The sequence below is a fragment of the Methylobacterium gnaphalii genome, from assembly GCF_007992215.1.
Lineage (GTDB): Bacteria > Pseudomonadota > Alphaproteobacteria > Rhizobiales > Beijerinckiaceae > Methylobacterium > Methylobacterium gnaphalii.
The window spans coordinates 1-56989 of record NZ_BJZV01000018.1; the positions used below are offsets into that span (position 1 = coordinate 1).

Consider the following 56989-nt stretch of genomic DNA (forward strand, 5'->3'; position numbering starts at 1 on the left):
GGAAGCCTCCGTAAAGATCTAAGAATGGGTGGGACGAAAGAGGAGTGGGTACGCCGAGCGTTAGGCGTACTTGGCGATGACCTTGTCGGCCTCGCCGCGCGGCACCTCTTCGTAGTGATCGAACTGCATCGTGAAGCTGGCGCGGCCCTGTGAGAAGGAACGCAGCTGGTTCACGTAGCCGAACATGTTTGCGAGCGGCACCATCGCGTTGATGACGTTGGCGTTGCCGCGCATGTCTTGGCCCTGGATCTGGCCGCGACGCGAGTTCAGGTCGCCGATGACCGAGCCGGTGTATTCCTCGGGAGAAACCACCTCGACCTTCATGACCGGCTCGAGCAGAACCGAGCCGCCCTTCTGAAGCGCCTCGCGCAGAGCAGCGCGGGACGCGATTTCGAAGGCGAGGGCCGACGAGTCGACGTCGTGGTAGGCACCGTCCACCAGCTCCACCTTGATGTCGACCACCGGGAAGCCGGCAAGCACGCCGGCACTGAGGACCGAGTTCAGCCCCTTCTCGACGCCGGGGATGTACTCCTTCGGCACCGCACCGCCGACGATCTTGGACTCGAACTGGAAGCCGGCACCCGGCTCGTTCGGCTCGACGACGAACTTCACGCGGGCAAACTGACCGGTACCGCCGGTCTGCTTCTTGTGCGTGTAATCGATCTCCTGACGGCGGGTCAGCTTCTCGCGATAGGCGACCTGCGGCTGGCCGATATTGGCCTCAACCTTGTAGGTACGCTTGAGGATGTCGACCTTGATGTCGAGGTGGAGCTCGCCCATCCCGCGAAGGATGGTCTGGCCCGATTCCTGATCGGTCGAAACGCGGAACGACGGATCCTCGGCAGCGAGTTTCGAGAGCGCGATGCCGAGCTTCTCCTGGTCGGCCTTCGACTTCGGCTCGACGGCGATCTCGATGACGGGCTCCGGGAACTCCATCTTCTCGAGGATCACAGCCTTGGACGGGTCGCACAGCGTATCGCCGGTGCGAGTATCCTTAAGACCAGCCAGGGCGACGATGTCGCCGGCGAAAGCCTCCTTGATGTCCTCACGGTTGTTGGCGTGCATGAGCAACATGCGGCCAACACGCTCTCTCTTGTCGCGCGAGGAGTTCAGCACGTTCGAGCCGGTCTCGACCTTGCCCGAGTAGACGCGGCAGAAGGTGATCGTGCCGACGTGGGGATCGTCCATGATCTTGAAGGCGAGCATGGAGAAGGGATCCTCGTCCGTCGGCTGACGGGTGGTCTCTTCCTCGGTCTTGAAGTCGATGCCGCTGACGGCGCCGCGATCCACCGGCGAAGGCAGGTAATCGACGACGGCGTCGAGGAGCGGCTGGACGCCCTTGTTCTTGAACGCCGAGCCGCAGAGCACCGGATGGAAGGCGCGAAGCTGCACAGCGCGACGCACGAGCTTGCGCAGCGTGTCGGCATCCGGCTCGACGCCGTCGAGGTAGGCAGCCATCGCGTCGTCATCGAGTTCGACGCAAGCTTCGATCAGCTTGGTGCGGTACTCGGCGGACTGATCGGCGAGTTCGGCCGGGATCTCTTGCTCTTCGAAGTTCGCGCCGAGCGCTTCACCCGACCAGACGATCGCCTTCATCTTGATGAGGTCGATGACGCCCTTGAAGTTGTTCTCGGCGCCAATCGGCAGCTGAAGGCAAACCGGCTTGCCGGCGACGCGCTTGACGATGTCGTCGACGCATTTGAAGAAGTCGGCGCCAATCTTGTCCATCTTGTTGACGAACACGACGCGCGGCACGTCGTACTTGTCGGCCTGGCGCCAGACGGTCTCGGTCTGGGGCTCGACGCCCTGGTTGCCGTCGAGCACGCACACAGCACCGTCTAGGACGCGCAGCGAACGCTCGACCTCGATGGTGAAGTCGACGTGACCGGGGGTGTCGATGATGTTCAGACGCTTCTCGCGCCAGAAGCACGTCGTCGCGGCAGACGTGATGGTGATGCCGCGCTCCTGCTCCTGCGCCATCCAGTCCATCGTCGCGGCGCCCTCATGGACTTCGCCGATCTTGTGGGACTTTCCGGTGTAGTAGAGGACGCGCTCGGTCGTCGTCGTCTTGCCGGCATCGATGTGAGCCATGATGCCGAAGTTACGGTAGTCCTCGATCTTGTGGCTGCGGGCCATCGGGGTCTCTCCGAAGAAGGTGCGAAATCGGCGAAGGGTGGCCGCTTACCAGCGGTAGTGCGAGAAGGCGCGGTTGGCTTCCGCCATCCGGTGCGTGTCTTCGCGCTTCTTGACGGCGTTGCCGCGATTGTTGGCGGCATCGAGCAGCTCAGCAGACAGACGCTCGACCATGGTGCGGTCGTTGCGGCCGCGAGCAGCCTGGATCAGCCAACGGATGGCCAGCGCCTGGCGACGCTCGGCCCGCACTTCCACGGGAACCTGATAGGTCGCGCCGCCGACGCGGCGGGACCGGACCTCGATCGCCGGGGCGACGTTCTCGAGCGCAGCGCGGAACACTTCGATCGGGTTGGCGCGGGCGCGGTTCTCGACGATCTCGAAGGCGCCGTAGACGATGCTCTCAGCAACCGACTTCTTGCCCTCGTACATGATCGAATTCATGAACTTGGTGAGCACGACGTCGCCGTACTTGGCGTCCGGGATGATTTCGCGCTTCTCGGCAGAGTGACGACGAGACATTGGGTTGAGCCTTGTATTCGTAAAATCGTCTTAAGCGCCCCGCGCAGGCCGCCTTAGCTCGTGAGCCGGCGACATCCTTACGAGGCCGTGGAAAAACGTGGTCGCGCCGAAGCTTACTTCGGACGCTTTGCACCGTACTTCGAACGACGCTGCTTGCGGTTCTTGACGCCCTGCGTATCGAGCACGCCGCGCAGGATGTGGTAGCGCACGCCCGGAAGGTCCTTCACGCGACCGCCGCGGATCATCACCACGGAGTGCTCCTGAAGGTTGTGGCCCTCGCCCGGGATGTAGCCGATCACCTCGAAGCCATTGGTGAGACGGACCTTGGCAACCTTACGAAGCGCCGAGTTCGGCTTCTTCGGGGTCGTGGTGTAGACGCGGGTGCAAACGCCACGCTTCTGCGGGCACGCATCGAGCGCCGGCACCTTGTTGCGGGCCTTTTGGGCCTTACGCGGCTGGGCGATCAGCTGGTTGATCGTCGGCATTCTCTGCCCTCATCCCTTGGGTCGCTCGGTGGCGCCCCTGATCATCGAACTCTCGGCCCCCAAGGGAGCCAACGGCAAAACGAATAACGCCATAGGCCGATAGCGGCCTTTGGCGCATTTGAGGCAGAGGATCACGCCGTATGAGGGCGCGTTCGTACCCACGGATCTGACAGAAGTCAGGTTATGTGAGCCTCGGCTTCGGCCCGGCGACGGTCATTTGAAGCAATGCTTCGCACCGTCGGAGACTCTTGGCCAACCGAAGTGACGCGTCTGTACGCGGGGATTCGGTACACGTCAACGGCCCGGCAACACATTCTTCGCGAGAGCACCGGGACTTAGCGTATCTCATGCGTTGGGGTCATCGCCCGGAAGAGGCGGAACGAAAAAGGGCGGCCCGCAGGCCGCCCTTCATCAGATTTATTGCAGGCGCCGCTTACTCGGCGGCGGCTGGTGGCAGCTCTCCGACCGAAGCCGGATTACGCGCGGCATGTTCGTCTGCACGCTGCTTCAGGATCAGGCCGTCGCGGCGGCGAGCGATCGACTTGATGTCGGCCACCAGCGAACCCGTGCCCGCCGGGATGAGCGAGCCGACGATCACGTTCTCCTTCAGGCCTTCCAGCGTATCGACCTTGCCGTTGACCGCCGCCTCGGTGAGGACGCGGGTGGTCTCCTGGAACGAGGCCGCCGAGATGAACGACTTCGTCTGCAGCGACGCCTTCGTGATGCCGAGCAGAACCGGCACGCCCTGGATCGGCTTCTTGCCCTCGGCGAGAAGCTTCTCGTTGAACTCCGCCAACTCGGTCCGGTCGATCTGGTCGCCCGGGATGATGTCGGAGTCGCCGCCGTCGGTGATCTCCACCTTCTGCAGCATCTGACGGACGATCACCTCGATGTGCTTGTCGTTGATGAGCACGCCCTGGAGCCGGTAGACCTCCTGGATCTCGTTGACGAGGTAGGCAGCGAGCTCCTCCACGCCCTTGATCGCCAGGATGTCGTGCGGCGCCGGGTTGCCGTCGACGATGTAGTCGCCAAGCTCGACCACGTCCCCGTCCTGCAGGTGAATGTGCTTGCCCTTCGGGATCAGGTACTCGACCGTCTCCGAACCGTCATGCGGCGTCAGCGACAGGCGGCGCTTGTTCTTGTAGTCGCGCCCGAAAGCAATCGTGCCGGACTTTTCGGCGATGATCGCAGCATCCTTCGGACGACGCGCCTCGAACAGCTCCGCCACCCGCGGCAGACCGCCGGTGATGTCGCGGGTCTTGGCCGATTCCGACGAGACGCGGGCCAGGATGTCGCCGGCCTTGATCTTGGTGTCGGGATCGACGCCGATGATGGCCTCGACCGGCAGGAGGTAGCGAGCCTCGGAGCCGCGCGGCAGCTTCACGGGCTTGCCCTCCGAGTCGACGATGACCATCGCCGGCTTGAGGTCGGAGGTGCGTGCCGAACCGCGCCAGTCGATGACGACGCGCTTCGAGATGCCGGTCGACTCGTCGGTGGTCTCAGTGATCGACTGACCGTCGTAGAGGTCCTCATAGGCAACGATACCGTCGACTTCGGAGACGATCGGACGGGTGTAGGGATCCCATTCGGCGATCCGCTGCCCGCGCTTGATCTTATCACCTTCGTCGACACGCAACTTGGCACCGTACTGAAGACGGTGAACCGCGCGATCGGTCCCGTCGGCTCCCACGATCACCACGGCCACGTTGCGGCCGGTAGCGATGAGGTCGCCGTCGGAGTTCTTCGCGACCGAGCGATTGCGGATCGCGATCGTGCCCTCGAAGCTTGATTCGATGAAGGACGAATCCGCGATCTGCGCCGCGCCGCCGATGTGGAAGGTACGCATGGTGAGCTGGGTGCCCGGCTCGCCGATCGACTGCGCCGCGATGACGCCGACGGCCTCGCCCATATTGACGGGCGTGCCGCGGGCGAGGTCGCGCCCGTAGCAGGTGGCGCAGACACCGCTCTTGGTCTGGCAGACCAGAACCGAGCGGATCTTGACCTCCTGGATGCCGGCGGCGGTGATTGCTGGCAGGTGCTTCTCTTCGATGGTCTCGCCAGCCGAGACGATGACACTACCGTCCTGAGCCGTCAGTTCTTCGGCGGCAGCGCGGCCGAGGATGCGGCTCGCCAGCGGAGCCACGACCTGACCCGCATCAATGATGGCGCGCATCTTGATGCCGTTGGTGGTGCCGCAATCCGTTTCGCGGATGACGGCGTCCTGCGCCACGTCGACGAGACGACGGGTCAGGTACCCTGAGTTCGCGGTCTTCAACGCCGTGTCCGCGAGGCCCTTACGGGCACCGTGGGTGGAGTTGAAGTACTCGAGAACGTCGAGGCCTTCCTTGAAGTTCGAGATGATCGGGGTCTCGATGATCTCGCCCGAAGGCTTGGCCATGAGGCCGCGCATCGCCGCGAGCTGCTTCATCTGCGCCGGCGAACCACGGGCACCGGAGTGGCTCATCATGTAGATCGAGTTGACCTGCTTGTCGGCGCCGTGCTCGTCCTTCTGCACGGACGAGATGCGGCCCATCATCTCCTGGGCAAGCTTGTCCGAGCACTTCGCCCAGGCATCGACGACCTTGTTGTACTTCTCACCCTGGGTGATCAGGCCGTCATTGTACTGCTGCTCATAATCCTTCACGAGCGCGCGGGTCGTATCGACGATCGACCACTTGTTCTCGGGGATGACCATGTCGTCCTTACCGAACGAGATGCCCGCCTTGAACGCGTGGGTGAAGCCGAGCGCCATGATGCGATCGCAGAAGATCACCGACTCCTTCTGACCGCAGTGGCGGTAGACGGTGTCGATCATCCCCGAGATCTCCTTCTTGGTCATCAGCTTGTTGACGACGTCGAAGGGCACCTTGGCGTGCTTCGGCAGCGCACCCGAGAGGATCACGCGGCCCGGAGTGGTGTCGTAGATCTTGGTCAGCGGTTCACCGTCCGGGCCGATGCCCGACCAGCGCCACTTGATCTTCGAGTGCAGCTTCACGGTTCCGGCCGCGAGCGCATGCTCCAGCTCACCGATGTCGCCGAACACACCCTGCATCGGATTCTGCTTGTTGTCGGGCTGATACGCGCCGACCAAGCCCTCACCGACAATGGAGAGGTAGTAGAGGCCGAGAACGATGTCCTGCGAGGGCACGATGATCGGCTGACCATTGGCCGGGTGCAGGATGTTGTTCGTCGACATCATGAGGACACGCGCTTCCAGCTGCGCCTCGAGCGACAGCGGGACGTGCACGGCCATCTGGTCGCCGTCGAAGTCGGCGTTGAACGCGGCGCAGACCAGCGGGTGCAGCTGGATCGCCTTGCCCTCGATCAGCTTCGGCTCGAAGGCCTGGATGCCGAGGCGGTGCAGGGTCGGTGCGCGGTTGAGCATCACGGGATGCTCGCGAATGACCTCGTCCAGGATATCCCAGACCTCGGGCTTCTCCTTCTCGACGAGTTTCTTCGCCTGCTTGACGGTGGCTGAGAAACCCTTGGCGTCGAGGCGCGCGTAGATGAACGGCTTGAACAGCTCGAGCGCCATCTTCTTCGGCAGGCCGCACTGGTGCAGCTTGAGCTCCGGGCCGACCACGATGACCGAACGGCCGGAGTAGTCGACGCGCTTGCCGAGGAGGTTCTGGCGGAAGCGGCCCTGCTTGCCCTTCAGCATGTCGGCGAGCGACTTCAGCGGGCGCTTGTTGGCACCCGTGATGACGCGGCCACGGCGACCGTTGTCGAACAAGGCGTCGACGGCCTCCTGAAGCATGCGCTTCTCGTTGCGGATGATGATGTCGGGCGCGCGCAGCTCGATCAGCCGCTTGAGGCGGTTGTTGCGGTTGATGACGCGGCGATAGAGGTCGTTCAGATCCGACGTGGCGAAGCGTCCGCCATCCAGCGGAACCAGCGGGCGCAGGTCCGGCGGGATGACGGGAACGACCGTCAGGATCATCCACTCGGGCTTGTTGCCGGACTGCTGGAACGCCTCAATGATCTTGAGACGCTTCATCAGCTTCTTGGGCTTCAGCTCGGAGGTGGTCGTCGCGATCTCTTCCTTGAGCGAGGTCGCGATGCCTTCGAGGTCGAGCTCCTGCAGAATCCGACGGATCGCCTCGGCGCCGATCATCGCCGTGAACGAATCCTCGCCGTATTCCTCCTGCGCGCGCAGGTACTCCTCCTCCGTCAGAAGCTGACGCTCCTTGAGCGGAGTGAGGCCAGGCTCGATGACGCAGTAGGACTCGAAGTACAGGATCCGCTCGAGGTCCTTGAGGGCCATGTCGAGCAGGAGGCCGATGCGCGAGGGCAGCGACTTCAGGAACCAGATATGGGCGACGGGGGCAGCGAGCTCGATATGGCCCATGCGGTCGCGACGGACGCGCGCCAGGGTGACCTCGACGCCGCACTTCTCACAGATGACGCCCTTGTACTTCATGCGCTTGTACTTGCCGCACAAGCACTCGTAGTCCTTGATGGGTCCAAAGATGCGCGCGCAGAACAGGCCGTCGCGCTCAGGCTTGAAGGTCCGGTAGTTGATCGTTTCGGGCTTCTTGATCTCACCGAACGACCACGAGAGGATCTTTTCGGGCGATGAGATCGAGATCTTGATCTGGTCGAAGCTTTGCGGCTGGGACTGCTGGTTGAAAAGGTTCATGACCTCTTGGTTCATGATCCGCTCCTTGTTCGCGTGAGACCCCGCGCCTGGGTGTCACGACTGAAATCCAAAAGGCGCCGCGTCCGTCGGGACGCCGCTGGCCTGGTCTCCCGGGAGGTACCACCCCTCCCCGCTCGAACCGTGCCGGCTCCGAAGACCCGGCACGGGAGCTGTCGTCCCTGCCTTACTCGGCCGCCTCGGCCGGCGGCTCGAGTTGATCGTTCGCGGTCTTCTTGGTGGAGGTGAGCTCCACGTTGAGACCGAGCGACCGCATTTCCTTGACGAGCACGTTGAAGGACTCAGGGATACCGGCCTCGAAGGTGTCGTCGCCGCGGACGATCGCCTCGTAGACCTTGGTGCGGCCGGCCACGTCGTCCGACTTCACCGTGAGCATCTCCTGCAGCGTGTAAGCCGCGCCGTAGGCCTCCAGTGCCCAGACCTCCATCTCGCCGAAGCGCTGACCACCGAACTGCGCCTTGCCGCCCAGCGGCTGCTGGGTGACGAGGGAGTACGGGCCGATCGAACGCGCGTGGATCTTGTCGTCCACGAGATGGTGAAGCTTGAGCATGTAGATGTAGCCCATCGTCACCTTGCGGTCGAAGGGCTCGCCGGTGCGCCCGTCATAGAGCGTCGACTGGGCCGACCGGTCGAGACCGGCCATCTCCAGCATCTGCTCGATGTCGGCTTCCTTCGCGCCGTTGAAGACCGGAGTCGCCATCGGCACGCCGCGGCGGACGTTGTTGCCGGCCTGGGCCAGCTCCTCATCGGACAAGCCTTCCAGCTCGGACGGCGAGTAGATCGCCTCCATCTCCGCGCGCAGCGGCTTGATGTCCTGGTTCTTGATGTAGGCATCCACCGCCTTGGCCACCTTGCGGCCGAGACCGGCAGCAGCCCAACCGAGATGGGTCTCGAGGATCTGGCCGACGTTCATGCGCGAGGGCACGCCGAGCGGGTTCAGCACGATGTCGGCATGGGTCCCGTCTTCCAGGAACGGCATGTCCTCGATCGGCACGATCCGCGAAACAACGCCCTTGTTGCCATGGCGGCCAGCCATCTTGTCGCCGGGCTGGATCTTGCGCTTCACCGCCACGAAGACCTTGACCATCTTCATGACGCCAGGAGGAAGCTCGTCACCGCGCTGCAGCTTCTCGACCTTATCAAGGAAGCGCTGTTCGAGGCGCTTCTTCGACTCGTCGTACTGCTTCTGCATGGCCTCGATTTCCGTCATTAGACGGTCCTCGACGACAGCGAACTGCCACCATTGCGAACGCGGATACTCGCTGATCTCCTCGCGGGTCAGCTTGGTATCCTTCTTGAAGCCCTTCGGACCGGCGATCGGCGACTGGCCGATCAGGACGTCGGCAAGGCGAGCATAGGTGTTGCGGTCGAGGATGGTCTGCTCGTCATCGCGGTCCTTCGCGAGACGCTCGATCTCCTCGCGCTCGATCGCCTGAGCGCGCTCGTCCTTGTCCACGCCGTGGCGGTTGAACACCCGGACTTCGACGATCGTGCCGGTCACGCCCGGGGGAACCCGGAGCGAGGTGTCGCGCACGTCCGAGGCCTTCTCGCCGAAGATGGCACGGAGGAGCTTCTCCTCCGGGGTCATCGGGCTCTCGCCCTTCGGTGTGATCTTGCCGCAGAGGATATCGCCGGCGTGCACCTCGGCGCCGATATAGACGATACCGGCTTCGTCGAGGTTCTTGAGGGCCTCTTCCGAAACGTTCGGGATGTCGCGGGTGATCTCCTCCGGACCGAGCTTGGTATCTCGGGCCATCACCTCGAATTCCTCGATGTGGATCGAGGTGAACACGTCATCCTTCACGATCCGCTCGGAGAGCAGGATCGAGTCCTCGAAATTGTAGCCGTTCCACGGCATGAACGCGACGAGCACGTTCCGGCCGAGCGCAAGCTCACCGAACTCGGTCGAGGGACCATCGGCGATGATCTCACCCTTCTTCACCGGCTCACCGACGCGAACCAGCGGCTTCTGCGTGATGCAGGTCGACTGGTTGGAGCGCTGGAACTTCTGCAGGCGATAGATGTCGACGCCGGGCTTGGTGGCGTCGGCCTCCTCCGTGGCGCGAATGACGATACGGGTGGCGTCCACCTGATCGACGATGCCCGAGCGGCGCGCAGCGATGGCGGCGCCGGAATCGCGGGCGACCACAGCCTCCATGCCCGTGCCAACGAACGGCGCATCCGAACGAACGAGCGGCACCGCTTGGCGCTGCATGTTGGAGCCCATCAGCGCGCGGTTGGCGTCGTCGTTCTCCAGGAACGGAATCAGCGCGGCTGCGACCGAAACGAGCTGTTTCGGCGACACGTCCATGAGGTCGACGCGGTCGGGCGTGACCACCATCACCTCGCCGGCGCGGCGGCAAACCACGAGATCCTCGGTGAGCTTGCGGTTCGCGTCCATCTGCGCGTTGGCCTGGGCGACGTGGTACTTCGCCTCTTCCATCGCAGAGAGGTACGAGACCTCGTTCGTCACCACGCCGTCCTTCACCTTGCGGAAGGGCGTCTCGATGAAGCCGTACTTGTTCACGCGCGCAAAGGTTGCGAGCGAGTTGATCAGGCCGATATTCGGGCCTTCCGGCGTCTCGATCGGGCAGATGCGGCCATAGTGGGTCGGGTGCACGTCGCGGACCTCGAAGCCCGCGCGCTCGCGGGTCAGACCGCCCGGGCCAAGCGCCGAGAGACGGCGCTTGTGGGTGACCTCCGAGAGCGGGTTGGTCTGGTCCATGAACTGCGAGAGCTGCGACGAGCCGAAGAACTCGCGCACGGCGGCGGCCGCCGGCTTCGCGTTGATCAGGTCCTGCGGCATCACGGTGTCGATGTCGACGGACGACATGCGCTCCTTGATCGCGCGCTCCATGCGCAGCAGACCCAGCCGGTACTGGTTCTCCATGAGCTCGCCGACCGAGCGTACGCGGCGGTTGCCGAGGTGGTCGATGTCGTCGATCTCGCCCTTGCCGTCGCGCAGGTCGACCAGAGCCTTGACCACCGCGAGCATGTCCTCCTTGCGAAGGGTACGCACCGTGTCTTCGGCATCGAGGTCGAGACGCATGTTCATCTTCACGCGGCCGACGGCGGACAGATCATAGCGCTCGCTGTCGAAGAACAGCGAGTGGAACATGGCTTCCGCCGTTTCGAGAGTCGGCGGCTCGCCAGGGCGCATGACGCGGTAGATGTCGAACAGCGCGCCCTCGCGCGCCGAGTTCTTGTCGACCGCGAGCGTGTTGCGGATGTAGGGACCGACATTGACGTGGTCGATGTCGAGAACCGGGAGCTCCTGAACGCCGACCTCATCGAGACCTTCGAGCAGCTTCTCGGAGATTTCGTCGCCGGCTTCGGCGTAGATCTCACCCGTCTTCAGGTTGACCAGATCTTCGGCGATGTACTGACCGACAAGGTCCTCGTTCGTCTGCTTGAGGAACTTGGTGCCCTTCTCGGAGATGAGGCGCGCGTTGCGCACGTTCATCTTCTTGCCGGCCTCGAGCACGACCTCGCCGGAATCCGCGTCGATCAGGTCGACGGTGGCCTTGAAGCCCTTCAGCCGCTCAGGGTCGAACGGAACGCGCCAATCCGCCTTGTCGCGGGTGTAGGTCACCCGGTCGTAGAAGGTCGAAAGGATCTCTTCGCTGTCGAGGCCCAGCGCGAACAGCAGCGAGGTCGCCGGGATCTTCCGCTTCCGATCGATGCGGACATAGACGATGTCCTTGGCATCGAACTCAACGTCGAGCCAGGACCCGCGATAGGGGATGATGCGGGCGGCAAAGAGCAGCTTGCCCGAGGAATGGGTCTTGCCCTTGTCGTGGTCGAAGAACACGCCCGGCGAGCGGTGCATCTGCGAGACGATCACGCGCTCGGTGCCGTTGACGATGAAGGTGCCGTTGTCCGTCATGAGCGGCATGTCGCCCATATAGACGTCCTGCTCCTTGATGTCCTTGACGGACTTGGCGCCGGTATCCGGATCGACATCGAACACGATGAGGCGCAGCGTCACCTTGAGAGGGGCCGCGAAGGTGATGCCGCGCTGACGGCACTCGTCGACGTCGTATTTCGGCTGCTCGAAGGTGTAGCGTACAAATTCGAGGAGCGCGGTGGCCGAGAAGTCGGAGATCGGGAAGACCGACTTGAAGACGCTCTGCAGGCCCTCGTCGCCGCGGCCGCCCTCGGGTTCGTCCACCATCAGGAACTGGTCGTAGGACGCCTTCTGAACCTCGATGAGGTTCGGCATCTCTGCCACTTCCTTGATCTTGCCGAAGTACTTGCGAATGCGCTTCCGACCGACCAGCGTATTGGCCATGTGATCTCGCTCCACCTACCCGCGTAAACGTGCCCGGGGAAAGTGCCCTTCCCGCTCCAGGCTGCGAGACGTGCCCCGCCGGACCGCCTCACTCGAACTGCAATCTCGTTCTTCTGCTGCCAGCGGAACCGCCCCGATCCGCAGGCCGCCGGAAGCGGCGTCAGCCCGCGAGCCGGTCGGGCTCGCGGGCGTCTGGTGCCGGCCTCTGTCGCAAGAGGTCGGAAACGATGGGCCGGACCCGGCCCATCTGGTTCTTACTTGAGCTCGACCTTGGCGCCGGCCTTCTCGAGAGCGGCCTTGAGCTTCTCGGCCTCGTCCTTGGCAACGCCTTCCTTGATCGGCTTCGGAGCGCCCTCGACGAGGTCCTTGGCTTCCTTGAGGCCGAGGCCGGTGATCGCGCGGACCTCCTTGATGACCTCGATCTTCTTGTCACCAGCGGCGGCAAGAACGACCGTGAACTCGGTCTGCTCTTCAGCAGCGGCAGCACCACCACCAGCAGCAGCCGGGCCAGCAGCAACGGCAACGGCAGCAGCGGCGGAGACGCCCCACTTCTCTTCGAGCATCTTGGCGAGGTCAGCGGCCTCGAGGACAGTCAGCGAGGACAGGTCGTCGACGAGCTTGGCGAGATCAGCCATGTGTGATTTCCTTATAGATCGGTTTGAACGGTTTGATTTTAAAGGGCAACTGCCTCAGGCAGCCTCGTCCTTGGTGGCATAGGCCCCGAACACGCGGGCGAGCTTGGCCGCCGGTGCGTTGACAACCTGGGCGATCTTGGTCGCGGGAGCCTGGACCAGGCCCACGATCTTGGCGCGCAGTTCGTCGAGGGACGGCAGCGAGGCGAGCGCCTTCACACCGTCCGGGTTCAGGGCAGTCGTTCCCATGGCGCCGCCGAGGATCACGAGCTTGTCGTTGGCCTTGGCGAAATCCACCGCAACCTTCGCAGCCGCGACCGGATCGCTCGAATAGGCGAGCAGGGTCGGGCCCTTCAGGAGGGGCTTGATGGATGCGACGTCCGTGCCATCGAGAGCGATGTTGGCGAGGCGGTTCTTGGCGACCTTCACGGTGGCGCCGGCCTGCTTCATCTGCGAGCGCAGCTTCTGCATGTCGGCGACCGTGAGGCCTTTGTAGTGGGCCACGACGACGACGGCGTTCGTTTTGAACACGCCGTTGAGCGTCGAGACGAGATCAGCTTTTGCTGTTCTGTCCACCTGGGCTCTCTCCGGTTCTGGCGGAACCTCGAGGAGGGTCCGCCGGTTGCAACATGCCGCCCGGAAACGGTCTCGGCGAAAAGCCGGAACCGTCCGAACGACGCTTCACGGCCCTGTCCCCTGACGCCGTGCTGGAAGCACGCCGGCATGGGCGAGATGGTTCAAACCGATGCCCTACCACTCGCGGGAACCGCGATGGGCGAGGCGTGTCGAAAACTCGGTCTTCCCCGTCTGTGCAGGCGCTTTCAGGATTAAGCCGGCAAGCCGGCCCCTGCAGTCTCGGACAGGACATGGCCGGACGAGGCTTCCGAGGCATCTGCCCCGAAGTCCTTCCGGCCATCGCCGCCCGGTTTCCCGGACGACATCTCAAGCGGAAATCGGCCGATGGGCCGAACTCCTTCAAAAGAGTGAATTCGTGGAGGGCGGTGTATAGAGCCTAGCAAGCCGCCTGCCAAGGCCCTGAACACAGCAAAACGGTCGCAACCCGAACATGTGCCAGGTGGCGGTCCAAAACCGTGGAGCGCGGCTCGCGGCGCAAGACGTTCGAATCACAAGCAGGCGCGACGCGCAGAACGCGATGGTGCTTCATCATCCCCTGCGGCTGCAAGGAAAAACCGATTCGGGCCTCCGCGCGATCAGGCACGGGCAGCTGGCTCAATGGCCGCCCTGGCTTTTCGCAAAAGCGGCTCGCTGTGCCGGAGTTGCATCGCTTTGGTGCAGCCGCTTCCAGTCTTCGTAAGGCATGCCGTAGACGTGCTCGCGGCTTTGATCCTTGCTCATGGTGAGGCCGCGCTCGTCCGCAGCGTCCTTCAGCCAATTCGACAGACAATTCCGGCAGAAGCCTGCGAGATTCATCAGATCGATGTTTTGCGCATCTGGCCGCTCGCGCAGATGTGCAACCAGTCGTCTGAAGACGGCAGCCTCGAGTTCGGTCTGCGTTTTCGCGTCAATTCCGTCCATGTCGGCACCTCAATGATGACCATGATCTGGCACTAGTTCGCTCCCATTCCAAGCTCACAGGCTGATCGTGCGGGAGCGCATCGCGAACATCCGCGGTTCGCGCCTTATGAGAAGGCCGGCTTCACGGTTATGCGGCTTGCGTGAACCCCGATGGGCCTCGCGTTTCCGATGAGGCGCGATGTTATGCCCAGCCAGACCAGCGGCTGTCAGCAACCGTTCGTCATGAGCGGCTGCATCAGCCGGGCGAAGCGCTGGGCCCATTCCTCGATGCCGGCATCGTTCAGCAGAAGATCCTGGCGGATCTCGACGAGTGCGTTCGGAAGCCCGCGGGCCGTCGCATGTCGGTCGACAGTGTCGCCAGGCAGGCCTCCGCCGTAGGGCGCGTTGTCGCCCACGGTAAGGCCGGCTGGATCGGCCCGCAGGCCCTGGATCAACGGCCGGCTCAGGCGCTCGTCACGGTCGTACAGGATACCGACCTGCCAGGGGCGCTCAATGCCTCGCCAGTAGCGGGTGAAGCTGTGCATGGTCAGGATCATCGGTGGTGCACCGGCAGCCTCCGCCTCTGCGACGGCTGCATCGATCGCTCGATCGTACGGCGCATAAAAGCGACGGATGCGCTCAGCGACGCCGTCCGCGTCGATCCGGGCATTGCCCGGAACGATCGCTCCGTCCGAGAGCCGCATGACCAGGGTCGGATCCTTGCGACCACGGTTCGGGTCGATCACCAACCGCGAGAACATGGTCAGGATGGCAGGCACGCCGAGCAGATCGGCCAACCGTCGTGTTACCGCCGCAGCGCCGATATCGTAGGCGATGTGGCGGGCGAATTCGTGCTCGGCGACGCCGAGGCGACCGAGGTCGTCCGGCACTGCGTTCGAAGCGTGGTCGCACAGGAGCAGCAGGCCGCCTTGCGGATTGCCAGGGATGATCTCGACGGGATGCTCGGGACGTTCGAGGGATTCGGGGGCGGTGCGGAGGGCGGCGGATGTCGGCATGGGGCTTATCTGGGCCGGCAGCTCGTATTCAGTAGTCCCGGAGCCATGCATGATCGGTGCTCGTCTAATGTCGAGCCAAAATCTTGCCGTGGCCGCGCGGCTCGGGCATGGCACGAGCAGAAAAGGTTTTTGAAGAAACCGCTGCGAGGACGCCTGCATGACCGCCCCCTCCCCTGACACGCCCGCCATCCGTGAGCTGCTCGGGAGCCTGCTCGACGCCGGCATCGCGGCTGCACATCCCCGCAAGTGCCTGGTCGGCCACCTGCCGCCGCCGGTACCGGGCCGCCTGATCATCCTCGGCGCCGGCAAGGCGGGAGGCAGCATGGCTGCGATGGCGAGCCGGTTCTATCGCCAGGAGCATGGCGTTCCGGAAGAGCGCATCCTCGGTCTCGCCGTGGCGCGCCACGGCTATGGCGAGGACGCGCCCGGCATCCGCATGGTTGAGGCCGGTCACCCCGTGCCGGACGCGGCTGGCATAGAGGCAACGAGGGAAGCCCTTCGGATCGCGTCGCTGGCTGGACCCGACGATGAGGTGTTGGTGCTGCTGTCGGGAGGAGGCTCGGCAAACTGGATCGCGCCCGCCGGCAATCTGACGCTCGAGGAGAAGCAGGGCATCACCAAGGCGCTGCTGCGCTCCGGCGCGCCGATCAACGAGATCAACGCGGTGCGCAAGCATCTCTCCCGGATCAAGGGCGGCCGCTTGGCCGTCGCGGCGCAGAAGGCGCGCAGGATCTTGACGCTCGCGATCTCCGACGTGCCGCATGACGACCCCTCGGTGATCGCTTCCGGTCCGACCGTGCCCGATCCCTCGACTTTGGCCGAGGCGCTGGCTATCTGCGAGCGCCGCGGCATCCCCTTGCCGGATTCGGCGCGGGCTCTCCTCACCGATCCGAGCAACGAGACGCCCAAGGCTGGCGACCTGGCCTTTGCGCGGTCCGAGTACCGCATCGTCGCCCGCCCCATCGACGCCCTCGAGGCGGCGGCGGCTGCCGCGCGGGCTGCCGGCTATGAGCCGGTGATGCTGGGCTCCGATCTGGAAGGCGAGGCGCGCGAGGTGGCCGCCGACCATGCCCGGCTCGCGCGCGAGATGAAGGCGTCGGGCCGCAAGGTCGCACTGATCTCCGGGGGCGAACTTACGGTGACGATCCGGGGCGAGGGAGACGGAGGGCCGAACCAGGAATACGCGCTCGCCCTCGCGCTGGCCCTCGACGGCGAAGAGGGCATTGCCGGAATCGCTGCCGACACGGACGGCACCGATGGCGGCCGTGGCAAGGCGACGGACCCAGCCGGCGGCCTGATCGATTCAACAACCCTGGCCCGCGCACGCGAGCAAGGGCTCGATCCTGCGGCGATGCTTGCAGACAACGATTCGACGCGATTCTTTGCGACGATCGGCGACCTCGTTCAGCCCGGTCCGACGCGCACCAATGTCAACGATTGCCGCATCATCCTCGTTGGCTGAGCCCTTGCCTGAGGCACCAAGGCGCCGCGGCTGCCGGATGGGCCGCAGGTTTGCCATGGCCGGTATGCTGGCCCTGGGATGGCTGTCTACGGTTGATCCAGCGTCGGCCGATCTGCGCATGTGCAACCTCACCGGCAGCAAGGTCGGCGTGACGCTCGGCTACCGCGACCCGCAAGGCTGGGTCACCGAAGGCTGGTGGGATTTGAAGCCGAAGGATTGCGGAACGCTGCTCAAGGGCACGCTGACCGCCCGGTTCTACTACGTCTACGCCGTCGACTTCACGCGGGGCGGCGAGTGGAGTGGGCGCGCGATGATGTGCACGAAGGACACGGCCTTCACCATCCGCGGCGTCGAAGACTGCCTCGCGCGAGGCTACGACCGCAATGGTTTCATCGAGGTCGATACCGGCGAGCAGAAGAGCTGGACGATCCAGCTTACCGATCCCGGCCAGCGTCTCGGCGGCCAGCCGTAGAGCAGTCGAAAAAAGGGCGGACACTCGTCTGAGTGCCCGCCCGCGATACCTTGAACCGAGTAGCTGGAATACTACGGGAACTTATAGCTGAAGCCAGCGCGAACCATGTTGCCTTCGGTTCTGAAGCGCGATGTGGCGCTGAGGCCGGCGCCGAAGGCGTCCGTCACGTTGACGTTCTTGCTGCCGAGATCGAAGTGAATGTACTCGGCCTTAAGGGTCGTGGTCCCCCCGAGATTGATACCCACCAGCTTCAGCACGCTCAGGTTGCTCAGGAAGCTGTCGGTCGGGATGGCATACTCGATGCCGCCGCCGAAATTGTAACCGACCTCATTGCCGCCGTTGCCACCGTCGGCGATGAGACCGCCGCCCACGAACAAGCTGTGCCCGTAACGGACATGACCGATGGCAGCACCGCCGGTCCCGTAGACGAGGAGGCGGTCGAAGGCATAGCCGATACGGCCATTCGCCGTCGCGAGCCAATCGAGCTGCTGCGTGTAGGCGTTGACGGTGCCGATGGCCCCGACCGGCGTGCCGTTGACGAAAGTGGTCCGCCGAAGATCGGTCCAATCGGCGTCGATCGCCGCGCCGATAACGAAGCCCGAGCCGGGCGTCAGCTGGTAATTGATACCGAAACCACCGCCGAAATTCGCGAAATCGTCTCTCGTTCTCGGAGAAACGACGCTCGGGATGATACCGGCCGTGATCAAACCTGCCGCGAGCGGTTCGTTGGCGGTCGTGGTGATCCGCTTCCGATCGTTGAAGGTGTAGGCGGTGTGCGTCCCGATGTAGACGCCTGACCAGGTGAACACCGGAGGTGGCACGAAGACGGGCGGCGGCGCGGCGCGGCGCGGCAGGTCGGCAGCGGAGGCGGCGCCTGCGATGAGGGCGAGCGCGGTGCTCGCCAGAACAACCATCTTCATGAAAATCACCCTTTCCGGGATCGAATACTGTCGAGACCGTACGGCGACGCTTGTCCCTCAGATATGACTCCTGAGCCACAGTGTGGCGCAAAGTGATCGAGCACGGGTTCATACGTCCTGTCCGGGCAGCGTATTTCCGGACTGAAGACGCCGCGCAGAGCCAGCAACGCCCCTCATTCGGCGGCAGACCGTGCTGTCGATACGGGCACAGCACCTTGACGCGGACCCTGCGACAGGTCTTGTGGCGCCCACGTCCTTGTCCGGCCGCAGGTGCGCTTGCACCGCTTCAGTGCCGGGCCGTTCCCGCGGTCGCAACGACCTCCGCCGGGTCCTAGAACGGGCATGGAGGAAGCCAGAGTGAAGCGCGCACGCCGTACCAAGATCGTTGCCACGTTGGGCCCGGCCTCCGACACGCCGGAGATGATCGCAAAGCTGTTTCATGCCGGCGCCGACGTCTTTCGGCTCAACATGAGCCACTTGGCCCGGGAGAAACTGCCTGAAAAGGTCGAGGTCATCCGGACCATCGAGCGCGAGGCCAAGCGGCCGATCGCGATCCTGGTAGACCTGCAGGGCCCGAAGCTGCGCCTCGGCACTTTCGCTGAAGGCTCCGCACAGATCGAGCAAGGCGCGACCTTCGTTCTCGACAGCGATCCGACGCTCGGCGACGTCAACCGTGTCTACCTTCCGCATCCGGAGATTCTCGCTGCGGTCGAGCCGGGACACGCCGTGATCATCGATGACGGCAAGCTCAGGCTACAGGTCACCGAGGTGAGCGAGGGTCGTGCGGTCACGCGGGTCGACGTCGGCGGCCGGATCTCGAACCGCAAGGGCGTTTCGCTGCCGCATACGGTGCTGCCGGTGCCGGCGATGACGGACAAGGACCGTGCCGATCTCGAGGCCGGGCTCGCCGCCGGAGCCGATTGGATCGCCGTCTCCTTCGTGCAGCGCCCCGAGGACATCGCCGAGGTCAAGGCTATCGCCGCTGGCCGCGCCTTGATCATGGCCAAGATTGAGAAGCCGCAGGCGCTCACCCGCCTCGACGAGATCATCGAGGTCTCCGACGGCATCATGGTCGCCCGCGGCGATCTCGGCGTCGAGATGCCCCTGGAGCAGGTGCCGGGCGTTCAGAAGCGGATCACCCGCGGCGCGCGCCGGCTCGGCAAGCCGGTTGTCGTCGCGACGCAGATGCTCGAATCGATGATTACGGCACCGGTGCCGACGCGCGCCGAGGTTTCCGACGTGGCGACCGCCGTGTACGAAGGTGCCGACGCGGTGATGCTCTCGGCGGAGAGCGCGGCCGGTGCCTATCCGGTCGAGGCGATCCTCATGATGAGCCGCATCGCCGAACAGGTCGAGCGCGACGCCCTGTACTGGACGATCCTGACCGCTCAGCGGTCAGAGCCCGAGGCAACCGACTCCGATGCCATCGCGGCGGCGACGCATCAGATCGTCGAGGCCTTGAACCTCCGTGCCGTCATGGCTTGGACGAGCTCCGGCTCCACCGTGCAGCGGCTCGCGCGCTCGCGGCCGAACGCCAGCATCATCGCACTGACGCCGAAGCGCGAAACCGCCCGGCGTCTGGCCATGGTCTGGGGCACACACCCGATCGTCACGAAGGATGCCAGCGACGTCGACGACATGGCGTTCCGCGCCGCCAAATTCGCGATCCGTGAGGAATTCGCGGCCGTCGGGGATCAGGTGATTGTCGTGGCGGGTGTGCCGTTCGGCTCGCCCGGTGCCACGAACATGGTGCGGATCGCCCACGTGACTCGCGACCACGCGGCACAGGTGTAGGGCTGTTTTCGGCCCATCACCGCGTACGACGAGCGTAGCGAAGCAATCCAGCACGATAGGCCGAGGTGGCTTATGGTGACTTGGATTGCTTCGGCCTCGCCTCGCAAGGTCGGTCGAGCCTTGTTTGCGGTAGCGCGCTCGGGCAGCCGCGCAGCCAGCTCAGAGATCGCGCCCGTCGACGTCGGGCGCTAGGCGATCGATCGCCGTCTTCAGCACATCCCATTGCGGATAGATCGCCTGGGCCCGACGAAAGGCGTCCAGGGCGCGGCGCTTGTCGTCATCAGCGAGGTAGAGCTTGCCGAGCGCGGCCCAGGCCTCGAAATGGCGGGGCTCAAGCACCAGGGCACGTTCAAGATCTGCGATGGCGCTCGACGAGTCGGATAGCCGCCAGAACAGCGTGGCGCGCCGGCTCCAGCCCTCAGACCACGATGGCTCCAGGGCCATGGCCCGATCCATCAATTCGACGGCGAGTGGCAGGTCGTTGCCGGCCATCGCCTCGCGGGCGCGCTCGGTCAAAAGGTCGACGGTCGCGCTTCCCGAGCGTGCAAGGCGTCGCTCGATGAGCCCGGCGATACCCTTGGCCTCGGCGGGATCGTCCGCTTCCTTGAGGCGGGCATAGAGGTCGTCGAGAGAGACCGGAGGATGCGCCTTGCGCTCCTGCTCCGGCGTTGGCTTGGGCCCAGCGGCAAGGAGCGGCCCTGCCGACATCGCCGTCAATCCGACGGCGAGCAGGACGCGGGAGAGGGCCGAAGTGCCGGTTCGCGCAAGCATCATCGTCCCGAGGCTGTCACGCCGCGGGCCCTGCCGTCAACGCGCCCACGTGACACGCGGGCGCGGCATCGGCGAAGCGGTTCAGCCCTGGCGAGCCTTGAAGCGCTTCTGGGTCTTGTTGATGACGTAGACGCGGCCCTTCCGGCGCACGAGCTGGTTGTCGCGGTGACGGCCGCGGAGCGACTTGAGCGAGTTGCGGATCTTCATCGATGTTCACTCGGCGCGGGCTGCCCGGCCGCCTGTCGTTTGGGTATCGTGAGGAACGGGATGCCGCGAGGGCGCCCCGGCGATGGCAGATCACGCATCGCGGAAAGACGGTGCCCTTACCAGAGACACGGCAGCACAGGCAAGGCTGCCGAGCTCTTGAATGCAATGACTCTGGAGCAGTGGGCGCCGAGGCGGCACCGTACCGCCATATGCCGTGTCAGGAACCCGCTGCCCCTCCAAGCGCGCGGCGCTCGAACCAGGCAGAATCGCTCAATCACGCCTCAGCGCCACCCGGCGCCAGGACGCTCACGGACCGCGCCTCTCGGACCAGCAGTTCGGCGACGCGTTCCGGGGCTTCCTCGTGGGCCAGGTGCCCCAACCCGCTCATCAGTTCAACGCGGGCATCCCGCAGCCGGTCACGCACCGCAAAACCGGTCTCAGGCAGGATCGCACGATCCTCGCTGCCGACGACGAGCAACAGGTGCTGCTTCAGCGCCGGCAGATCCTGGCCGAGGGCTTCGAGATCCCAGTTCGTCATCATCCCCAGCGCACCGGCGACGTGACCGGATCTGGCGAGGAGAAGCTTGTAGAGATCCAGCCCGGTCGCATCGAGGCGTGAGCCGGTGCGGTCGATGAGCCGCTTCACCGCCGCGCGATCGGCGACCCAGGCGAGCAATTTCGGCGTGACCGCATTGCGAAACAGCATCCGCGCCATGGGCGGGAACAGGCGGCTCGCGGCTCCGGGCGATGGCGCCAGCGCCCCGTTCAAGGCGATGAGCAAGCGCGGGTCGATCGTGCCATCGAGGCACATCCGGCAGAGCAAGGCGGCCCCGGCGGAATGTCCTGCCGCCACGGCCAGTGGGACGTCGAGCGTGCGCAGCAGCCCGGCAACCGCCCTCGCGATCCCTGGAAGGGAGAGGTCTTCCGCGGGCAGCGGGTCGCTGAAACCATGGCCAGGCAGATCCGGCGCGATGACGCGGAAGTCCTTGGCGAGGAGCGGCGCGAGTGTCCGCCAGGAATGCGTGGCCGCGCCGATGCCGTGAAGGAGCAGCAGCACAGGTGCCTGGCGTGCACCGAATTCCTGCACGTGCCAGCGCAACGTGCCGGCCTCGACGAAACGGCTCGCGGCCCGGTTTGGCCAATCGTGGCCGTCGCGCTCCCAATCGGGGCGTTCTTCCTTGAGGAACGGCATGTCGGCCTCAGGTGATCGCGGCCCCGGCCGCAGCGCCCTTGCCGATCGCATCGGCAGAGCGCAGCGGAATGTAGTGCGCATCGGCGGTATCCGGGAGGCGTCGGGCGTGCCCCGGTGGCGTCGAGGAGCGTGCGCGGGCCAAACAGTGTCGCTCAGCGGGCAGCCCAGCCGCGATGGCGCGTCAGCTCAGCCGCAGTCGCGCGAAGTCGAGCTCGATCTCGACGGATTCCGTGAGGTAAGCCAACGACTTCTGGTCGAGCGCAGCGCCGCGCAGGCGCTTGCGCAGCTCGGCGGTGTCGGCGAGTGCATCGCCGGAGAGCCTGCCAGCGGGGATGAGCCGCTTCAGCATCGGGCTCAGGAGCGCATCGCGATCGTAGCCGCGATGGGCCGCGAGGCGGCGGATGCGCAGGATGAGCGAATCGAAATCCAGATCGCCAGCCTGGTAGCTGTCTTTCGGGCTGCGATGAGGTCGGGGCAGCATGAACGGAGGTTCCTTCGATCCACCGTAACTGTCATCCGGCAACCGTCACCAATTCGTTCAGACCTGAGGTTTGATTGTGCCGGGTGACGCAGAACCGCCAATTGGTACGGTTTCGGTCGCGTCTTCGGTCCTGGGGAAGGATGGTGGTGGGCAGTGACGGGCTCGAACCGCCGACATTCTCGGTGTAAACGAGACGCTCTACCAACTGAGCTAACCGCCCCGACCACGCGGGGAGCGTTACGAAAAACGTCTCCGTTCTGCAAGCGCCGCAGCGGTGCGACTCAGTAATGCGGGGGCGGCGGCTCGGCGCCGCCGGTGGCGCCGCGGGCGGAGGCCTCCTCGATCTGGGCCTCGAGGCGCTGCACAACGCGCACCAGCGCGTCGATCTTCTTCCACTGGGCCGTGATCGTCGCGTTGAGATCCTCGATCGTCGCCTCCTGCTCGGTGAGGCGGATTTCGAGGCGGTCGATGCGGCCATGCGGGTCGTCGGTCATCGGGTCTCGCTCGTCCTGCTGCAGGCCCATTTTATCCGAGACGAGCGCCGGCGTCTCCGCGAGCGGTGCGCTCCGGAGGCATGGGGTGACGCGGGACGCCGTGGAACCACGGCAAGCTTGCATTAGAAACGACGGTCCCCCGGCGTCCCGCGGCAGGCGGCCCCAGGATCGGAGCCGTCGGCCGGTTTTTCGTCGCGGTGTCTCCAACCGAATTCGGCCTGCGAGTAGACGTTTCCGGGTCGTGATGCCCCGGGTTGCCACAAAAGGGTCTGTCCCAGCCTACTGCCCCGTAGTGAGCAGCGCCGCAGTTCACTCGCACGTCCCAGAGTCGGGTCACGGGACCGGTCATTTCCTCCCGGTGCGCGTAATCGCTAACCGTGCCCTGTCCGAGAGCGGCGTCTCGCCGAACCGGCCGCCCGGAGCGAGGGGACCGAACCCCCACCGCAGGCACCGCCCCGCCTCCCATCACGCCTCCGGTCGGTCACCGGTTGCGCACCCCGAAAGTCCGGGAGGCGAGTGGCCGCAAACAATCATAGAATAGGATTTTTGTCAAGTTGCGGTGCGGCGGCCGATCCTTGCCTACAGGGCGAGGAGGCGATCCGAGGCATGGTAGCCTGGGCCTCCAGCGTGACGCTGCCCCGCCGCCCCCTGCTAGGCCAGGTCCGTGGCGAGGGCGGAAGGATCCGGCTCTAACGCGTCTCTTCCGGGGTATGCCCAGGACGCTCCTCCAGCCCGTGGCCCAGCGCGACGCGCTCGTCGAAGACGAAGCAGTCGCCGCGCCAGCGGCTCTCGGCCTCGGGCACGGTCTCGAGGTATTTCAGGATGCCGCCCTTGAGCAGGTGGACATGCGCGAAGCCGCGCTCCTTGAGATAGGCCCCGGCCTTCTCGCAGCGGATGCCGCCGGTGCAGAACAGCGCGACCTCCTTCTGCTCGGCCGGATCGAGCCCGTCCGCGAAGGCGCGAAACTCCGAGAACGTCCGGGTGCCGGGATCGACCGCGCCCTCGAACGTGCCGAGCGCCACCTCAAAGGCGTTGCGGGTATCAACGAGGAGCAGGTTCGGCCGCGCCAACAGCGCGTTCCAGTCCTCGGGCGCGACGGTCTCGCCGGCTCCGCGCGTCGGATCGGTGCGGCCGCCGTCGAAAGTGACGATCTCGGGCTTCAGCTTCACCTTGAGCCGGCGGAAGGGCGGCGCCTCGGCGGTCGAGAGCTTGCATTCGAGATTGTCGAGCCGGCCGCCGAGCAGCGGGCCGCTGCGAAGCTCCGCCAGAAAGGCGTCGATCGCCTCGGCCGAGCCCGCGACGGTGCCGTTGATCCCCTCCCCCGCCAGCAGCAGCGTGCCGGTGATCCCGAGCGACTCGCAGAGCGCCTGCAACGGCGCCTGCAACGCGGCGGCGTCGGGCAGGGAAACGAACTGGTAGAGGGCTGCGACGGTGTGGGGCATGTCATTGGGGGTTTAGCAGCGGTGCGACGCCGGTGGAACGCGCGCGGGTGCAGACTGGGCCATCCCAGCCGTTCCCTCATCCTGAGGTGCTGGCGTTCAACGGCAGCCTCGAAGGTCTCCTTCGAGCCCCTCCTGAGGCGAGCACCTCAAGGCCAAGAAAGCGGGCGGGATCGGCTATGAACTGCTTGAATAGCAGCCTGGAAGTTTAGAGCGGTTTTTCTACTACTGAACCAATAGCAAAACTCTCCCCAACTCCATTGACTTTGATCCCGAAAATATGAAATGTTGAAAAAGAACTTCCTCCAATGTCTTCATACGACAATTTAGCTTTCAAATCTGGTATATTGTCGAAATCTGAAAAATTACCCGTCTTTGCAGACAATAAAAAAATTGAAGATACAATTACTTTGTAAGATGTCGGAATAATCGCACCGCAAACTGACGGGCTCTGCGTTCCATTCAAAATGTATCCGACATTCTGAGTAAATTCTCCATTTTTATTGAATCCAAGTTTAATATCTTTGCGAATTTCAAGGGCATGGAAATTTCCATTCTTAATAATACGTAAGTCATAATTTGACATTTGAGATAAGACATCAATATAAGCAGCCATTCGATCAAATTCAAAGGACCACTCGATCTTCACGTTCTTGGCGGCGCCCAGGCCAACGTTGGTAATTCTCAGGCAGGACGAAAAATCGCTGTTCTCAGCACTGGAAACTTTTTCTGCTATCGGCTGCCAACTTAGGGGTACAGGGTTGTCTTTTGTTATTGGTTTACCCGAGAAATCCAACCGTGAAAAAACGAGCTCAGGGCGAAATGTAGTCTCACGCTGCTTGTTGACTTCGCTGACGTTCCAAACCGCAGCAATCGCTGCAATTGATGCAGCCAATGCGGATATCAGCGATACAATCCGATCCGCATTTAGCACAATATCTGGCCTTTGCATCCAAAGAGACTGGCGGCTCTTATTTTGATTTAATGCGCCTCATCCCAATTCCCAGCCGCCCGCGCCTCCACCACCAGCGGCACCTTGAGGGACACCGCCGGGGCCGGGGCCTCGACCATCACTCGCTGGATCACTGGGATCGCCTTGTCGATCTCCTCCTCTGGCGCCTCGAAGACCAACTCGTCGTGCACCTGCAGCAGCATGCGCACGTTGAGCCGTTCGGCCTTGAGCGCGGCCTCCATGCGGATCATGGCCCGGCGGATGATGTCGGCGGCCGTGCCCTGGATCGGGGCGTTGATGGCCTGGCGTTCCACCGAGGCGCGCTCGTTCGGGTTGTTGGAGCGGATCTGCGGGTAGTGGCAGACGCGGCCGAACAGCGTTTTCACGTAGCCGTGCTCGCGGCAGGACCTCTTCGTGCTGTCGATGTAGTCGCGGATGCCGGGGAAGCGCTCGAAATACTGCTTGATAAAGGCGCCGGCCTCCTCGCGGCCGATGCCGAGCCGGTCGGCGAGGCCGAAGGCCGAGATGCCGTAGATGATGCCGAAATTGATCGTCTTGGCGCGCCGGCGCAGGTCGCCGGTCATCTGGTCGAGGGGCACGCCGAACATCGCGCTCGCCGTCGCCGCGTGAATGTCGAGCCCCTGCTCGAAGGCCTCCTGCAATTGCGGGATGTCGGCGATGTGGGCGAGCAGCCTGAGCTCGATCTGGCTGTAGTCGGCCGAGATCAGCCGCGTGCCCTCCGGCGCCACGAAGGCCTTGCGGATGCGCCTGCCCTCCTCCGTGCGGATCGGGATGTTCTGCAGGTTGGGCTCCGATGACGAGAGCCGGCCGGTGGTGGTCGCGGCGAGCGCGAAGGAGGTGTGGATGCGGTTGGTCTCGCGGTCCGCGTGCTCCTGCAGCGTGTCGGTATAGGTCGATTTCAGCTTCGAGAGCTGGCGCCAGTTCAGAATCTTCTTCGGGAGCTCATGGCCTCCCTGCGCGAGTTCTTCGAGCAGGGTCGCAGGCGTAGCCCACTGCCCGGACGGCGTCTTCTTGGCGCCGGGTAGGCCCATCTTGCCGAACAGGATGTCGCCGATCTGCTTCGGCGAGCCGACCTGGAACTTCTCCCCCGCATCCTCCTGGATCTCCTCCTCCAGCCGCGCGAGCGTCTGGGAGAAGTCGCCGGAGAGGCGGCTGAGCAGGTCGCGGTCGATGCGGATACCCTCCGCCTCCATGCGGGCGAGCACCGCGACCAGTGGCCGTTCCAGGGTCTCGTAGACGGTGACGCGGCGCTCGGCGACGAGGCGCGGCTTCATCATCCGCCAGAGACGGTAGGTGACGTCGGCATCCTCGGCGGCATAGGCCGTGGCCTTGTCGAGCGGCACGCGCTCGAAGGTGATCTTGTTGCGGCCGGTGCCGGCGACCTCGGAGAAGGTGATCGGCGTGTGCCCGAGATGGCGCTTCGAGAGCTCGTCCATGCCGTGCCCGCCCTTTCCGGCGTCGAGCACGTAGGAGATCAGCATGGTGTCGTCGAAGGGCGCCACGTCGATGCCGTAGCGCGCGAGCACCGACAGGTCGTACTTGATGTTCTGGCCGATCTTCAGCGTACCGGGATCTTCCAGCAGGGGCTTCAGCGCCGCGATCGCCTCCTTGAGCGGGATCTGGCCCGGGACCGGCTCGGTGATGCTGGAGGCGTCCTTGCCTCCGAACAGGTCGCCGCCGCCCGCCGCCTGGACATGGGCGAGCGGGATATAGGCCGCGCGCCCCGCGCCGATGCAGAGCGAGACGCCGACGAGCCCGGCCCGCTGCGCATCGAGCGCGTCGGTCTCGGTGTCGACGGCGACGATGCCAGCCTCGAAGGCCTCTGCGATCCAGGCATCGAGCTGTTCGCGGCTGAGGACGGTCTCGTAGGCGTCCCGGTCAAACGGCTTCACCGCCTCCGCGGCGCGCGCGGCGACGACGTTCGAGGGTGTTGGCTCGGCCGGCCCGCGCTTCTTGGCCGGAGCATCGGGCAGGTCGAGGTCCGCGAAGGGGTCGACGTCGGGCGGCGCCTCGCCGGGGGCCCGCTCGCCGCCCGCAGCGGCGGTCTCCGGATCGTCGAAGGGGGCCTCGTCGCCCGCGTCCCGCGCACCCGGTGCGAGGGCCGGGTCCGGCTTCACCTTCTCCGGGTCGACGTGCAGCATGTCGGCGATGCGGCGGGTGAGCGTGTTGAACTCCATCGCCTTCAGGAAGCCGACGAGCTTCTGCGGGTCCGGCTCCGGCACGCCGAGCTCGTCCAGCGCCACCGGCACCTCGACATCCTCGACCAGTGCCACGAGCTTTCGCGAGAGCCGGGCCTGATCGATGTTGGCGAGCAGTGTCTCGCGGCGCTTCGGCTGCTTGATCTCGGCCGCGCGCTCCAACAGCGGCTCCAGGCCACCATACTCCTTGATCAGTGCGGCGGCAGTCTTCAGGCCGATACCCGGCACGCCGGGCACGTTGTCTGAGGTGTCGCCGATGAGCGCGAGCGCGTCGCCGATCTGGGACGGCGAAAGCCCCTCCCACTTCGCGACGATGGCCTCGGAGTCGAGGTTGCGCTCGGGCCGGTAGCCCGGCTTGCCCTTCGAGCCGGATTCGAAATCGTAGAACCGGATCTTGTCCGAGACGAGCTGCATCAGGTCCTTGTCGGAGGACACGATGATGACGCCGGCACCCCGCGCCTCGGCCTGGCGGGCATAGGTCGCGATCAGGTCGTCGGCCTCGTAGCGCTCCATCTCGATGGCATGCAGGCCGAAAGCGCGCACCGCGTCGCGCATCAGCGGCATCTGCCGCTTGAGATCGTCCGGCGCGTCGGGGCGGTGCGCCTTGTAGTCGGTGTACAGCTCCTTGCGGAACGACTTCTCCGACTTGTCGAAGACGATGCCGAGATGGGTCGGCCTGCAGCCGGCCGCGCCATCTTGGAGGAACTGGGCGATCTTCGTGCAGAACAGCCGCACCGCGCCGGTGGGCAGGCCATCCGAGGGGCGGGTGTTGTACTTCTGGTCCTGGTTGATCGACTGAAAATACGCGCGGAAGATGAAGGACGAGCCATCAACCAGGATGACCTGATCGCCCTCCCCGACGGGTTTCAAGGGCTGCTGGTCTTGCTCGACGGTCATGCGGCTGGAACTCGTGCGCGGATCGAGGCCATGTCTAGAGGGCCGAGCGCGCGCACGCCACCGTAACGGTCAGGCATTGAAGCGACGGCTTGAGGCGTCTCGTCACACGCGGCATTGTCTTCCCTCCCGACACAACAAGAAGAGGTCAGGATGAGGAAGCACGTCCAAGCCACCCTGCTCGCCACGCTCCTCCTCGGTGGGCCTGCCCTCGCCGGCGATCACCTGGTGGAAACGCCCGATGCGGCCTCCGTCAAATACGGGCCCGGGCCGAAGAACCTGCCGAAGGGCACGGAGCTCGCCGTTCTCTCCGGCGATCCCTCGAAGCCCGGCCCCTTCGCGATCCGGTTGAAGTTTCCGGCCAACACGCTGATCGCGCCGCATACCCACTCGAAGCCCGAGACGCTGACGATCCTCAGCGGCTCGATCGTTCACCAGCACGGCAAGACGGTCGACAAGATGAAGGGCAAGGGGCTGCGGACAGGCGGTTTCGTCTACCTGCCGGAGCTGATGCCGCATGCGCTGTGGACGACGGGCGAGCCTGTCGAGCTGCAGGTCAACGGCTCAGGCCCGTTCGGCGTTGACTATCTCAATCCGGCCGACGACCCGAGCAAGGGCGGCTGAGCTTCCCCGTAAGATTCGGACTGAAAGCGGCGGGGCGCAGGCACCGCCGTTTTCGTATCCGCAGGTCGGTGATCAAGCCATGTGCGATTGTGCACGGCACAATCAGCGGTCAAGCTGAGCAATGGGAACCGCTTCTGTTCTCTCGAGGACTTTCAATCTTACAGACGCTGGTCTGCACTAAGCTGCATTCGGTTCGCCAAACATCTGAAAAATAACGATGCTGCACTGCGACAAAGCGTGCCTTGTCGCAAGATCTCACTTCACCAGATCGAACCCACGCAACGACGGGAAGCGCCGGAGACCGGTCCGCGGTTGGCTCGGCCCCGTCACTAGTGGAGTTCACCATGAACAATCGCATGAAGACCGTGATCGCAGCCGCCTCCATGGGCATCGGCCTCGCTGCCGCCCCGGCCTCCGCGCAGGTCCTCGGCAATGGCTACGGTTATGAAGGCCGCACCGCAGGCTACGGCGAGCGCGCAACCGGCTATAACGACGACGGCACGCTCAACGTCTTCGGCGCGCATATCGACCCGCGTCCAGCACAGGGCGGCAGTCTCGTCGGCGGCGTCGGGAATGTGGTCGGCGGCACGATCAACGGGGTCGGCACTGCGGTAGGTGGTGTCGTCGGCGGCGTTACCGGGGCTGCGGACGACGTGGTGACCGGCTCGATTGGCGGGCGCTACACCAACGGCCGCGCAGCCTACTAACCCTGTCAGAGCGGCGAGGCTTCCACCTCGCCGCTCGCCTGCCGTGGACGGGGCCGTTCATGGAAATTTCAGAGATCGTGTGAGCCCGGAAGGAACCCGTCGCAGACGCTCCCGTTGAGCCGATATCGGCCCAGCTTGGCGGAGCAGCGGGGAACCACCATGAGCTTGTACCGAACCGGCCGCACGCCGCGTGCCTTTGCCTTGGGCGTCGTTTCGGCGAGCCTGCTGCTCACGACAGCCGTCGGCGTGAACGCGCAAGAGGGTGGCTTCTTCGAGATGCTGTTCGGCGGGCAGCGCCAGGCTGCGCCGGCCCCTGCGGTGGCACCCTCCCACGATTATGCCGACCGTTCCGTCTATCGGCGCCAGCGCACCGAGCGCCGCCGCGCCCTGCGGGTGAAGACCCGCTATGCCGCCCTGCCTCGCGCCGAGAGCATTACCGAGGAGATTAGCGGCAAGCAGCCGGTGGACCAGAAAGCCATCCAGGACAATCCGACCAAGGCAATTCTCGAAGACAAGACCCTACGCCCCGGCGACATCGTCGTGATGCCGGCCGGCCCGAAGGTCTTCGTCGGCAACTCGCAGAAAAACCATCGCATGAGCGAGTTCGAAGACGTGAAGCACTCACGCTTCGTCGACAAGAAGACCCGCTTCCAGCTGCTCGCCATGATGGTGCCGATCGGCGCCATGCCGGCCGATCAGGCCCGCAAGGTGATGAAGGTCAAGCTGAAGCTGGCGCATACCGACGAGATCAAGGCCGTCGAGGCCAAGAACGAGACCACCGATCAGCAGATGCGGACCATGCGCAAGATCATGCCCTGGAAGGGGGCCGCCGAGTAGGCGACCGGTCCCGGCTCAGGCCGCGAGATCGCCGATTCGGCGCAGATCGTCCACGAACCCCTCATAGGCCATGGCTTTCGCCTCTTCGTCCGGCAGCCTGAGCAGGTAGGAGGGGTGGACGGTGATGAAGCCCTGAAACGGCTTGCCGCCGAACTCAAACGGGCCGCGATTGCGTGTGATCGGCACGGCCTTGCCGGCAAGCGCCAGGACCGCCGTCGCGCCGAGCGCCACCACGATCTTCGGCTGCACGAATTCCAGCTCGCGGTCGAGCCACCAGCGATAGTGGCTCACCTCGCCGGCCGTCGGCTTCTCGTGGATGCGACGCTTGCCGCGCAGCGTGAACTTGAAGTGCTTCACCGCATTCGTGACGTAGACGTCCCCGCGCGTCAGGCCGGCCTGCTCCATCGCCCGGGAGAAGAGCTGTCCCGCCGGGCCGACGAAGGGCCGTCCCTGCAGATCCTCCTGGTCGCCGGGCTGCTCGCCGACGAAGGCGATCGGCGCGCCGATCGGTCCTTCGCCGAGCACCGCCTGCGTCGCGCCCGGCACCAGCGGCTCCGAGCGCTGGATGATGGCGTTGAGTTCGTCGAGGGACGTCGGGTTCTGGTCGGACATGGCGGCCACGGCCTTCACCGGATCGCGCTTCACAGGCATCTGCGGTCCCCTCTCAATCATCTGCGACGTCCGCATCGCGGCATCGCGTACCAGCCGGGGAATGGCGGCGGTCTCCGGCATGTTCCGCCAGTACTTCTTCGGCATCTCGGCACGCATGGCGTCGAGGTTGAGCCGGGCCGGGTTGAACGTGCTCTCGTAGTAGTCGCGCCAACCCGCCTCGAAGCCGTCGCCATCCGGCACGTCCTCGCGGCGGCCGGGCGGCCCGAAGCGCAACGTGTCGGTATCCCAATGTACCGAGCCCTCCGGCGTCAGGATGGTCCAGGCGAAGGAACGGAACCGCTCGACGAAGAAGGGCGCGGCCGCCTCCAGAATATGGTGCTCGGGCTCGAACCACGCCGCGAACCGCTCCGGCGGTCCAGCCTCGACACGGCGGAATCGCAGGAAGGCGTGCATCTTGTGCAGATCACGCCCGATGGCCTTCCGCATCAGGTGGAGTCGGTGAACCAGCGGATCGCTCGCCACGTCGAGCAGGGCGCGCTCCCCCTGGGTCGCCCGCCAGATCAGGGTGTAGAGCAGGGCGTAGCGTTCCGGGTCGCTGTGCGGCACGACCATCGGGATCAACTCGCCGACGGCGCGCGGAAGCTGCAGCGGTGGCCCGTCCGAGGGGTCCGCGCCGGCGCCGAACAGGCTGGTGGCCTCGCCGATCTCCCAGACGATCCGCTCCGGCGGAACCCCGGCTGCGACGAGGCGGCGGGTTGCCCTGCGGAAGCCGGCGAGGTCGGCCCCTTCGGAGAGCATGGCGACCTGCACACCAGCCTCCACACTCCCACTCACAGCCTCATCCCGCGAGGGGGTGTCGGGCGTCGAAGGATGAGGGGATCGATGGGATGACCGGCTGCGACCCATCTCACGGAGAGCCCGGCAGCCGCACCGTCAGGGCGGTTGGAGATGTCGACATCTCAGAACAGGCTCAGCTGCTGCGCCGGCTCGGCGAGCTTTGCCCGGAGATCGAGCCGCTGGCTCGTCGCGCCGGGCCTGTAGTCCTCGGCGACCAGGAACTCGCGCGCCCGCTTCAGGCCGGAGGTCAGACGCGAGACATCGTCGAGCCGCAGGGACGTGTGCCGACGCGCCTTGATGATCGCATCCACCGCCCGCGTACCGAGACCCGGTACGCGCAACAGCATCTCGCGGTCGGCCCGGTTCACGTCGACGGGGAAGAGATGGCGGTTCTTCAGCGCCCAGGCAAGCTTCGGATCGATGTCGAGGGCGAGCATGCCGCCATCGGTCGCCTCGGCGACCTCGGGCGCAGTGAACTTGTAGTACCGAAGCATCCAGTCGGCCTGGTAGAGCCGGTGCTCGCGCTTCAACGGCGGCGCCTGAGGCGGAAGGGTTACGGAGGCGTCGGGGATCGGGCTGAACGCCGAGTAATAGACGCGCGAGAGGCCGTAGGACCCATAGAGCATGGCGCTCTTGGTGATCATCGCGGAATCGTCGGTGGCATCTGCCCCGACGATCACCTGCGTTGATTGCCCGGCTGGCGAGAACCGCCGCTTCTCGGCCCGGGCCTGGCTGATCCGCTCACCGATCCGGCCCATGGCCGTCTCGATGGTGGCGCCGCTCTTCTCAGGCGCCAGCCGCGCGAGGCTCGCCTCGGTCGGCAGCTCGAGATTGATCGAGAGCCTGTCGGCAAAAAGGCCGGCCTCCTCGACGAGCCACGGGCTCGCCTCGGGAATCGACTTCAGGTGAATGTAACCGCGGAAGCCGTGGTCGCGCCTGAGCTTCTTCGCCACCAGTGTCATCTGCTCCATCGTGTAATCGGGCGAGCGGATGATGCCGGAGGAGAGAAACAGCCCCTCGATGTAGTTGCGCTTGTAGAACTCGACCGTGAGCGTCACGACCTCGTCGACCGAGAAACGGGCGCGACGCACGTTCGAGGAGCGACGGTTCACGCAATAGACGCAGTCGAACAGGCAGTAGTTCGTCAGCAGGATCTTCAGCAGCGAAACGCAGCGGCCATCCGGCGTATAGGCGTGGCAGATGCCGGCACCGGTCGTCGAGCCGAGCCCGTCCTTTCCAGCCGATCGCTTCGGCGCATTCGAGGAGGCGCAAGACGCATCGTATTTGGCCGCGTCTGCAAGGATGCGCAGCTTCTTCGCAAGGATTTCATCCATCGAACGTAACATGAACGTTCGCGTGGGCTGGAACAAGGTTGCGGGCGATCGATCGATGGGATTGGCGGTTGAGACGGCTGCGACGGATCAGCCCATCGGCCGTGGGCCAATCCCGACCCTGACGGTGCAGGCCGACGGAGCGCCATGCACTCGGGAATTGATGGCCAGCCTCGGCGTCGCAGCCAGACGTGGATCGCGGGTTCCGCCGTGCGGCCCCGCAACCCACGTACACAAGGATCAATCAGGCCAGCGTCGCCTGCAGCGTGACTTCTGCTGTGAGCAGTTTCGAGATCGGGCAACCGGTCTTGGCATTGTAGGTCAGCTCGTCGAACTTCGCCTTATCGATGCCGGGAATCTTGGCGTTCAGCGTGAGCGCAGACTTGGTGACCTTGAAGCCGTCTCCGTCCTTCGCCAGCGTCACCACTGCCTTGGTGTCGAGCGAATCGGCCTTCAGGCCCGCCGCCTGGAGTTGGAAGGCGAGCGCCATGGTGAAGCAGCTCGCATGGGCCGCGGCGATCAGCTCCTCGGGATTGGTGCCGGGCTCGTTCTCGAAGCGCGTGTTGAAGCCGTAGGGGTTGTTGCTCAGCACACCGGACTGCGTGGTGATGGTGCCTTTGCCGGACTTGCCGTCGCCTTCCCAGTGGGCGCTCGCGTGGCGGTCGGTCATGGGGTGCTCCTCAGCTTCGGCGCTCGCGCGCAACGCAAGGCGAGGTGGTGCGCGAGGGCGCGAAGTCGAGGGTCGTCACAGATCGGGATCACGCTCCGAGGCATCGACGACGTCCCTGGCCACCGCGTAGGAGAACCCGGCGCGCGCCATCGCGGCGAGGTCGCGCTCGCGGTGAGCCTCCCTCGCATCCGGGCTCCGGTAGGGACCGAGACGGCGGCGGCGCGCGAAGGCCTGAGCGGCTTTCGCTTCGACGGCCGAGCGGTCCTCCGCATCCTCTTCCTCGGCGGCCAGCGCCGCCTCCACTACCGTGCGATCGACGCCCTTGGCGGCGAGCGCCGCGCCGGCCTTGCGCGTCGAGGCTCCGCGACGGCGGAGGGTCGCAAGCCGAGCGGCAGCGAATCGCTCGTCGCTGATCAGGCCGGCGCGCACGGCGCGCCCCACCGTCTCCTCGATGAGATCGGAATGACTCCCAGGCTCCTCGTCGCGGTCGCGCAGACGTTTGGCCACGCGCCGCGCCAGGACGCGGCGCAGCATCTCCTGCGTCGCGCTGTAGCGGTCGAGATAGTGCAGGGCCACGCGCTCCAGCCATTGGGCCGTCACCGGTGGCGCGGGTCTTGCTCGGGCTCCGGGCGCAACGATCCGGGGATTCATCGGTTCTTCACGATCTGGACAGGTTTCCAATCCATGACTTGGATATGGATAGCACGTCGCTTCGGCGCTCGGTCGCCGTCTTCTTGGCCAACTGCCTCATGAGGCGGGAGTGGCTCCTCGTTCTGCTCGCCCTCGGTCTGGCCGCTGTTGCCGGAGCCGTCGTCTACCTGTCGCGACCGACAACGCTCACCGTCGCCGTCGGGCCGCGCGACGGGTCGGAAGCCGTGCTGCTTGAGGCCTACTCTAAGGCGCTGGCACGCAACCGCGAGGATATTCGCCTCAACGTGCTGCCGCTCGACGACGTCGAGGACAGCGCCGTTGCCCTTCAGGAGAATCGCGCCGACCTCGCCGTCGTCCGCCCGGACGTGAAGCTGCCGGATAACGGCCTGACCCTCGCGGTCCTGCACGACGAATCCTTGATCGTCGCGACGCCCCAACCGTCCGACATCGACAGCTTCACAGACCTCTCGAAGCATCGCCTCGGCGTTCTCGTCCGCCACAAGGCCGACCTCGCCTTCATCAATCACCTGCTCGAGTTCTACGACTTCGAGCCGGCGACCAGCTCGGAGGCCGCCCTCGACAAGACCCTCGCGGCTGGCCGCGTCGGGATCGTCCCGCTGAAAGCCTCCGAGGTGAAGGCGGCGCTCGACGAGAAGCGCGTCGATGCCGTGGCCGTGATCGCCGCGCCTGCCTCGAAAGCCGCCGTCTCGGTGGTGCGCGCAGTCGGTGCTTCGTCGCCGGACCACAAGGTGACGCTGGTCAACGTGCCGGACGGCAAGGCCATCATCCAGCGGTTTCCGGAACTGCAGCCGATCTCGATCCCGGCTGGCACCTTCGGCGGCCGTCCGAGCTTGCCGGACGAGGATGTCGAGACGCTCGGCATCTCCTACCGGCTGATGGCGCGCGGCTCGGTGAGCCGGATCGCGGTCGCCTCGGTGACGCAACACCTGTTCGAGTGGCGGCCGAGGCTCGCCGCCGCGACCCCGCTGGCCAACCAGATCAAGGCACCCGACTACGAAACCACCGTTACGGCGACGAGCGCTCGGCTACCGAACCACCCCGGCGCGGTCGACTATTTCGAGCGCGAGCAGCAGACCTTCATCCAGCGCTACGAGGACTGGGTCTACCTCGTCGCCTTCTTCGGCGGCACGATCGGCTCGGGCTTCGCCTGGCTCGGCCAGCGCCTCGCCCGCAAGCGCCGCGAGCGCGTCGACGGCGTGCTCGACCGGCTGCTCGAGATCCTGGCCGAGGTTCGCGCGGCAACGGATGCGGCCGCGCTCGATGCCATCGGGCGCGAAATGGACGGCCTCGTCGCCGACGTGGTGCGCCAAACGCGCGAGCGCGCGCTTGATACCCGCGTCCTCAGCGCGCTGATCCTCGCCATCGACGCCGTGCACGCCGCCCTTGAGGATGCGCGTCGCAGCATCGGCGTGACGCCGCCCCTGTTTGAGACCACGGGCGCGGCCCGCACGCGCACGGCGCGGCTGCTCTCGTTGAGCTTCCCGGCGGCCGAGTAAGCCTCAGCCTTTCGCGTCGCCGAGCAGCGAGGCGAGCCCCTCGCGATAGGTCGGGTAGGCCAGCCTGACGCCGAGCTCGTCGCGGATCAGGCCGTTCCGCACCCGCTTGTTCTCGCCGTAGAAGCTGCGCGCCATCGGGCTGAGATCGGCGGTCTCGAAATCGACCTCCGGCGGCAGCGGCAGGCCCGTGAGCCGCGCGGCATGCTCGATCACGGTCTGCGGCGCCGTCGGCTCGTCGTCGGTCACGTTGTAGACGGCGCCGCCGCGGGGCCGCTCGATCGAGGCCGCCAGCACCGTCGCGATGTCGTCGACATGGATGCGGTTGAAGACCTGGCCCGCCTTGACGATGCGCTGCGACCTGCCCTCGCGCAGCTTGGTGATCGGGCTGCGGCCCGGCCCGTAGATGCCCGAGAGCCGAAACACGTGCACGGGCTTGCCGGCCTCGTAACCGAGGGACAGCCAGTCCTCCTCCGCCTCGAGTCGCCCCTTGGAACGCCCGCTCTTCGGAACGGCCGGCTCGCTCTCGTCGATCCAGGCACCGCCCTGGTCGCCATAGACGCCGATGGTCGAGAGGTAGCCGATCCACGAGATCCGGCTCGCGGCGATGGCGCCGCGGTAGCGGGCGAGAACGGTGTCGCCGCTTTTTCCCGGAGGCGCCGAGACCAGTAGAACGTCCGTGTCGGCCAGATCGGCGGGAATGCGGGGATCGTCCGTCTCTGGGCCGGAGGCACGCATCGCGAAGCCGGTCTCGGCGGCGATCGCCTCGGCGCGATCGGTTTCCGTCACCGACCCTCGGATGAGGGCAAAGCGCCGGCGCTCCCGCTCGGCGAAGTGCCGCGCCGTGTAGCCGAGGCCGAAGACGAAGAGGTTCATGCGGCTGGAAGTCCGATCAGAGGCGCGACGTCACTGCGCCAGGCTCTCTTCCCTTTGCGGAAGACGGGCAAGGGTTGAGCGCGTGCCATTCCTCGCGAACGGTGGCATCGCGCTCGATAGGCGCATGCATGGCGCGGAGTGCCCCGACCCGGTCGTCGTCCAGCAGTTGTCCGCAAGCCCAGACCGCGGCGCCGCGCACGACGGGCGCCGGATCATCGAGGCAGCGTGCAGCTTCCTCGGCGAGCGCCGGGTCACCCGAATTGCCGATGGCGATGAGCACGTTGCGGAGGAAGCGGTCACGTCCGGTCCGTTTGACCGGCGTCCCGGCGAAGAAGGCACGGAACGCCGCATCGTCGAGACGCGCCAGCTCGGCCAGGGAGGGTGAGGCGAGGTCCGCCCGCACGGCCATCTTCGCCTCGCCGGCCCGCTCCGCGAACTTGTTCCAGGGGCACACCGCGAGGCAGTCGTCGCAGCCGAAGATGCGGTTGCCGATCGCCTCGCGGAACTCGTGGGGGATCGGGCCGGCGTGCTCGATGGTCAGGTATGAGATGCAGCGCCGGGCATCGAGCCGGTAGGGCTCGGGAAAGGCGCCGGTCGGGCAGATATCGAGGCAGCGCCGGCAGGTCCCGCAGGAATCGCGGCCAGGCGCGTCCGGCTCGAGCTCGGCCGCGGAATAGATCGCGCCAAGCAGCATCCAGTTGCCGAATTCGCGGGAGATCAGCACCGTGTGCTTGCCCTGCCAGCCGAGACCGGCAGCGGCGGCAAGCGGCTTTTCCATCACCGGCGCCGTATCGACGAACACCTTGGCCGGCCGGCCGCTGCGCGCGGAGAGAAGCCCGCCGATCTCCTTGAGCTTGCCCTTGATTACCTCGTGGTAGTCGCGGCGCTGGGCATAGCTCGCGATGGTGCCGCGATCCTTGCGGGCGAGGTTGTCGAGCGGGTCTTGGTCCGGCGCGGCGTTGAGGCCGAGCATGACGATGCTGCGCACGTCGTCCCACAGCGCCGACGGTGCCGCGCGCTGATCGGCCCGGTCCCCCATCCAGGCCATGTCGCCGTGATGGCCGTCGACGAGCCAGCGTGCGAGCCGGTCGGGCAGCCCGGGAACGCTGTCGGGACGCGTGACCGCGAAGGTATCGAATCCGAGCTTGCGCGCACGGTCCTCGACCACCTGCCGAAGCGCATGGCCCGAGAGGACGGCCTTCGGTTTCAGAAATCCAGGTTCGCGTAATGCGCGGCCGGGGCCATGCCCGGGGCCCGCTCGGCGAGGATCGCGCGGAAGGACGGGCGCGACTTCAGCCGCGCGTACCAGTCCCTCGCCATCTCGTCCTCTTCCCATGGCACGTCGCCGAGATAATCCACGCAGGACAGGTGGGCCGCCGCCGCGAGGTCGGCATACGTCATATGGTCGCCGGCGATCCAGCGCCGCTGGCCGATCAGGTAGCCGATATACTTCAGATGGTAGCGCACATTGGCCCGTGCCGCGCGGATCGCGGCCATGTCCGGCGCGCCGCCACCCTCCTCGGTCTTCATGAAGCGCTTGTAGATCTTCTCGGTGATCAGATAGTCGGTCACCTCGGAATCGAACTTCACCAGGAACCAGTTGAGCAGGCGCCGGACCTCGACGCGTGCCGCTGTGGTCTCCGGCAGGAGCCGCCGGCCGCTGAGGCCGAGCCCGCGTGTCTCGTCGAGATATTCCGCGATGATCCCGGCGCCCGGCACGACCAGGCCGGTCTGCTCCAGGAGCACCGGCGTCGTCCCCGCCGGGTTCAGCGCCAGGAAGGCCTCGCGCCGCTCCCAGGGGCGTTCCTCCACGAGCTCGGGCTCCATGCCCATCTCGGCCAGCGCCAAGCGGATGAAGCGGGAGTTCGGGCAGAAGGGGGCGTGATGCAGCGTCGCCATTCAGGCCGTAATCTGGCGGGAGAGGCCGGCGGAACGGGCGGCTGGACGATGATTATTGCCCGATCGTTGCCGCCTCATTAACACGCTCAAACCGCTGCGGTAACCGCACGTCAACCGTGATCGGCGACATCGGGATGATCGGCGCCTGCCGGACGTACGACTGTCGCGAGGAAGCACGTCGACGGCTGCCACCTTTTCGTCGTCCGATGACGGCAAAGCGAAGAACGAACACCGTTTTCCGCGCCGGCGAACACGGGCGGAACTCCCACGACAGATCAAAGCAGGCAGGCCGATGGATTTCGCAAACCTGGTGAAGGCGCTGGTGCTCGCCGTGGTCGAAGGCGCCACCGAGTTCATCCCGGTCTCCTCCACTGGCCACCAGCTGCTGATCGGCCACTTCATCGGCTTCCACTCGCCGAACAACACCTTCGAGGTGCTGATCCAGCTCGGCGCGGTGCTCGCGATCCTCTACGCCTACTTCTCCCGGCTCTGGAAAATCGCGACCTCGCTGCCGCACGACCCGCGCGCGCGCCGATTCGTCGGCTCGATCCTGCTCGCCTTCATCCCGGCGGCGATCATCGGCGGCCTCTTTTCGAAGGTGATCAAAGCCTACCTGTTCAATCCGTGGATCGTCTGCGCGACGCTGGTGGCCGGCGGCCTAGTCCTCCTGGTGATCGACGAGACCGACCCCTACCAACACGATGATGCCGCGGGTGGCGACGACCGCGAGGTCCGTCGGGAGCGCCGCGAGCGCAAGGACGACGTCTATGATTTCAGCCTGCCGATGGCGCTGAAGATCGGCGTCTTCCAGTGCCTCGCCATGATTCCCGGCGTGTCGCGCTCTGGCGCCACCATCGTCGGCGCCATGATGATGGGCGCGAGCAAGCGTGCGGCCACCGAATTCTCGTTCTACCTCGCCATGCCGACCATGGCCGGCGCCTTCGCCAAGGACCTGCTCGACAATTACAAGAACCTGTCGACCAACGATTCCCTCCTCATCGTCGTCGGCTTCATCGCGGCCTTCGTCTCGGCGCTGATCGTGGTACGCAGCGTGCTCGACTACGTGTCCAAGCACGGCTTCTGGCTGTTCGCCTGGTGGCGGATCATCGTCGGCTCGCTCGGCTTCGCCGCCCTGATCGTGTTCGGCTGAAGGTTGAATCGGCCTTTCGGGCGATTGCACCACCGTTCCCGGCAGTGCATGGGCTACTGACGATGTCGCGGGCCCCTCGAAGCCCGCGAGCCATGCCAGTGCCGGGGTAACGAGACCGATGGAAGACCGTCCGCTTGCCGAGCTGTTCGAGCCCGCCACGCAGGAGCGTTGGCGCGAGGCCGTACAGGCGGCGCTGAAGGGCGGCGATTTCGAGAAGCGTCTGGTCTCCAGGACCGCCGACGGGCTGCGGATCGAGCCGCTCTATCCCGCCGCGGAGCCGATCGCCCAGCCGGTGCGTGCCCCCGGCCCCTGGCGCCTCTCGCAGCGGATCGACCATCCGGATTTCGTGAAGGCGGCCGCGCAGGCCCTCCTCGACCTCGAAGGCGGCGCCGATTCGCTGACGCTCGTGCATCGCGAGGCGCCGGCTGCTCGCGGCTTCGGCCTGCCCATCGGCAGCGCCGCGGATCTCGACGCGGCGCTCGACAGGGTGCTGCTGACCATCATCGCGCTCCGCCTCGATGCCGGCTCGCAGGGCTTCGAGACCGCCGAGTACCTGAAAGCGCTCGTCGAGAAACGCGGCGACGATCCAGCAGAGCTCGACATCGATCTCGGCCTCGACCCGATCGGAGTCTTCGCCGCCAGCGGCGGGGCCCCGGCCGGCTGGCAGTCCCGGCTCGCCGAGGCCGTGCGCGGATTCGAGGGCTATCGCGGTCGCGTAGCCCTGGCCGATGCACGCCCCTATCACGAGGCTGGCGCCAGCGAGGTGCAGGAGCTCGCCGCGGTTCTCGCGACCGCCGTCGCCTATCTGCGGACCCTCGAAGCCGAGGGCATCCCGCTCGAGCGCGCCCGCGACGCGATCTCGCTTCTTCTCGTGGCGGATGCCGACGAGTTCCTCACCATCGCAAAGTTCCGCGCCATCCGCCGGCTCTGGGCGCGGGTGGAACAGGCCTGCGGCCTCGATCCGCAGCCTGTTCGCGTCCATGCCGAGACCGCGTGGCGGATGATGACGCGGCGCGACCCCTTCGTGAACATCCTGCGGACCGGCATGGCCGCTGCCTCGGCTGGTCTCGGTGGTGCCGATTCCGTGACGGCCCTGCCCTACACCATCGCCCTCGGCCTGCCGGACGCCTTCGCGCGCCGGGTGGTGCGCAACAGCCAGATCATCCTCATCGAGGAATCGAACCTCGCCAAGGTTTCGGACCCGGCCGCCGGCGCTGGTGGCTTCGAGGCCCTGACCGCCTCGCTTACCGACGGCGCCTGGACCGCGTTCCAGCAGATCGAAGCCGAGGGCGGCATCCTCGCGAGCCTGCAGGCCGGCAAGGTCCAGGCCCGCATCTCGGAGATCCGCGAGGCGCGCGCCAAGCGCGTCGCGACCCGGCGTGAGCCGCTGACTGGCGCCAGCGAATTCCCCTTCCTCGCCGAGAAGCCGGTCACCGTACTCGATGTCGCGCGTAGGCCAGCGGCGGCGCCTGGCGAGGGAGCCCTGCCCTCGCTGCGCCTCGCCGAGCCGTTCGAGGCCCTGCGCGACGCTTCCGACGCTCATCTGACGGCGCATGGCAGGCGGCCGAGCGTGTTCCTGGCCAATCTCGGCCCGGTCGCGGTCCACAACGCACGCTCAACCTTCGCCGCCAACGCTTTCGCCGCCGGCGGCATCGAGTCCATCGGCAATGACGGTTTCGAGAAGGTCGAAGACATGGCGCGCGCGTTCGGAGAATCCGGCGCCGCGATCGCCTGCCTGTGCTCGTCAGACGCCGTCTACGAAACGCAGGTGGTGCCGGCCGCGCGAGCCCTCAAGGAAGCCGGAGCACGGATCGTCTACCTCGCGGGAAAGCCGGCCGATGCGCAGCAGCTCGAGGCTGCGGGGGTCGACGCCTTCCTCTTCGCGGGCTGCGATCTTCTCGCGCTGCTCGTCGAGGCACAGAGCGGCGCTTCGGCGCAAGCTTGAGCCTGAAACCTCATCTCGCCTCGGGCGTTTCCGCTTGGTTCGCACATAACGAACGCTGTGCAGCAGGGGCTGACTATGAGACTACCGATCCTCGCCGCGACCGTGGCCGCGTTGTCGCTCGGCGTACTGAGCGCGCCGGCCGATGCCGCCAAGCGCAAGGTCGCGGTTCCGAACAAGTTCGACGGCAACTGGAGCATCGAGGTCGTCACGCAGGACGGCCCGTGCGATCGCGCCTACCGCTACGCCATCCAGGTCTACAAGGGTCAGGCGATCTATCCGGGCGGCGACGTCTCGATCCGCGGCCGCGTCACCAAGGCCGGCCTGGTGTCGGGCATCATCTCGCGCGGCTCCGATTCCGCGCAGGTTTCCGGGCGGTTGACCGCGAACGGCTCCGGCGGCGGCAGCTGGGGCAGCACCGGCGACGGGCCGATCGGCTGTAGCGGTCGCTGGACGGCCATACGGCGCGGCTGAGCCGCAATCGTCCGGAGCGCGCTCTGTGACCGCGAGGTGACAGGGCACGGCGCTCCCGCCCGTCGCTTCATTTTGCAACGCACATCGCCCTGTTCCGGGCTCAATTCTGCGGTGATACTCGGCAAATCAGTTCTGCTTCGAGGCACCCGCGATGAAAGCGTTGCTCGTCCCCGGTCTCGCCGTCCTCTTGGTCTCGACGGGCGCCCAGGCGCGGCCGGAGCAGCGCACCCCCGGTAAGCCGCATCCGGTGATGGCTCCGCTTGAGCAGGCTGCCACGGATTGCTTTGCCGAGACGGTGATGGCGAATCCGAAGGCGACGCGGCTCGCTCAAGCCGGCCGCTGGTACGATGCCGCCGGCGTAATCGGATTCCTCTGCCGGCCGGAGGTCAGCCGCATGGTGCAGGCCCATGACCGGCTCTACGGCAGAGGCACCGGCGACCGCTACTTCAAGGGCGCCTACGCGAAGCATCTCGACAAGCAGCTCGCGGCGCGCCTCCAGCCCCTCATCGAGACGAAGACCGTCGCCAGCGCCGAGCCGCCCGCCGAGAAGACCTCCGCAACCGGCGCCGTGGGTGACGCGCAATCGGTCTCGAACGCGGCGGAGTAGTCGATGCTGACGGCTGACGGGGTTCAGCCGTTAGGAAAACCCTTCCCGACATTGCGAGCGTAGCGAAGCAATCCGGCACCAATGCTTCGTCATTGAGGACGCGGCATTGGATCGCTTCGCCGGGCCAGCGATGGCCGTATCGGGGCTGAGGGATCTTCGCCCGCGCTACTGCTGGATCTTCGCACGCTCCGAGCCGAGGGCTTCGGCTCGCTTCCGATCGTCCGGGCTGAGGTCGCTCAAGGCTTGATCGAGCCAACCGTCGGACCGGCCCTGTGCGCTCGCGGCAAGGTTCCAGGCGCCGGCCTCGACGAGATTCCTGGGCACGCCGCGGCCGACGACGTAGAGCCGGGCGATGCGGTTCTGGGCGATCGCGTTGCCGCGCGAGGCCGCGTGCAGGAAGTAGCGGGCGGCCCGTGCCTCGTCCTTGGCGACGCCGTTGCCATTGAAGAGCAGGATCGCGAATTCGACCTCGCCGGCCAGGTCGCCGTTATCGGCGGCTCGGCGGAAATAGGCGGCAGCCTTGCCGGCATCCTTCGGGACGCCGCGACCCTGGAGGTAGAGCACGCCAAGATCGTGCTGTGCAGGGGCGAGCTCGGCCTTCGCTGCCTTCTCGAAGAGCGTTGCAGCCTTCTCCAGATCCTCTTGCTTGCCCGTCCCGAGCAGGATCAGGGCAAGATTGTAGGAGGCCGTAGGCTCCCCCTTGGCGGAGGCCTGCTCCAGCCACTGGCGCCCGGCCTTTTGGTCCTTCGCCTGTCCCCGCCCGTCCATCGCCATGAGCCCGAGGGAGGCCATGGCATGGGCATCGCCGAGCTTCGCCGCGAGGCGATACCATTCCAGCGCGCGCTTCGGGTCCTGCTTCAGGCCAAGGCCCTGGTTGTACAGTTCCCCGAGCAACGTCAGCGCCGCCGCATCCTTGGAGTTCGCCTCGATGCGCTTCGTCGCCTCCCGGAACGCCGCTATGTAGCGGCCGCGCTGATAGGCCCCGTAGGCGAGGTCGGCATTGGGGTTCGGCGGCGGACGCAGGCCTTCGGCCCCCGGCGTGTAGGGCGTCGGCAGGTCGCGCGAGAGACCTTTCGAGGTCTTCTTCGGATCGGCAGACTTGAGCGTCTGGTCGTTCGGAGGCGCAACGATCGGAGGCTGGTTCGGCGCCGCCGCGGCATTGAGGGCCGAGGCCAGCACCAGCAGGGCGGCCAGCCCAACCTTGGCCAGCCTCATCGTGCGGCACCCGCGGCGGCGAGCGTCTCCAGAGCCGCCGTCACGGCCTCGGGCCTGTCGAACCAAAGCGCACCTTCGAGGCCCACGAACTCGGCACCGGTCGCCGCGAGAGCGTCGATCTCGGCGGCCTCGGCGGTAACCGCGATGCAGGGCGTCTCGAAGATCTCGGCCCACCACGTCGCGCGCTCGCGGACGAGCTCCGGGTCCGGAGCCGCACCATCGGGATAGAGCCCCCCGAACATCAGGTAGTCGGCTTGTGCCTCGCCCGCGGCCATCGCAGCGTGTTTCGAATCCAGGAAGCCGCCGCTACCGAGGATGCGTCCGTCGCGCAGTCGCCCGCGCAGGTCGCGCAGTGTGCTCTCCTCCGCCTTGTCGACATGCACGCCGTCCGCGCCGCCGCGAGCGGCGACGCCGACGAGGTCGCCCTGGAAGCCAGGAACGCAGACCAGGACGGCCGCACCGTGTTCCTGCGCCACCGGGGCCAGGCGCTTGACGAGGTTTACGAGCGACCGCTCGTCGGACGGCGCCAGGCGCAAGACCAGAGCGGCCACGTCGCCGGCGGCACAAGCCTTGGCGAGGGCGGCGGCCGCCGCATCGGCTTGCCCGGCATCGATGCCGTAGGGCGTCAGGAGGGCGAGGCGGGGGGCGTCTTCGGGCATCGGCTCCGCGGATGGCTGCCGCCCCTCCCCCACAACGGGGAGGAGCCTGCCTGGCAATGAGCGTTGCGGAGGCGTCTGGTCAACCTCCGCGACCGGTCAGGCGTCGATGCGCGGATCGAGCGAGCCGTCGGCGTAGCGCTTGGCCATCTGCGCGACGGAGACCGGGCGGATCTTGGAGCCCTGGCCGGCGGTGTTGAACTCCTCGAAGCGCTGCTTGCAGAGCTTCGTCATCGCGTCCATCGCAGGCTTCAGATACTTGCGCGGATCGAATTCCGACGGGTTCTCGGTGAGGACCTTCCGGATCTGGCCGGTCATCGCCATGCGGTTGTCGGTGTCGATGTTGATCTTGCGCACGCCGTGCTTGATGCCGCGCTGGATCTCCTCCACCGGCACGCCCCAGGTCGGCTTCATCTGGCCGCCATACTGGTTGATGATGTCCTGGAGGTCCTGCGGCACGGATGAGGACCCGTGCATCACGAGATGGGTGTTCGGCAGGCGGCGGTGAATCTCCTCGATGACGTTCATCGCGAGAACGTCGCCGTCGGGCTGCTTCGTGAACTTGTAGGCGCCGTGACTGGTGCCCATGGCGACGGCGAGCGCGTCGACCTTGGTCTCACGCACGAACTTCACAGCCTCATCGGGATCCGTCAGGAGCTGGTCGTGCGAGAGAACGCCCTCGGCGCCGTGGCCGTCCTCGGCCTCGCCCTGGCCGCTCTCCAGTGAGCCAAGCACGCCGAGCTCGCCCTCGACCGAGACGCCGGCCCAATGCGCCATCTTGGTGACGTTCCGGGTGATCTCGACGTTGTAGGCATAGTCGGCCGGTGTCTTGCCGTCGGCTTTCAGCGAGCCATCCATCATCACCGAGGTGAAGCCGTACTGGATCGCGGTGGCGCAGGTGGCTTCGTTGTTGCCGTGGTCGAGATGCATGCAGACGGGAATGTGCGGGTAGATCTCGACGAGGCCATCGATGAGCTTGGCCAGCACCACGTCGTTCGCATAGGCGCGCGCGCCGCGGCTCGCCTGCAGGATCACGGGCGAATCCGTGGCATCCGCCGCCGCCATGATGGCGAGACCCTGCTCCATGTTGTTCAGGTTGAACGCCGGAACGCCGTAGCCGTGCTCGGCGGCGTGATCGAGAAGCTGCCGAAGGGTGATGCGTGCCATGGTCCGTTGTCCCCCGATCCAATGCGATCGGCGCCGCTCGGCCGATCCAATCCCGGCACCCCTCCTGAGGCGCCGTAGCGAAGTGAAAACCTCGAGCGAGGCCTCCCGTCGTCTCGCGCTCCCCAGGGCCCTCTTTCGAGGCTGCTGCGCAGCACCTCAGGATGAGGCGGAGGGGCGGGATCGCGCGATAAGGCTCAGTTCTTCGCGCGCAAAGCCTCGACGCCCGGCAGTTCCTTGCCCTCCAGCCATTCTAGGAACGCACCGCCGGCCGTCGAGACGTAGGTGAAGGTTTCACCGACGCCCGCATGGTTCAGCGCGGCGACCGTGTCACCGCCGCCGGCCACGGAGACGAGCTTGCCGGCTTTGGTGCGCTCGGCCGCGTGCTGGGCCGCCGCGACAGTGGCCGCATCGAACGGCGTCAGCTCGAAGGCGCCGAGGGGGCCGTTCCAGACAAGGGTTGCCGCCTCGTCGATCGCTGCGTTGACCACCCCTACCGAATCCGGGCCGGCATCGAGGATCATCGCGTCGGACGGCACCGCGTCGACGGCGATTGTCTCAATCGGCGGGTTGGCCTTGAATTCCTTGGCGGTCACCACGTCGGTCGGAAGGATGATGCGGCACTTGGCAGCCTTGGCCGCCTCGACGATGCGCTTGGCGGTGTCGGCGAGATCCTTCTCGCACAGCGACTTGCCGACATCCTTGCCCTGCGCGTGCAGGAAGGTGTTGGCCATGCCGCCGCCGATCACGAGCATGTCGACCTTGGCGACGAGGTTCTGCAGCAGATCGATCTTGGTGGAGACCTTGGCGCCGCCGACCAGTGCAATGACCGGGTGCTTCGGTGCTTCGAGGCCCTTGGTCAGGGCGTCGAGCTCAGCCTGCATGCCGCGGCCGGCATAGGCCGGGAGCAGACGGGTGATGCCCTCGGTCGAGGCGTGCGCGCGATGGGCAGCGGAGAAGGCGTCGTTGACGTAGAGATCGCCGTTCTCGGCGAGCGCCCTCGCGAAATCCGGATCGTTCTTCTCCTCGCCCGCATGGTAGCGGGTGTTTTCGAGAAGCAGGACGTCACCGTCCTTCAGAGCGGCGACGGCGGCCTTGGCCGGCTCGCCGACGCAATCGTCGGCGAAGGCCACCGGCTTGCCGAGCGCCTGCGAGAGCGGGCCGACGACGGGCTGCAGCGACTCCTTCGGATCGCGCTTGCCCTTCGGGCGTCCGAAATGCGCGAGCAGGACGACACGGCCGCCCTTGTCGGCGATCTCGCGGATCGTCGGAACGATGCGCTCGATCCGGGTGGCGTCGGTGACGCGGCCTACTTCCATCGGCACGTTGAGATCGACGCGGACGAGGACGCGCTGACCGGCAAGCGCGCCGGCATCATCGAGTGTACGAAAGGTCATCGGGTCTCGCTTAGGGCTGCGAGGCCGCCGGGGCGGCGCGCTGGGGCAGCATGCTGTCGACGTTGAGGCGCTGGACGGCCACCATCAGGACGACGGTGAGCACAGAGGTGATGATCGCGGTGAGCACCAGGGCGCCGGTGCCGGGGCTACGCTTCACGCGCTCGTTGATCGCGCGGACTTCGCTGCGCAGCGCCGCGAGATCGGACTGCCGGGCAACCTCGTTCATGCGGGTCGTGGCGCCCTCGATCTTGTCCTCCATGCGGGAGAGCAGCGACTCGGAGCGGGCGTACTTGTCCTCGATGCGCGCCGTCTTGTCCTCGATCCGGGCGAGTTGGTCGCCGACGGCGGAGCCGGCAGGGGCCGGCGCGCTCGGAGAGACGGCAGGCTTGTCGGCGATGGGAGCCGGGGCCGAGGCCGTGACTGGCGTCGGAGCGGGCGCGGGGGAGGACGGGATGAAGCTCTCTCCGGAGGGCTTGGTCTGAGCGTCGTCGGCCATCGTTGGGGTCACTCCGGCTGTCGTTCGGGTCAGCAATGGAACGGGGGGCGAAACGCCCCCCGGAAACGATCAGATCAGCTTGGCCATGGCCACGGCCGTATCGGCCATGCGGTTTGAGAAGCCCCACTCGTTGTCGTACCAGGACAGGATGCGAACGAAGGTGCCGTCCATGACCTTGGTCTGGTCGAGGTGGAAGGTTGACGAGTGCGGGTCGTGGTTGAAGTCGACCGAGACGTTCGGCTGGTCGGTATAGGCCAGCACGCCCTTGAGCGGGCCGTCGGCGGCCTTCCGGATCGCCTCGTTGATCTCCTGGGCCGTGGTCTCGCGCTTGGCGGTGAAGACCAGGTCGACGGCGGAGACGTTCGGGGTCGGCACGCGGATCGAGGTGCCGTCGAGCTTGCCCTTCAGCTCCGGCAGCACGAGGCCGACGGCCTTGGCGGCACCGGTCGAAGTCGGGATCATCGAGAGCGCAGCGGCGCGGGCCCGGTAGAGATCCTTGTGCATCTGGTCGAGCGACGGCTGGTCGTTTGTGTAGGAGTGGATCGTCGTCATGAAGCCGCGCTCGATCCCGACGGTGTCGTGCAGCACCTTGGCGACCGGCACCAGGCAGTTGGTGGTGCAGGAGGCGTTCGAGACGACGACGTGGTCGGCGGTCAGCTCGTCATGGTTGACGCCGTAGACGACCGTGAGGTCGGCACCGTCGGCCGGAGCCGAGACGAGGACGCGCCGGGCACCTGCATCGAGATGCGCCTTGGCCTTTTCCTTCGAGGTGAAGATGCCGGTGCATTCCAGCGCGATGTCGACGCCAAGATCGCGGTGCGGCAGCTCGGCCGGGTTGCGCACGGCGGTGACTTTGATGCGCTTGCCGTCGACGACGATGAACTCGCCATCCACCTTCACGTCCGCGTTGAAGCGGCCATGGATCGAGTCGAAGCGCAGCAGGTGGGCGTTCGTCTCCACCGGGCCGAGATCGTTGATGGCAACGACCTCGATATCCTTGCGGCCGGCCTCGTGGATAGCGCGCAGGACGTTGCGACCGATGCGTCCGAACCCGTTGATGGCAACCTTCACGGTCACGGCGTGACTCCTTCACAAAAAACGGCGTTCCGACGCCGTGCGATCAGCTCGTGCAATGGCACTGACCAAACAGTACGTCGCCCGCTCCATGACGGCTCCGCTTGAACCTCGGATGAACCGATGCCGTTCCACGGCGTCGCGCACCGAGCGCCACTCGCGACCGTCCGGAGAACGGACGATCTGCGCGAGGAGCCGGGAGCTGTCACGGGCGAAAATTCCGGGAAACTGCGCACGCCTCGAAAGGAGCGTGGCGGGCGCCGGCTCTCTAACATGGGGCTGGGGGCTGTCAAAGGACAGGGGCGTGTTGCCAACGACGATTATGATGAGGCGACGGCTGGAAAATTCCCGCTCTTCGGGCGACACCATGAGCGCGGGAGAGGTTGCGAATGTCGTTAGTGGAGGACGCGCTTAGACGGCTGGATCTGGCCATGGTGCGCCTCGAGGCCGCGGTGACGCGGCGGGTCGAGGCCGACGAGGCCCGCGCCGACCGGGACATCGAGCTGGCGCTGATGGACGAGGACCGCGCGCGGCTCGCCGCCGAGCTCGACGCTGCGAGCGCGCAGCTCGCCCGCATGGCGAACGTCACGGGCGAGGTCGAGCGCCGGATCGACCGGGCCATCGACACGGTTTCGACCGTGCTCGATCGCCGGGTGCCACCGCGTCCGGGCGCCTGAGGGAGAGCGGCTTGGCCCACGTCACCGTCACCATCGCCGGCAAAACCTACCGCATGGCCTGCGGCGAGGGCGAGGAGGAGCATCTGACGAAGCTCGCCTCCAGTTTCGACGAGCGCGTCGCCGAGATGCGCAAGGCCTTCGGCGAAATCGGCGACATGCGCCTCCACGTCATGGCCGCACTGACCATCTCCGACGAGTTGGCGGAGCTGAAACGGCGCTTCGCCGCGCTGGGGGCGGAAACTGCAGGTTTGCGCGATGCGGCGTCGTCCAGTGAGGCACAGTTGGCCGAAGGGATTGAGCGAACGGCGGAGCGGATCGAGCGGCTGACGCAGGCGCTGACAGCGCCGACCGGCAAGGGCAAAGGCGATCAGAACGCCTGACGTTGCGGTCCAGGCCGACCGCGACGAGTCCAGGCACACGATTTCCGCAGGCTGTGCGTTCAATCCACTGGCGCAGCAGGCACACCGGTATTACATCGGGGTGGCGGGGCTGCAGGGTTCGACTGGAGCACTATCCCCGGGGCCTTATCGACTCCCTCGGGAGCTGTCACTGGCCTCGTCCCTGGACTTGGCCAACACGGCGCCCACCTACTCTGTAGGTTTCCCGGGATCGATCCTCCGACGGCCCACGTGGCTCCGCACCCTTTCTCAGAAATGTCAGACGCTTCCCTCCTCTCCGAAAAGGCCCGGCTGCGGGCAGAGGTGCTCGCCCGGCGCGACGCGCTCGATCTCGACGCGCGCAAGGCCGGCTCCCGAACGGTGGCGGAGACCGTCATCGCGATCCCCGGTCTCGCCGAGGCCGAGTTGGTGGGTGGTTTCTGGCCGATCCGCAGCGAGATCGACCCTCGCCCGATCATGGAAAAACTCTTCGCGCGCGGACAGCGCGTGGCCTTGCCGAAGGTGACACCGGATGGGCTCGTCTTCCGCGAATGGCGGGCCGGCGAGGCGCTGGTGCGCGGCGGCTTCGGACTGAGCGAGCCGCGCGACGACCTGCCGGAGGTGTTTCCCACTGCCCTGATCGTGCCGCTCGCCGTCTTCGACCGGACCGGCAACCGCATCGGCTACGGCAAGGGCTATTACGATAAGGCGATCGAGCGTCTGTCCCGCCGTGGCCCGCTGCTCACCATCGGCATCGCCTATTCCGTGCAGGAGGCGGCGCATGTGCCGGCGGAGGCGCATGACCAGCCCCTCGACCATCTCGTCACCGAGACCGGTCCTGTTCCCTTGATTCGCGCATGACGCGGATCAGTGGAATCCGGTTTTCGGATCATCTTATGCGCCACCTAGAGGCTTAGCGAGTGCGCCTTCTCTTCCTCGGCGACATCGTAGGCCGTCCCGGCCGCCATGTGGTGACCGACCGTCTGCCGGCCCTCCGCGAGCGGTGGCGCCTCGATTGCGTGGTGATCAATGGTGAGAACGCCGCCGGCGGGTTCGGCATCACCGAGTCGATCTGCGACGAGGTTCTGGGTGCCGGCGCGGACGTCATCACGCTGGGCAACCACTCCTTCGACCAGCGCGAGGCGCTTGTCTTCATCGAGCGCCAGCCGCGCCTGATCCGCCCCGCGAACTACCCGCCCGGCACCCCCGGCCGCGGCGCGACCGTGATCGAGACCCGCAGCGGCGCTCGGGTGCTGGTGGTCAATGTCATGGGCCGGCTCTTCATCGACCCGATGGACGATCCCTTCACGGCGGTCGACCGCGAACTCGCCGCCTGTCCGCTTCGCGACGCCGCCGACGCCGTCATCGTCGACGTCCATGCCGAGGCGACCAGCGAGAAGGAGGCTTTCGGCTGGCATCTCGACGGTCGCGCGAGCCTCGTCGTCGGCACGCACACCCACGTGCCCACCGCCGACCATCGCATCCTTCCCGGCGGCACCGCCTACCTGACCGATGCCGGCATGTGCGGCGACTACGATTCCATGCTCGGCATGCAGAAGGAGGAGCCCCTGCGCCGCTTCCTCCAGAAAACGCCCGGCTCGCGCCTCGAGCCGGCGCAGGGCGAGGGCACGCTCTGCGGCATCGCCGTCGAAACCGACGACGCGACCGGGCTCGCCAGATCGGTCCATGCTGTGCGCCTCGGGCCGCACCTGGAGGAAACTTGGCCACGCGGGTGGGATTGAGGATCAAGTACGGGTTGCGGACCGCTCCGCCGTCTTGATCGGCCTGGGTCCAGCCTCCAGAGTGCGGCACGACCGAGCTCGCCTCTCCAGGCAAGGGTTCGGCCCAACCGAACCCGGATTCGATGGTGGCTCGACCCGCATCCCCTCCGCTGAAGAAACCCGGCATCTACCTCGTGCGGATGTTGGTGTTCCTGATCCTCGTTGGGTTCCTCGCCTTCGTTCTCTTCCGGCAGATCACGCCGGCCTTCCTCGCCAATCCCGGCCTCAATGGTCTGATTCTCGGCGTTCTGCTGATCGCCGTGCTGCTCGCCTTTGGGCAGGTGATCCGGCTGTTTCGCGAAGTCTCCTACGTCAATGCCGTCGCCACCGGACAGACGCCGCCGAAGGCTAGGCCGACCCTGCTCGGCCCGCTTGTCCCGGCAATTGCTGCACGCACGGACGGCGCCACGCTGTCCGGCACCCGCGCTCATCTCGACACCACCGCTGCCCGGCTCGACGAGGGCCGCGAGATCCTGCGTTACGTGTCCGGCATCCTGATCCTGCTCGGCCTGCTCGGCACCTTCTGGGGCCTGATCGACACGCTTTCGGCGGTGGGCGGCGTGATCAGCGGCATGCGCGGCGGCGGTGATGCTGCGGTGATGTTCGACGAGCTCAAGAACGGCCTTGCCGTGCCGCTCTCGGGCATCGGGCTCGCCTTCTCCGCGTCCCTGTTCGGCCTCGCCAGCTCGCTGATCGTCGGCTTTCTCGACCTCCAGGCCGGCCAAGCCCATGCCCGCTTCCATAACGAGTTGGAGGATTGGCTGGTCTCCGGCGAGGATCAGGCCGTGACCGTCAGAGACGGCGCGGCCTCGCAGCAGGGCGCGGCTCTGTCGCGCGAGTTGCAGGAAACCCTGGAGCGCCTCAGCAAGCAGATCGCTGAAGGCAGCGGTGGCCGCACGGCGACACAGGCCATGACCAACCTCGCCGAGGGCATCCAGGGCCTCGTGCAGCATATGCGCGCCGAGCAGCAGATGATCCGCGACTGGGTCGAAGCCCAGGCGAGCCGCGAGAAGGAACTGAAGCAGGTGCTCGACCGGCTGAGCCGTGAGCGGGTCGAGTCCTGATGGCGTCGAGCCGAGGCCGCACGCATCGCAGCATCAACGTCTGGCCGGGCTATGTCGATGCGCTCGCGACGCTGCTGCTCTCGGTCGTGTTCCTGCTGACGATTTTCGTCGTCGGGCAGTTCTTCCTCTCGCAGGAGCTGACCGGGCGCGACGAGGTTCTGAATCGCCTCAACCGCCAGATTGCCGATCTCACCGACCTCTTGGCCCTGGAGCGCTCGAACCGGCGCACACAGGAAGAGACGGCCGCGTCGCTCAAGAACAGCCTCGAGCGCGCCGAGAGCGACCGGGACCGCCTGCAGGCGCTGAACGACGCCGCGCAGGCTGCCAAGGGGCAGTCGTCCGAGGTCGACAAGCAACTCGAAGCCGAGCGCGGCGCCACCGCGCGGGCGCAGAACCAGATCGATGTGCTCAACGAGCAGATCCGCGCCATGCGCCGTCAGCTCGCCGCCCTGGAGGACGCGCTCTCGGCCTCGGAGAAGCGCGACAAGGAGAGCCAGGCCCGCATCGCCGATCTCGGCAGCCGTCTGAACGTGGCTTTGGCCCAGCGCGTCCAGGAACTCGCCCGCTACCGCTCCGACTTCTTCGGGCGGCTGCGCCAAATCATCGGCAGCCGCTCCGACATCCGCATCGTCGGCGACCGCTTCGTACTCCAATCGGAGGTTCTGTTTCCCGCCGGCTCCGCCAGCCTGAAACCCGAGGCCGGCCCGGAGATCGACCGCATCGCCAGCGCGATCCTCGATATCTCGAAGGAGATTCCTGCGGATATTCCTTGGGTGCTACGCGTCGACGGGCACACCGATTCACGGCCGATTCAATCGGCGCAGTTTCCCTCGAACTGGTCCCTGTCGGCGGCCCGCGCCATCGCGGTGGTGCAGTATCTGAGAGGCAAGGGCATCCCGCCGCAAAGGATGCTCGCGGGCGCGTTCGGCGAGTTCCAGCCCCTGGATACGGGCACGACCGAAGAGGCCTATGCCAAGAACCGGCGGATCGAGATGAAGCTGACGGAGCGGTGAGGCGCTCTGCATAGGGCTCCAAGAACAACGCCGTCATTCCGGGCCCGCGCAGCGGCAACCGGAATCCACGACTAAGGCACGATGGCCGGCTCGGACTTCCACATCAGCAGTGGATTGCCGTCTGCGACCTGCCCCTTCGGATCCGGGTCTTGCCTCTGGCGAGTCCCGCCATGACGGGAGCGGGCGTCTAAACGGGCCGAACGCCGAACTCGCCACGATAAGCAAACAGCCCCGGCACGCCGCCCGTCATCAAGAACAGCACGGCATCGCCGGGCCGATAGGCGCCGGCCCGCACATCGGCGAGCAGCCCGGCGAACGCCTTGCCGCTATAGACCGGGTCGAGCAGCATCCCCTCGGTCTGGGCCATCAGCGTCACCGCCTCGCGCATCCCATCCGTCGGGATGCCATAGCCCTCGCCACGGGCGGCACCGTCGATGACGATCTCCGCATCCGATATGGCGCGGTCGATCCCGAGCAGCGCGAGGGCGTCGCGTGCCTTGCCCAGAGTGATCCGCCGCGCTTCGTCGAGCGGCGCGAGCACCGTGTAAGATTTCGCGAGGCGCGGATCACGCCCGAGGGCGGCCAAGCCCGCTGCCAGTCCGGCATGGGTGCCGCTGCTGCCATTGGCCGTGACCACGCGGCGGAAGCCTATACCCAGCGCAGACGACTGCTCCAGGATTTCGGCGATGCAGGAGGCGTAGCCGAGGCTACCGAGCGCGCTCGATCCGCCAGAGGGAAACACCGCAACCCGCCGCCCCTCACCCTCCAGTTCCGCCGCGCGCGCCGTGGCGGCGGCGAGCGAATCCGCCTCACCCGGCAGCAGGTGCACGCGGGCGCCGAACAGCTCGTGCAGCAGGCGGTTGCCGTTGCCGGTGTAGTCGGGGTCCTCGCGCGGCACCGAGCGGGTCAGAAACAGCTCGCAGCGGAACCCGCATCGCGCAGCCGCCGCGGCGGTGAGCCGGGCGTGGTTCGATTGCAGGGCGCCCACCGAGATGACGGTGTCCGCACCGCTCGCCCTCGCCTGCCCGAGCAGGAACTCGAGCTTGCGCAGCTTGTTGCCGCCGCCGCCAACGGGTCCGATATCGTCGCGCTTCACGAAGAGGCGCACACCGTTCAGCCCTTCTCCGAGATGGTGGCTCAACCCGTCGAGCGGCTGAATCGGCGTGGGTCCGCCGATCAGGTCGATCCGTGGAAAGCGCGAGAGGTCGAGCAAAGCCTACTCCGCCGGGAGCGCCGCGAGCTTGAGGTGCGGCTCGCGCGGCCGGGCGCTGTCGCCAAACGGATCGGTGAATTGCAGGGCGGCGAGCTGCGCGTAGAGCTTGCCGCGCGCCAGCAGGCTCTCGTGCGTCCCCTCCTCGACGATGCGGCCATTGTCGAAGACCAGAATGCGGTCGGCGGCGCGGATCGTTGCGAGGCGATGGGCGATCACCAGCGTCGTGCGGCCCTCCATGAGGTGATCGAGCGCGTTCTGCACGGCGCGTTCGCTCTCGGCATCGAGCGCCGAGGTCGCCTCGTCGAGCAGCAGGATCGGCGCGTCCTTGAGGATGGCGCGGGCGATGGCGATGCGCTGGCGCTGTCCTCCCGACAGCGTCATGCCACGCTCGCCAACCTGCGTCGCGTAGCCCTGCGGAAGCGCGCGGATGAAGCCGTCGGCATTGGCGAGACTGGCGGCGTGCTGGATCTCCGCCTCGCTCGCGGCGGGGCGCCCGTAGCGGATGTTGTCGAGGATGGTGCCGGAGAACACCGTCGGGTCCTGCGGCACCAGTGAGAGCCGCTGGCGCAGGGCCTCAGGATCGACGGTGGCGATGTCGATGCCGTCGACGCGGATGCGGCCGCCCTGCGGATCATAGAAGCGCAGCAGGAGTTGCAGCACGGTGGTCTTGCCGGCACCCGAGGGGCCGACCAGCGCGACGCGCTCGCCCGAGGCGACGCTGATGCGGACGCCGTCGAGCGCCTGATGCTCCGGTCGCGTCGGATAGGTGAAGTGCACGTCCTCGAAGGTCACCTCGCCGCGCGGCGGCTGCGGCAGGACGGCCGGGTTCTCCGGCGCCCGGATCGCCGGTTCGCTCGCCAGGATCTCGCCCAGGCGCTCGGCGGCACCGGCTGCCTGCGCCAGCTCGCCGTAGACCTCGGAGAGCTGCCCGAGCGCGCTCGCGCCGAACACGGCGTAGAGCACGAATTGCGAGAGCGTACCGGCGCTCATGGCGCCCGAGAGCACGCTCTGCGCGCCGTACCACATCACGCCGACGACCGAGCCCGAGATCAGGAAGATCGCCACGCCAGTGAGGATCGCACGTGCCTTGATCGAGGCGAGCGCAGCCGCATAGGCGTTCTCGGCAGCGGCGCCGAAGCGCGCAGTGGTCTCGCGGCCCATGCCGAAGGCCTGCATGGTGCGCACCGCACCGATCGCCTCCGAGGCATAGGCCGAGGCGTCGGCCAACCGATCCTGCGCGGCGCGCGAGCGGCGGCGGACGCCGCGTCCCGACAGGATCAGCGGGAACACGATCAACGGGATCGCACCGAGCACGAGGACCGACAGCCGCGGGCTCGTCCACACCATCATCACGATCGCGCCGACGAACAGGAAGGCGTTGCGCAGCAAAATCGAGATCGAAACGCCGAAGACCGACTTCACCTGTGTCGCGTCCGCCGTGAGGCGTGAGACGATCTCGCCGGACTGGGTGCGGTCGTAGAAGGCTGGATCGAGAATGGTCAGCCGTGAGAAGACGGCGGTGCGCAGGTCGGCGACCACGCGCTCGCCGAGGCTGACCACGGTGTAGTAGCGGCCGGCGCTCGAGA

At 66.3% G+C, this 56989-nt stretch carries 51 protein-coding genes, 1 tRNA gene and 1 other RNA gene (1 of these 53 cut by a window edge); 18 read left to right on the forward strand and 35 right to left on the reverse strand.

Annotated elements, in window-relative coordinates:
• Positions 1-60: 60 nt before the first annotated feature.
• The 9 genes from fusA to MGN01_RS15855 form a co-directional block, all read right to left on the reverse strand.
• Positions 61-2136, reverse strand: a complete 2076-nt coding sequence (gene fusA / locus MGN01_RS15815) for an elongation factor G (protein ID WP_147047796.1) — start codon at positions 2134-2136, stop codon at positions 61-63.
• 45 nt (positions 2137-2181) lie between these two features.
• Positions 2182-2652 (reverse strand): 30S ribosomal protein S7, encoded by a 471-nt coding sequence (rpsG, locus tag MGN01_RS15820; RefSeq protein ID WP_147047797.1) that lies wholly within the window; start codon positions 2650-2652, stop codon positions 2182-2184.
• A gap of 113 nt (positions 2653-2765) precedes the next feature.
• On the reverse strand, positions 2766-3137 hold the full coding sequence (gene rpsL / locus MGN01_RS15825; RefSeq protein ID WP_109895591.1) for a 30S ribosomal protein S12: 372 nt from the start codon (positions 3135-3137) through the stop codon (positions 2766-2768).
• 433 nt (positions 3138-3570) lie between these two features.
• Positions 3571-7791: a DNA-directed RNA polymerase subunit beta' gene (rpoC, locus tag MGN01_RS15830; protein WP_147047798.1), complete on the reverse strand. Its 4221-nt coding sequence runs from the start codon at positions 7789-7791 to the stop codon at positions 3571-3573.
• Between the two features lie 169 nt (positions 7792-7960).
• Complete coding sequence (rpoB, locus tag MGN01_RS15835) at positions 7961-12085, reverse strand: DNA-directed RNA polymerase subunit beta (protein WP_147047799.1); 4125 nt, start codon at positions 12083-12085, stop codon at positions 7961-7963.
• A 254-nt stretch (positions 12086-12339) separates the two neighbouring features.
• On the reverse strand, positions 12340-12720 hold the full coding sequence (gene rplL / locus MGN01_RS15840; protein ID WP_147047800.1) for a 50S ribosomal protein L7/L12: 381 nt from the start codon (positions 12718-12720) through the stop codon (positions 12340-12342).
• A 54-nt stretch (positions 12721-12774) separates the two neighbouring features.
• Positions 12775-13293, reverse strand: coding sequence for a 50S ribosomal protein L10 (gene rplJ, locus MGN01_RS15845; protein WP_147047801.1), 519 nt, complete (start codon positions 13291-13293; stop codon positions 12775-12777).
• A gap of 654 nt (positions 13294-13947) precedes the next feature.
• Entirely contained in the window at positions 13948-14253 is a 306-nt protein-coding gene (locus tag MGN01_RS15850) for a DUF1244 domain-containing protein (RefSeq protein ID WP_147047802.1), read from the reverse strand.
• A 206-nt stretch (positions 14254-14459) separates the two neighbouring features.
• Entirely contained in the window at positions 14460-15248 is a 789-nt protein-coding gene (locus MGN01_RS15855; protein ID WP_147047803.1) for an N-formylglutamate amidohydrolase, read from the reverse strand.
• Between the two features lie 157 nt (positions 15249-15405).
• Here MGN01_RS15855 and MGN01_RS15860 point away from each other — a divergent pair, with 157 nt between their 5' ends.
• Together MGN01_RS15860 and MGN01_RS15865 are read left to right on the forward strand one after the other, a co-directional pair.
• A complete protein-coding gene (locus MGN01_RS15860) occupies positions 15406-16710 on the forward strand; it encodes a glycerate kinase type-2 family protein (RefSeq protein WP_147047804.1) in 1305 nt (434 codons plus the stop codon).
• 55 nt (positions 16711-16765) lie between these two features.
• Positions 16766-17182, forward strand: coding sequence for a DUF1036 domain-containing protein (locus MGN01_RS15865; protein ID WP_306437195.1), 417 nt, complete (start codon positions 16766-16768; stop codon positions 17180-17182).
• Positions 17183-17253: 71 nt separating this feature from the next.
• Here the strand turns inward: MGN01_RS15865 and MGN01_RS15870 are convergent, their stop codons facing one another.
• A complete protein-coding gene (locus tag MGN01_RS15870) occupies positions 17254-18102 on the reverse strand; it encodes an outer membrane protein (RefSeq protein ID WP_147047806.1) in 849 nt (282 codons plus the stop codon).
• A 357-nt stretch (positions 18103-18459) separates the two neighbouring features.
• Between MGN01_RS15870 and pyk the strand changes: the two genes are divergently transcribed.
• A complete protein-coding gene (pyk, locus tag MGN01_RS15875; RefSeq protein WP_147047807.1) occupies positions 18460-19896 on the forward strand; it encodes a pyruvate kinase in 1437 nt (478 codons plus the stop codon).
• Between the two features lie 159 nt (positions 19897-20055).
• Here the strand turns inward: pyk and MGN01_RS15880 are convergent, their stop codons facing one another.
• The 10 genes from MGN01_RS15880 to polA form a co-directional block, all read right to left on the reverse strand.
• Positions 20056-20604, reverse strand: coding sequence for a tetratricopeptide repeat protein (locus MGN01_RS15880; protein WP_373319227.1), 549 nt, complete (start codon positions 20602-20604; stop codon positions 20056-20058).
• A gap of 144 nt (positions 20605-20748) precedes the next feature.
• Entirely contained in the window at positions 20749-20874 is a 126-nt protein-coding gene (ykgO, locus tag MGN01_RS15885) for a type B 50S ribosomal protein L36 (RefSeq protein ID WP_003601867.1), read from the reverse strand.
• A 274-nt stretch (positions 20875-21148) separates the two neighbouring features.
• A complete protein-coding gene (gene bchO / locus MGN01_RS15890) occupies positions 21149-22066 on the reverse strand; it encodes an alpha/beta fold hydrolase BchO (RefSeq protein WP_147047808.1) in 918 nt (305 codons plus the stop codon).
• A gap of 7 nt (positions 22067-22073) precedes the next feature.
• Positions 22074-22208 (reverse strand): hypothetical protein, encoded by a 135-nt coding sequence (locus MGN01_RS24410; protein WP_280178548.1) that lies wholly within the window; start codon positions 22206-22208, stop codon positions 22074-22076.
• Between the two features lie 39 nt (positions 22209-22247).
• The gene (locus MGN01_RS15895) at positions 22248-22547 is read right to left on the reverse strand and encodes a hypothetical protein (protein WP_147047809.1); all 300 of its coding nucleotides are present in this window, start codon (positions 22545-22547) and stop codon (positions 22248-22250) included.
• A 144-nt stretch (positions 22548-22691) separates the two neighbouring features.
• Positions 22692-22767, reverse strand: a tRNA-Val gene (locus tag MGN01_RS15900).
• A 61-nt stretch (positions 22768-22828) separates the two neighbouring features.
• Entirely contained in the window at positions 22829-23041 is a 213-nt protein-coding gene (locus MGN01_RS15905; protein ID WP_147047810.1) for a SlyX family protein, read from the reverse strand.
• A gap of 689 nt (positions 23042-23730) precedes the next feature.
• Positions 23731-24483 carry an oxygen-dependent tRNA uridine(34) hydroxylase TrhO gene (gene trhO, locus MGN01_RS15910; RefSeq protein ID WP_147047811.1) on the reverse strand — a complete coding sequence of 251 codons (753 nt, stop codon included), beginning with the start codon at positions 24481-24483 and terminating at the stop codon, positions 23731-23733.
• Positions 24484-24688: 205 nt separating this feature from the next.
• Positions 24689-25375, reverse strand: a complete 687-nt coding sequence (locus tag MGN01_RS15915; RefSeq protein WP_147047812.1) for a hypothetical protein — start codon at positions 25373-25375, stop codon at positions 24689-24691.
• Positions 25376-25461: 86 nt separating this feature from the next.
• Positions 25462-28548 (reverse strand): DNA polymerase I, encoded by a 3087-nt coding sequence (gene polA, locus MGN01_RS15920; RefSeq protein ID WP_147047813.1) that lies wholly within the window; start codon positions 28546-28548, stop codon positions 25462-25464.
• 150 nt (positions 28549-28698) lie between these two features.
• Between polA and MGN01_RS15925 the strand changes: the two genes are divergently transcribed.
• The 3 genes from MGN01_RS15925 to MGN01_RS15935 all read left to right on the forward strand — a co-directional run bounded on the left by MGN01_RS15925 (position 28699) and on the right by MGN01_RS15935 (position 30713).
• Positions 28699-29169 (forward strand): cupin domain-containing protein, encoded by a 471-nt coding sequence (locus MGN01_RS15925; protein ID WP_147047814.1) that lies wholly within the window; start codon positions 28699-28701, stop codon positions 29167-29169.
• A gap of 344 nt (positions 29170-29513) precedes the next feature.
• Positions 29514-29876 carry a hypothetical protein gene (locus MGN01_RS15930; protein ID WP_147047815.1) on the forward strand — a complete coding sequence of 121 codons (363 nt, stop codon included), beginning with the start codon at positions 29514-29516 and terminating at the stop codon, positions 29874-29876.
• 159 nt (positions 29877-30035) lie between these two features.
• Positions 30036-30713 carry a hypothetical protein gene (locus MGN01_RS15935; protein ID WP_147047816.1) on the forward strand — a complete coding sequence of 226 codons (678 nt, stop codon included), beginning with the start codon at positions 30036-30038 and terminating at the stop codon, positions 30711-30713.
• 15 nt (positions 30714-30728) lie between these two features.
• Here the strand turns inward: MGN01_RS15935 and MGN01_RS15940 are convergent, their stop codons facing one another.
• From MGN01_RS15940 to MGN01_RS15955, 4 genes are all read right to left on the reverse strand, one after another.
• Positions 30729-32123, reverse strand: coding sequence for a UdgX family uracil-DNA binding protein (locus MGN01_RS15940; RefSeq protein ID WP_170246016.1), 1395 nt, complete (start codon positions 32121-32123; stop codon positions 30729-30731).
• Positions 32124-32284: 161 nt separating this feature from the next.
• On the reverse strand, positions 32285-33496 hold the full coding sequence (locus tag MGN01_RS15945) for a putative DNA modification/repair radical SAM protein (RefSeq protein ID WP_147047818.1): 1212 nt from the start codon (positions 33494-33496) through the stop codon (positions 32285-32287).
• A 241-nt stretch (positions 33497-33737) separates the two neighbouring features.
• Positions 33738-34163: an OsmC family protein gene (locus MGN01_RS15950; RefSeq protein ID WP_147047819.1), complete on the reverse strand. Its 426-nt coding sequence runs from the start codon at positions 34161-34163 to the stop codon at positions 33738-33740.
• Between the two features lie 75 nt (positions 34164-34238).
• Entirely contained in the window at positions 34239-34814 is a 576-nt protein-coding gene (locus MGN01_RS15955) for a RecX family transcriptional regulator (RefSeq protein ID WP_147047820.1), read from the reverse strand.
• 98 nt (positions 34815-34912) lie between these two features.
• Between MGN01_RS15955 and MGN01_RS15960 the strand changes: the two genes are divergently transcribed.
• Entirely contained in the window at positions 34913-36331 is a 1419-nt protein-coding gene (locus MGN01_RS15960) for a TAXI family TRAP transporter solute-binding subunit (RefSeq protein WP_147047821.1), read from the forward strand.
• A gap of 3 nt (positions 36332-36334) precedes the next feature.
• On the opposite strand, the gene MGN01_RS15965 is transcribed toward MGN01_RS15960, so the two are convergent.
• Genes MGN01_RS15965 through MGN01_RS15975 form a run of 3 tightly spaced genes read right to left on the reverse strand, consistent with a single transcriptional unit; the run spans position 36335 to position 39103 of the window.
• Positions 36335-37204, reverse strand: a complete 870-nt coding sequence (locus MGN01_RS15965; protein WP_147047822.1) for an SDR family oxidoreductase — start codon at positions 37202-37204, stop codon at positions 36335-36337.
• Positions 37205-37220: 16 nt separating this feature from the next.
• Complete coding sequence (queG, locus tag MGN01_RS15970) at positions 37221-38372, reverse strand: tRNA epoxyqueuosine(34) reductase QueG (RefSeq protein WP_238258506.1); 1152 nt, start codon at positions 38370-38372, stop codon at positions 37221-37223.
• 38 nt (positions 38373-38410) lie between these two features.
• Entirely contained in the window at positions 38411-39103 is a 693-nt protein-coding gene (locus tag MGN01_RS15975) for a glutathione S-transferase family protein (RefSeq protein WP_147047823.1), read from the reverse strand.
• A 292-nt stretch (positions 39104-39395) separates the two neighbouring features.
• On the opposite strand from MGN01_RS15975, the gene MGN01_RS15980 reads away from it, so the two are divergent.
• The 4 genes from MGN01_RS15980 (at position 39396) to MGN01_RS15995 (ending at position 43276) form a co-directional block, all read left to right on the forward strand.
• Complete coding sequence (locus tag MGN01_RS15980; RefSeq protein ID WP_147047824.1) at positions 39396-40253, forward strand: undecaprenyl-diphosphate phosphatase; 858 nt, start codon at positions 39396-39398, stop codon at positions 40251-40253.
• Between the two features lie 118 nt (positions 40254-40371).
• Positions 40372-42198 (forward strand): methylmalonyl-CoA mutase family protein, encoded by a 1827-nt coding sequence (locus MGN01_RS15985; protein ID WP_147047825.1) that lies wholly within the window; start codon positions 40372-40374, stop codon positions 42196-42198.
• A gap of 75 nt (positions 42199-42273) precedes the next feature.
• On the forward strand, positions 42274-42669 hold the full coding sequence (locus MGN01_RS15990; RefSeq protein ID WP_147047826.1) for a hypothetical protein: 396 nt from the start codon (positions 42274-42276) through the stop codon (positions 42667-42669).
• A gap of 151 nt (positions 42670-42820) precedes the next feature.
• Positions 42821-43276: a hypothetical protein gene (locus MGN01_RS15995; RefSeq protein ID WP_147047827.1), complete on the forward strand. Its 456-nt coding sequence runs from the start codon at positions 42821-42823 to the stop codon at positions 43274-43276.
• 165 nt (positions 43277-43441) lie between these two features.
• On the opposite strand, the gene MGN01_RS16000 is transcribed toward MGN01_RS15995, so the two are convergent.
• The 6 genes from MGN01_RS16000 to gap form a co-directional block, all read right to left on the reverse strand.
• Positions 43442-44491, reverse strand: a complete 1050-nt coding sequence (locus MGN01_RS16000) for a tetratricopeptide repeat protein (RefSeq protein ID WP_147047828.1) — start codon at positions 44489-44491, stop codon at positions 43442-43444.
• Entirely contained in the window at positions 44488-45150 is a 663-nt protein-coding gene (locus tag MGN01_RS16005) for a thiamine phosphate synthase (RefSeq protein ID WP_147047829.1), read from the reverse strand. Before MGN01_RS16005 ends, MGN01_RS16000 begins: the two co-directional genes overlap by 4 nt.
• 96 nt (positions 45151-45246) lie before the next feature.
• Positions 45247-46314 (reverse strand): class II fructose-bisphosphate aldolase, encoded by a 1068-nt coding sequence (gene fba / locus MGN01_RS16010; RefSeq protein ID WP_147047830.1) that lies wholly within the window; start codon positions 46312-46314, stop codon positions 45247-45249.
• Between the two features lie 194 nt (positions 46315-46508).
• Positions 46509-47708: a phosphoglycerate kinase gene (locus MGN01_RS16015; protein WP_147047831.1), complete on the reverse strand. Its 1200-nt coding sequence runs from the start codon at positions 47706-47708 to the stop codon at positions 46509-46511.
• Positions 47709-47718: 10 nt separating this feature from the next.
• Positions 47719-48204, reverse strand: a complete 486-nt coding sequence (locus MGN01_RS16020; RefSeq protein ID WP_147047832.1) for a hypothetical protein — start codon at positions 48202-48204, stop codon at positions 47719-47721.
• 69 nt (positions 48205-48273) lie between these two features.
• Positions 48274-49281 carry a type I glyceraldehyde-3-phosphate dehydrogenase gene (gene gap, locus MGN01_RS16025; protein WP_147047833.1) on the reverse strand — a complete coding sequence of 336 codons (1008 nt, stop codon included), beginning with the start codon at positions 49279-49281 and terminating at the stop codon, positions 48274-48276.
• Positions 49282-49667: 386 nt separating this feature from the next.
• On the opposite strand from gap, the gene MGN01_RS16030 reads away from it, so the two are divergent.
• The 7 genes from MGN01_RS16030 (at position 49668) to MGN01_RS16055 (ending at position 54190) form a co-directional block, all read left to right on the forward strand.
• Complete coding sequence (locus MGN01_RS16030) at positions 49668-49955, forward strand: DUF4164 domain-containing protein (protein ID WP_147047834.1); 288 nt, start codon at positions 49668-49670, stop codon at positions 49953-49955.
• An 11-nt stretch (positions 49956-49966) separates the two neighbouring features.
• On the forward strand, positions 49967-50335 hold the full coding sequence (locus MGN01_RS16035; protein ID WP_147047835.1) for a cell division protein ZapA: 369 nt from the start codon (positions 49967-49969) through the stop codon (positions 50333-50335).
• Between the two features lie 103 nt (positions 50336-50438).
• Positions 50439-50595, forward strand: a non-coding RNA gene (ssrS, locus tag MGN01_RS24655) — 6S RNA.
• 13 nt (positions 50596-50608) lie between these two features.
• Entirely contained in the window at positions 50609-51193 is a 585-nt protein-coding gene (locus tag MGN01_RS16040) for a 5-formyltetrahydrofolate cyclo-ligase (RefSeq protein WP_147047836.1), read from the forward strand.
• A gap of 59 nt (positions 51194-51252) precedes the next feature.
• Positions 51253-52074, forward strand: coding sequence for a TIGR00282 family metallophosphoesterase (locus MGN01_RS16045; protein WP_147047837.1), 822 nt, complete (start codon positions 51253-51255; stop codon positions 52072-52074).
• 122 nt (positions 52075-52196) lie between these two features.
• Entirely contained in the window at positions 52197-53177 is a 981-nt protein-coding gene (locus MGN01_RS16050) for a MotA/TolQ/ExbB proton channel family protein (RefSeq protein ID WP_147047838.1), read from the forward strand.
• Positions 53177-54190, forward strand: a complete 1014-nt coding sequence (locus tag MGN01_RS16055; protein WP_147047839.1) for a peptidoglycan -binding protein — start codon at positions 53177-53179, stop codon at positions 54188-54190. Before MGN01_RS16050 ends, MGN01_RS16055 begins: the two co-directional genes overlap by 1 nt.
• A 187-nt stretch (positions 54191-54377) precedes the next feature.
• Here the strand turns inward: MGN01_RS16055 and MGN01_RS16060 are convergent, their stop codons facing one another.
• Both MGN01_RS16060 and MGN01_RS16065 read right to left on the reverse strand, forming a co-directional pair.
• Positions 54378-55403, reverse strand: coding sequence for a D-cysteine desulfhydrase family protein (locus tag MGN01_RS16060; protein ID WP_147047840.1), 1026 nt, complete (start codon positions 55401-55403; stop codon positions 54378-54380).
• 3 nt (positions 55404-55406) lie between these two features.
• A protein-coding gene (locus MGN01_RS16065) for an ABC transporter transmembrane domain-containing protein (protein WP_147047841.1) crosses the window boundary here: on the reverse strand, positions 55407-56989 show its 3' portion. 301 nt of this gene lie beyond the right edge of the window; only the last 1583 of its 1884 coding nucleotides appear in the window; its start codon lies off the right edge, out of view; its stop codon occupies positions 55407-55409.

Bases quoted from the DNA above. Each gene is read 5' to 3' on its own strand.
- MGN01_RS16040 (WP_147047836.1), top strand. From the start codon at position 50,609: ATGTCAGACGCTTCCCTCCTCTCCGAAAAGGCCCGGCTGCGGGCAGAG.
- MGN01_RS16055 (WP_147047839.1), top strand. From the start codon at position 53,177: ATGGCGTCGAGCCGAGGCCGCACGCATCGCAGCATCAACGTCTGGCCG.
- MGN01_RS16000 (WP_147047828.1), bottom strand. From the start codon at position 44,491: ATGAGGCTGGCCAAGGTTGGGCTGGCCGCCCTGCTGGTGCTGGCCTCG.
- MGN01_RS15860 (WP_147047804.1), top strand. From the start codon at position 15,406: ATGACCGCCCCCTCCCCTGACACGCCCGCCATCCGTGAGCTGCTCGGG.
- MGN01_RS15935 (WP_147047816.1), top strand. From the start codon at position 30,036: ATGAGCTTGTACCGAACCGGCCGCACGCCGCGTGCCTTTGCCTTGGGC.
- MGN01_RS15880 (WP_373319227.1), bottom strand. From the start codon at position 20,604: ATGTCGGCAGGGCCGCTCCTTGCCGCTGGGCCCAAGCCAACGCCGGAG.
- rpsL (WP_109895591.1), bottom strand. From the start codon at position 3,137: ATGCCGACGATCAACCAGCTGATCGCCCAGCCGCGTAAGGCCCAAAAG.
- MGN01_RS15895 (WP_147047809.1), bottom strand. From the start codon at position 22,547: ATGCTGCCCCGACCTCATCGCAGCCCGAAAGACAGCTACCAGGCTGGC.
- MGN01_RS15995 (WP_147047827.1), top strand. From the start codon at position 42,821: ATGAAAGCGTTGCTCGTCCCCGGTCTCGCCGTCCTCTTGGTCTCGACG.
- MGN01_RS15945 (WP_147047818.1), bottom strand. From the start codon at position 33,496: ATGGATGAAATCCTTGCGAAGAAGCTGCGCATCCTTGCAGACGCGGCC.
- MGN01_RS15905 (WP_147047810.1), bottom strand. From the start codon at position 23,041: ATGACCGACGACCCGCATGGCCGCATCGACCGCCTCGAAATCCGCCTC.
- rpoB (WP_147047799.1), bottom strand. From the start codon at position 12,085: ATGGCCAATACGCTGGTCGGTCGGAAGCGCATTCGCAAGTACTTCGGC.
- MGN01_RS15855 (WP_147047803.1), bottom strand. From the start codon at position 15,248: ATGCCGACATCCGCCGCCCTCCGCACCGCCCCCGAATCCCTCGAACGT.
- MGN01_RS15850 (WP_147047802.1), bottom strand. From the start codon at position 14,253: ATGGACGGAATTGACGCGAAAACGCAGACCGAACTCGAGGCTGCCGTC.
- MGN01_RS15955 (WP_147047820.1), bottom strand. From the start codon at position 34,814: ATGAATCCCCGGATCGTTGCGCCCGGAGCCCGAGCAAGACCCGCGCCA.
- MGN01_RS15930 (WP_147047815.1), top strand. From the start codon at position 29,514: ATGAACAATCGCATGAAGACCGTGATCGCAGCCGCCTCCATGGGCATC.
- rplL (WP_147047800.1), bottom strand. From the start codon at position 12,720: ATGGCTGATCTCGCCAAGCTCGTCGACGACCTGTCCTCGCTGACTGTC.
- trhO (WP_147047811.1), bottom strand. From the start codon at position 24,483: ATGCCCCACACCGTCGCAGCCCTCTACCAGTTCGTTTCCCTGCCCGAC.
- MGN01_RS15870 (WP_147047806.1), bottom strand. From the start codon at position 18,102: ATGAAGATGGTTGTTCTGGCGAGCACCGCGCTCGCCCTCATCGCAGGC.
- rpoC (WP_147047798.1), bottom strand. From the start codon at position 7,791: ATGAACCAAGAGGTCATGAACCTTTTCAACCAGCAGTCCCAGCCGCAA.
- MGN01_RS15985 (WP_147047825.1), top strand. From the start codon at position 40,372: ATGGAAGACCGTCCGCTTGCCGAGCTGTTCGAGCCCGCCACGCAGGAG.
- fba (WP_147047830.1), bottom strand. From the start codon at position 46,314: ATGGCACGCATCACCCTTCGGCAGCTTCTCGATCACGCCGCCGAGCAC.
- MGN01_RS15975 (WP_147047823.1), bottom strand. From the start codon at position 39,103: ATGGCGACGCTGCATCACGCCCCCTTCTGCCCGAACTCCCGCTTCATC.
- rpsG (WP_147047797.1), bottom strand. From the start codon at position 2,652: ATGTCTCGTCGTCACTCTGCCGAGAAGCGCGAAATCATCCCGGACGCC.
- MGN01_RS16020 (WP_147047832.1), bottom strand. From the start codon at position 48,204: ATGGCCGACGACGCTCAGACCAAGCCCTCCGGAGAGAGCTTCATCCCG.
- MGN01_RS15940 (WP_170246016.1), bottom strand. From the start codon at position 32,123: ATGCTCTCCGAAGGGGCCGACCTCGCCGGCTTCCGCAGGGCAACCCGC.
- ykgO (WP_003601867.1), bottom strand. From the start codon at position 20,874: ATGAAGATCCGCAACTCGCTCAAGTCGCTCCGCGGCCGTCACCGCGAC.
- polA (WP_147047813.1), bottom strand. From the start codon at position 28,548: ATGACCGTCGAGCAAGACCAGCAGCCCTTGAAACCCGTCGGGGAGGGC.
- MGN01_RS15980 (WP_147047824.1), top strand. From the start codon at position 39,396: ATGGATTTCGCAAACCTGGTGAAGGCGCTGGTGCTCGCCGTGGTCGAA.
- MGN01_RS16030 (WP_147047834.1), top strand. From the start codon at position 49,668: ATGTCGTTAGTGGAGGACGCGCTTAGACGGCTGGATCTGGCCATGGTG.
- bchO (WP_147047808.1), bottom strand. From the start codon at position 22,066: ATGCCGTTCCTCAAGGAAGAACGCCCCGATTGGGAGCGCGACGGCCAC.
- MGN01_RS16015 (WP_147047831.1), bottom strand. From the start codon at position 47,708: ATGACCTTTCGTACACTCGATGATGCCGGCGCGCTTGCCGGTCAGCGC.
- MGN01_RS15925 (WP_147047814.1), top strand. From the start codon at position 28,699: ATGAGGAAGCACGTCCAAGCCACCCTGCTCGCCACGCTCCTCCTCGGT.
- fusA (WP_147047796.1), bottom strand. From the start codon at position 2,136: ATGGCCCGCAGCCACAAGATCGAGGACTACCGTAACTTCGGCATCATG.
- MGN01_RS15950 (WP_147047819.1), bottom strand. From the start codon at position 34,163: ATGACCGACCGCCACGCGAGCGCCCACTGGGAAGGCGACGGCAAGTCC.
- MGN01_RS16050 (WP_147047838.1), top strand. From the start codon at position 52,197: ATGGTGGCTCGACCCGCATCCCCTCCGCTGAAGAAACCCGGCATCTAC.
- MGN01_RS15965 (WP_147047822.1), bottom strand. From the start codon at position 37,204: ATGAACCTCTTCGTCTTCGGCCTCGGCTACACGGCGCGGCACTTCGCC.
- MGN01_RS15990 (WP_147047826.1), top strand. From the start codon at position 42,274: ATGAGACTACCGATCCTCGCCGCGACCGTGGCCGCGTTGTCGCTCGGC.
- MGN01_RS16005 (WP_147047829.1), bottom strand. From the start codon at position 45,150: ATGCCCGAAGACGCCCCCCGCCTCGCCCTCCTGACGCCCTACGGCATC.
- MGN01_RS15960 (WP_147047821.1), top strand. From the start codon at position 34,913: ATGAGGCGGGAGTGGCTCCTCGTTCTGCTCGCCCTCGGTCTGGCCGCT.
- MGN01_RS15865 (WP_306437195.1), top strand. From the start codon at position 16,766: ATGGCCGGTATGCTGGCCCTGGGATGGCTGTCTACGGTTGATCCAGCG.